Here is a 55,466-nt window from a genome sequence, read left to right as displayed (position 1 = left end):
CGCTCCAGGGCGCCGAGCGCCGTCAGCAGCCGGTCCACGTCCTCCGCGCTGCTGTACGGCGCGAGGCCGACGCGTACGCCGCCCTCGTCGCCGAGGCCCAGCCGGCGCGCGGCCTCCACGGCGTAGAAGGAACCGGCCGGCGCGTCGATCCCCCGCTCGGCGAGCCGGCGGTAGACGTCGGCCGGGCGCAGGCCCGCCACGGTGAACAGCAGCGTCGGAGTGCGCCGCGCGGCCCGCGAGTACACGGTGATCCCGCCGAGGTCCGCGAGCCCTCGTTCGAGCCGCTCGCGCAGCACGTCCTCATGCGCCTCCAGCGTCGCGAAGGAGGCGACCAGCCGCTCCCGGCGAGAGCCCCGGGCCTCCGGGTCGAGCCCCGCCAGGAAGTCCACCGCCGCGCTCGTCCCGGCCAGCAACTCGTAGGGAAGGGTGCCCAGTTCGAACCGCTCGGGCACGGTGTCGGCGGACGGCAGCAGCTTGTCCGGGCGCAGCGACTCCAGCAGCTCGGCCCGGCCGCTCAGCACGCCCAGGTGCGGGCCGAGGAACTTGTACGGCGAGCACACCAGCGTGTCCGCGCCGGTCGCCGCCAGGTCCACCACGGCGTGTGAGGCGTAGTGCACCGCGTCGACGTGGAAGTGCGCCCCATTGGCGTGGACGAGGGACGCCAGCGCCGGCAGGTCCGGCATGGTCCCGATCAGGTTCGACGCGGCGGTCACCGCGACCAGCCTGGTGCGCGGGCCCAGCACCGCCGCGAGGTGCTCGGACCGCAGCTCGCCCGTGGCCGGGTCGAAGTCCGCCCACCGCACGCGTGCCCCCGCCGCCTGTGCCGCCTGCACCCACGGCCGTATGTTCGAGTCGTGGTCGAGCCGGGTGACCACCACCTCGTCGCCCGGTCCCCAGCCCTTGGCCAGGGTCCGGGACAGGTCGTAGACGAGCTGGGTGGCGCTGCGCCCGAAGACGACCGTCCCCGGCGTGGTGCCGAGGAGGTCGGCGAGGGCGGACCGGGCCTCCTCGACGATCCGGTCCGCGTTGCGCTCGCCCTCGGTGTTGCGCCCCCGGTTGGCGAGCGGGGCGGTCAGCGCCGCCGCGATCGCGTCGATCACCGGCTGCGGGGTCTGCGTACCGCCCGGCGCGTCGAACCGCGCGGTACCGGACTTCAGGGCGGGCACGTGCGCGCGGATCGCGGCGACGTCGAGGGCCATGCTTCAACTCCAGGGTCGTGGGGCCGGGCGGACGGGGATGGTCGTCAGGCGATGCGGTCCTTCGGCCGGGGCGGCAGACAGGTGGTACGGCTGGGCCGCACCCCGAGCCGCACCTGCGACTCCAGCCACATGATCGCAGCCCCCGGGGGTCCACGACAGGGACGAAGGGGCCCTCGGCGCCGAGCACGCCCACCTGCTCACCACCCTGCGGGTCTTCCTCGAGCACGGCGGCTCCGCCGCCACCGCCCGCGCCCTCGGCCTCCACAGCAACACCGTGGCCGCCCGGCTGCGTCAGGTCCGCGCACGGCTCGGCGTCTCCCTCTGGACGACCCCAGCGACCGCCTCGCCCTCCAGATGGCCTGCCGTGCCCTGACCTGAGCACCGGCGGGCCCTCAGGACGCGGCGGCCTCCGGTGCGGCCTCCGGCGGCTCCTTCTCCCGTCCGCCGGGATGCCGGTGCCGCCAGACCCAGAAGACCGTGCAGGACAGCAGCGCCCACCCGCCCAGCACCAGGAACGGGAACGCGTGCTGGTGGCCCTGGAAGTACACCGCGGTGTGCTGGGCGTTGACCGAGGCGCCGGGCGGCAGCCACCGGCCGATCACCCCCAGCGGCGACGGCAGCAGCGGCCAGGACACCGCGCCGCCCGAGGAGGGATTGCCGATGATCACCATCAGGCCCCAGGTCGGCAGCATCGCCCAGCGGCCGAACAGGGTGTTGAACATGGTGAAGACCATGCCGGACACGAACATCGTGAGCGCCAGGATCAGCCACGACTCGGCGAACGGCAGGTCCACCGCGCCCAGCAGCCAGTCCACCGCGGCCGCGATGACGAACCCGCCGAGCAGCGCGTAGGCCACCGTGAACAGGATGCGCTCCAGCGGGGTGAGCGCCCGCGCGTGCACGCTCAGCTGGATCGCCCCGACGAAGCCGATGATCACGGCGGCCAGGGAGATGTAGAAGATCGCCAGCCCGCGCGGGTCACCCTGTTGCAAGGGGTTGACGTCCCGGACGGTGACCTGGACGCCGAGCTTCTTCCCGACGGCCGGCGCCGTTTGCGCGAGCAGCTCGGCGACCGACGCCCCGGACGCGCCGGACACGTCGAGGGCGGCGTACCGCCCGTCGTCGCGCAGCTCGAAGACCGCGAAGACCTCCTGCTGCTCGATCGCCGAGCGGGCCGCGGCGCGGGTCTCGTAGGGATGCACCCGCACCGAGGTGTCCAGCGCCTGTTCCAGACCGCGCAGGAAGGCCTGGCCGCCCGCCTTCTCGTAGGAGCCGACCACGGCCGTGGGGATCAGACGGGGGGTCGGGTTCGCCATCGAGTAGGTGTACGAGCCCGCGAAGAGGCCCGCCGCTGCGGCGAGGATCAGCACCAGCACGGTGGCGGGCCAGAACGGCGATTGCCGGAACGCGGGCCACCGCCCGCGCACCGGCGGGCCGCCGCCGGCGTCCTGTGACGTGTGCGCCATGTCCGGCGGGGTCAGGCGTGGACCAGCGGCGTGTCCACGAGGTGTTCCGCCACGAACCACGCCTGGAGTTCGTTGGTGCGCACGACCTCGGAGACCAGCAGGTCGTTGGTGCCGTCGTCGCCGTACTCCTGGGTGCGGGCCGCCGCGTCGTGGCACTCCGTCAGGATCAGCTCGTGCGCCTCCAGCAGCCGCGAGAGCATCGACGGCACCTCCTCCACCCCGTCCGGCGGGCGCGGCACGGTGGTGATCTCGGCGACGTGCCGGGGATCGCCCACCGCGACGCCGCCGAGCGTCTGGACGCGTTCGGCGACGGTGTCGATCAGTTCCAGCTGCTCGCCCGCGTGCTTGTCCAGCAGCAGGTGCAGTTGGTAGAACGTCGCTCCGCGCATCAGCCAGTGGTACTTCTTGTACAGGTCGTGCAGGATCCGGGTGTCCGCCAGGACCTTGTTGAGCCGCTGGCAGGAGTAGAGCCGGGTCTCCATGGTCAGGGCCACGGGGAACTGCTTGACGGTGCCGAACTCCTGAATGGTCCGGCCCTTCTGGTGCAGCCAGGGCTGGCTGCCGTCCGACCGCTGCTCCGCGGTCGACGAGGGCTTCGGCTTCGGGGAACTCACGCCGGGACTCCTTCCGGAGAGGTCTGAAGGGTGGGCCGCCGCGATACCGCCGGCCCCGGTCCCCCCGCGACAGTCGACCAGCCGCGGGCCCGCCCCGCAAACGGTGGGGGTTGTCCGGGCCATCGCTGCGCGCTTATGGTCGGCCTCGCGTGAAAGCGCTTGCTACCCGACGTGCGCGTGCCGCGGCGTCGCTGTCCGAGGAGGACCGCATGTCCCCACGTCCCGCCCGCCGCCGGGTCGCCGTGGTCGGCACCGGTGCCATCGTCACCGGCAGTCACCTGCCCGCCCTCGCCGCCCACGCCGACCGCACCGAACTGGTCGCCGCCGTCGACGTGGACCCCGCGCGGCTCGCCGCCTTCTGCGCGCGGGTGCCCGGCGACGTCGCGGGATACGCGTCCACGGGCGCCATGCTGGACGCCGTACGCCCCGACCTGGTCCTGGTCGGCACACCGCCGTCGCTGCACCGGGAGCAGACGGTGGCCGCGCTCGAGGCGGGCGCGTGGGTGCTGTGCGAGAAGCCGCTGTGGCTCTCCCTCGCCGAGTACGACGACATCGCGGCGGCCGAGGAGGCGTCCGGGGCGTACGCGTCCGTGATCTTCCAGCACCGGTACGGCTCCGGCGCCTCGCACGCCCGCGAACTGATCACGAGCGGCGAACTGGGCGCCCCGCTGGTCGCCCACTGCCAGACGACCTGGCACCGCGACGCCGCCTACTACGCGGTGCCGTGGCGTGGACGCTGGTCCACCGAGGGCGGCGGCCCGACCATGGGCCACGGCATCCACCAGTACGACCTGCTGCTGCACCTGCTCGGCCCCTGGGCGGAGATCCGGGCCATGGCCTCGCGCCTGGTGCACGCCACCGAGAGCGAGGACGTCTCCACCGCCCTGGTGCGCTTCGAGAGCGGCGCCCTCGCCACCGTCATCAAAGCGTGCTCTCCCCGGACGAGATGAGCCGCCTGCGCGTCGACTGCGCCGACGCGACGGTCGAGTTGACACACCTTTACGGGCACCGCAACGACGACTGGGCCTACACCCCGGCCCGGCACGTCTCGCCCGAGCGTGCCGCCGCCTGGCGTACCCCGGGCGCCGACGTGCCCAGCTCCCACACGGCGCAGCTCGGCGCCGTACTGGATGCCTGGGAAGCCGGGGCCCGCCCGCCCGGCAGTGGCCCGGAGGCCCGCGCCACGCTGGAGTTCGCCGCGGCCCTGTACAAGGCGGCGTTCACCGGACGGCCGGTGCGCGCCGGCGAGATCGCCGCCGGTGACCCCTTCTACTCCGCGATGCACGGCGACCACCCCGGATGGGCCCCCGGGGAGTGCGCGTAAGGCGTCACGAATCCTGGGTGTTCACTGCGAGTTGGGCCGCCGGAGGTGTGAACGGGTGGCGGAGATGTGCATCCTCTTGACATGAACCTGCGGTCCGAGGGGCGGACCGCGTCCTCATGGAGGTGTGGGAATGCGCCGCAGACTCGCCACCGGACTCACCACCGCGGCCCTGGCCGTGACCACCGTCGTCGCCACCACCACGGCCGCCGACGCCGCTCCCGCCGACAAGACCCAGGTACTCGCGAGCTGGACCCAGACCAGCGCCTCCAGCTACCACGCCTGGACCGCCGCACGGGCGAACAGGTCCGCCTGGTCCGCCTACGGTTTCGACTGGACCACCGACTACTGCTCCTCCTCGCCGGACAACCCGTTCGGCTTCCCCTTCAGCACCTCCTGCGCGCGGCACGACTTCGGCTACCGCAACTACAAGGACGCGGGCACCTTCAGCGCCAACAAGTCCCGTCTCGACAGCGCCTTCTACGAGGACCTCAAGCGCGTCTGCGCCGGTTACGGCGGTGCCACCAGGACCGCCTGCAACAGCACCGCCTGGACGTACTACCAGGCCGTGAAGGCGTTCGGCTGACGAACCCGGGCCGGTGCCGCCACCGCCAGCGCGGCGGCGGCACTGGCGATGCCCAGGACGGCGCCGGCGGCGACGTCACCGGGATAGTGCACGCCGGTGTGGACCCGGGAGTAGCCGACGGCGCCCGCCAGCGCGCCGAGCGGCACGGCGGCCTCGGGAAGGACGACGCCGACGGCCGTGGCGAACGCGACCGCCGCGGCCGTGTGGCCCGACGGGAACGACGCCGACGCGGGCATGGGCACATACCGGTCCACCGTCACCCGCGCGGCCTCCCGGTCCGGACGCGCGCGGTGCACCAGACGTTTGCCCAGCAGGTTCGTCGCGGCCGACGCGACGGCGACCGCCCCCACGCCGACCAGGGCCGCCCGCCGTGCCCGCGCACCGCTCAGCGCGAGCGCGGCGGCGATCCCGAGCGAGATCTTCGAATGGTCGGCGGCGTGGGACAGGCGCCGCAGTGCCCGGTCGAGCGTGGGCGTGGACGTGGCGGCCACCGCCGCGTACAGCGCGCCGTCCACGGCACGCAGTTCCCGGAGCACGGCCGCGAGGGCGCGCTGGGGCGCGGACCCCGGGCCGGGAGGCGGCCCGAGCGGGCCACCGGTGCCGTCGTCGGCGTGGGTCGGCTCGGTCATGGGCTCCAGCTCCGTGGCGAGACGGGACCCGCACCATGCTGGTCGGCCGCGGACCCGGCGGCGCGTGGGCGGGGCCCGTCCGGGGGACGCCGGGACGGAGCGGGGCCCCGCGGCGGTGGTGGCGGATCGGCCCGGCCGGGGCCGCGCACCGGCGGGCCGCCGGCCGACCCTCGCGGAGTCGGCCGGCGGCCCGGTGCGGCGGCGGTGGTGGGTCAGGTCGCGGCCTTGAAGCCGCGCAGACGCAGGCTGTTGCCGACGACGAAGACGGAGGAGAAGGCCATGGCGGCTCCGGCGATCATCGGGTTGAGGAGTCCGGCGGCGGCGAGTGGCAGGGCGGCGATGTTGTAGGCGAAGGCCCAGAAGAGGTTGGACTTGATGGTGCCGAGCGTCTTGCGGGCGAGGCGGATGGCGTCGGCGGCGGCACGCAGGTCGCCGCGGACGAGGGTGAGGTCGCCGGCTTCGATGGCGGCGTCGGTGCCGGTGCCCATGGCCAGGCCCAGGTCGGCCTGGGCGAGTGCGGCGGCGTCGTTGACACCGTCGCCGACCATCGCCACCGAACGCCCCTCGCCCTGGAGGCGCTTGACGACGGCGACCTTGTCCTCGGGCATGACCTCGGCGATGACGTGCTCGGCAGCGATGCCGACCTCCGCCGCCACCGCCTCGGCGACGGCCCGGTTGTCCCCGGTGAGGAGGACCGGGGTCAGGCCCAGCGCGCGCAGCCGGGTGATGGCCTCGGCGCTGGTGTCCTTGACCGCGTCGGCGACCTCCAGGACGGCCCGGGCCTCGCCGTCCCAGGCGACGGCGATCGCGGTGCGGCCCGCGGCCTCCGCCTCGGCCTTCGCACGGGCCAGGCCGGCGGGCAGTTCCATGGCCCACTCGGCGAGCAGCTTCTCCCGGCCCACCAGGACGGCGTGGCCCTCGACGACACCCTGGACGCCGAGACCGGGCACGTTGGCGAAGTCCTCCGGGGCGGGCAGGGCGCCCACCTGTCCGGCGGCGCCCGCGGCCACCGCTTGCGCGATCGGATGCTCCGAGGCATGCTCCAACGCGCCTGCCAGCCGCAGGACTTCGGCCTGATCTGTGCCGTCGGCGGTGTGCACGGCGAGCAGGGTCATGCGGCCGGTGGTGACGGTGCCGGTCTTGTCCAGGACGATGGTGTCGACCTTGCGGGTGGACTCCAGCACCTCGGGCCCCTTGATGAGGATGCCGAGCTGGGCGCCGCGCCCGGTGCCGACCATCAGCGCGGTCGGGGTGGCCAGCCCCAGCGCGCAGGGGCAGGCGATGATCAGGACCGCCACGGCGGCGGTGAACGCGGCCGTCGGTCCCGAGCCGTTGCCGATCCAGAAGCCGAGGGTGGCCAGCGCGAGGGCGATCACGACGGGGACGAAGGCGCCGGAGACGCGGTCGGCGAGCCGCTGGGCCGCGGCCTTGCCGTTCTGCGCGTCCTCCACCAGCCGCGCCATCCGCGCCAGCTGCGTGTCCGCGCCGACCCGGGTCGCCTCGACCACGAGCCGGCCCCCCGCGTTCACCGTCGCCCCGGTGACCGCGTCGCCCGCCTGGACCTCGACCGGCACGGACTCGCCGGTGAGCATCGACGCGTCGACGGCGGAGGTGCCCTCGACGACCGTGCCGTCGGTGGCGATCTTCTCGCCGGGGCGGACCAGGAACCGGTCCCCGGCCCTCAGCTCGGCGACCGGGATCTGCTCCTCACGGCCGCCCCGCAGGACCGTGACGTTCTTGGCGCCCAGTTCCAGCAGGGCCTTCAGCGCGGCACCGGCCTTGCGCTTGGAACGTGCCTCGAAGTAGCGCCCGGCGAGGATGAACGCGGTCACCCCGGCCGCGGCCTCCAGGTAGATGTTGCCCGAGCCGTCGCCACGGGCGATCGTCAGCTCGAAGGGGTGGGTCATGCCGGGCGTGCCCGCGCTGCCGAGGAACAGCGCCCACAGCGACCACAGGAACGCCGCCGACGTGCCCACCGAGATCAGGGTGTCCATGGTGGCCGCGCCGTGCCGGGCATTGGTGAACGCGGCCTTGTGGAAGGGCCAGGCCGCGTACGTCACCACGGGCGCCGCCAGCGTCAGCGACAGCCACTGCCAGTACGTGAACTGCAGCGCCGGGACCATCGCCATCGCGATCACCGGGACCGCCAGCACCACTGCCGTCACCAGCCGCTCCCGCAGCGGCCGCAGCTCGTCCACGGCCCCGGAGCCCCCGGGCCCGGAACCGGCCTCGGCACGCACCGGCTCGGGCTCGCGGGCCGTGTACCCGGTCGCCTCGACCGTGGCGATCAGCTCCGGGACGGACACGTCGGCGGCATAGCTGACCTTCGCCTTCTCCGTGGCGTAGTTGACGGTGGCGGTGACCCCCTCCATCCGGTTCAGCTTCTTCTCGATCCGGGCGGCACACGAGGCACAGGTCATGCCGCCGATGGCGAGTTCCACCTCGGCTGGTGCGCTGGTCGTACTGGTGGTCATGGCTGCTCCTGATGCGGGGTCGTCGGCCGGGACCCGGCGTCGCGGGTCCCGGCGGTGCGGTGGGGGAGTGCGGTCGGTCAGACCCGGCCGGTCAGCTCGTAGCCGGCCTCGTCGACCACCTCGGCGACCGCGGCGTCGTCCGGCTCGGCCGCGGCGGTGACGGTGACCCGGCCGGTGTCGAGCTGGACGTCGACACCGGTGACACCGTCCAGCTCGCCGATCACCCGGGTGAGCGTCGCGCTGCAGTGACCACAGGTCATGCCGGCGACGGCGTAGGTGGTGATGACGGGGGAGACGGCGGGGGTGGTGACGTTCGAGGACATGACTTCCTCCGGAGGTCGTGAGACGAATACGGGGCGGGGGTATCCGCCCGGTGCGGTTCCATGTATACCCCTGGGGGGTACACGAAGCAAGTGCCTCCACGGCTTGACTGAGTACCCCCTAGGGGTATGGTGAAGTGCATGGAGGGGCCTCCGCGTGACCCGGAGCCCCGTAATCCGAGGAGACGACCGTCATGCACACCGGACTGAGGATCACCGCCTTCGCCGCCGCCCTCGCGGCGACCTTCGGCACCGCCTACGGCGTCGGGGCGGGAGTCGACCCGATCGTCGCGGACAGCGCGCCCGCGCCCCACGACGAGCACGGCGAGCGCGACGACCGGGGCGGCCCGGGTGAGCCGACGCCACGACCGGAGGACGGCGGCCACGGGGGACACGAGAGCACCCCGGCGGGTGGCCTGCAGATCTCCGAGGGCGGCTACACCCTCGACCTCGCCACCCCGCGCGTCACCGCCGGTCAGCGCACCGAACTGCGCTTCACGGTCCGGGACGGGAGCGGTGAGGCGGTCACCGCGTACCGGCGGGAGCACGACAAGGAGCTCCACCTCATCCTGGCCTCACGCGACCTGGTCACCTACCGCCACCTGCACCCCACCCGCGCCGCCGACGGCACCTGGAGCACTCCCGTCGACCTGCCCGCGGCGGGTGGCTACCGCGTCTTCGCCGACTTCACCCCGGCCGTCAAGGGCGCGGAGAACCTCACCCTCGGCGCCGACCTGGCCGCCTCCGGCCGCTACGAACCGGCGCGGCTGCCGGCTCCGAACAGCACCGCCCTCGCCGACGGCTACCAGGTCGAACTCGCCGGTTCCCTGCGCCCCGGCAAGGCGAGCGAGCTGAAGCTGAAGGTGTCCCGCGACGGCGAACCCGTCAACGACCTCCAGCCCTACCTCGGCGCCTACGGCCACCTCGTCGCCCTGCGCTCCGGCGACCTCGCCTACCTGCACGTCCACCCGAACGGCGAACCCGGCGACGGCAGCACCGAACCCGGCCCGGAGATCTCCTTCACGGCCACCGCGCCCAGCGCCGGCACCTACCGCCTCTTCCTGGACTTCCGGCACCAGGGCGGGGTCCACACCGCGGCGTTCACCGTGCGCGCCGGATCGGCACCGGGCGCCACGGAGTCCGCCCCGACCGCCACGCCCGGCCACACCGACGGCCACGGGCACTGACCGGCGCCCCCCTCAAGGACCCTCAGGCCGTGACGACCCGGACCCCGGCCTCCTCGAACCCGCGCACCAGCTCCGGGTCCGCCGCGCCGTCCGTCACCAGCGTGTCCACCGACTCGGTCGCACAGATCCGGGCGAACGCCCGCCGGCCCAGCTTGCTGGAGTCGGCGGCCACGACCACCCGCTCGGCCCGCTCGCACAGCAGCCGGTTGATCGCGGCCTCCGCCTCGTCGTGGGCCGCGGCGCCGTGCGCGACGTCGAAGGCGACGACACCCAGGACCGCCACGTCGAGGGTCACCTGGCCCAGCACGCCGTCCGCGAGCGGCCCGATCAGCTCGTACGACTGCGCCCGGGCCACCCCGCCGGTCACCACGATCTTGAACTGCGGCCGGACGGCCAGCTCGTTGGCGATGTTGAGCGCGTTGGTGACCACGGTCAGCGCGGGCGTGCCCGAGGCCAGGTCGGTGCGCACGGCCAGGGCGCGCGCCACCTCCGTCGTGGTCGTGCCCCCGGTCAGCCCCACCGCCTCGCCGGGCGCCACCAGGGCGGCGACCGCCTGCGCGACGCGCTGCTTCTCCGAAGCCCGGCGGGCGGTCTTGTAGCGCAACGGCAGCTCGTACGACACCCCGTGCACGACCGCGCCACCGCGCGTGCGCACCAGCATCTGCTGCTCGGCGAGCCGGTCGAAGTCGCGGCGGATCGTCGCGGCCGAGACCTCCAGCTCGGTCGCCGCCTCCTCGACGTCCAGCCGGCCTCGCTCGACGAGCAGCTCCAGCAGCGCCTTCCAGCGGGCGTCGCGCGACATCCGCGCCTCCGTTCCTCGATCCCCGCCGACCCTAGCGCACCGCACTCTTCCCTCGGATTGCTTGATTGTGCTCGAAAGATCGCTATATCTTGCAGGAACAATCAACCTGTCTTCGGGGAGTGTGCGACATGACGTATGTCGAGGACGAGCTCAACAGCCAGCCCGAGTGCTGGACGCGCGCGGCGGCCCAGGCCGCGCACCACACGGCGGCGCTCCCGGCGGCGGGGGAGCGGGTGGCGATCGTCGGCTGCGGCACCTCGTACTTCATGGCGCAGTCGGCGGCGGCGCTGCGCGAGGACGCGGGCCTGGGCGAGACGGACGCGTTCGCCGCCTCCGAGTTCCCGCGGGGACGGGCGTACGACCGTGTCGTGGCCCTGACCCGCTCCGGTACCACCACCGAAGTGCTGGAACTGCTCGCGGACCTGAAGGGCCGCACCCGCACCGTCGCGCTCACCGCCGACCCCGAGACACCGGTCATGGCCGCCGCCGACGACGTGGTCGTCCTCGACTTCGCCGACGAACGGTCCGTCGTCCAGACGCGGTTCGCGACCACCGCGCTCACCCTCCTCCGCGCCCACCTCGGCCTGCACACCGAGGCCGCCGTCGCCGACGCCCGCGCCGCGCTCGCCACCGAGCTGCCCGAAGGGCTCGTCGAGTGCACCCAGTTCACCTTCCTCGGCCGGGGCTGGACCGTCGGACTGGCCAACGAGGCGGGCCTGAAGATGCGCGAGGCCTCCCTGTCCTGGACGGAGGCCTACCCGGCGATGGAGTACCGGCACGGGCCCATCAGCATCAGCACGGCGGGCACGGCGACCTGGATGTTCGGCGAGGCGCCCGGGGGACTGGCCGACCAGGTCCGCGACACCGGAGCGCTGTGGGTGCCCGGTGAGCTGGACCCGCTGGCCGAACTGGTGCGCGCCCAGCGGCTGGCCGTCGCCGTCGCCGCCGCGCGAGGCCTCGACCCGGACCGCCCGCGCCACCTGACCCGCTCGGTCATCCTCGCCCCCTGACGCCCGCCCCCCCTGACGCCCGGGAAGGAACAGACCGTGCCCCTCGCCACCACCGGCGACCTGATCGGCCGTGCCGCGGCCGAGCGCTCCGCCGTCGCCGCCTTCAACGTCATCACCCTGGAGCACGTCGAGGCTGTCGTCGCGGGCGCCGAGTCCGTGCGCAGACCCGTCCTCCTCCAGGTCAGCGAGAACGCCGTGAAGTACCGCCACGGCCGCCTGCTGCCCCTGGCCCGCGCGGCCGTCGCCGCCGCCGAGGGCGCCGCCGTCCCCGTCGCCCTGCACCTCGACCACGTGCAGAGCGACGGCCTGCTGCGCCAGGCCCCGGACGCCGGGTTCAGCTCCGTGATGTACGACGCCGCCCGGCTGCCGTACGCCGAGAACCTCGCGGCTACCCGGGCCGCCGCCGACTGGGCGCACTCACGGGGTCTCTGGATCGAGGCCGAGTTGGGGGAGGTCGGCGGCAAGGACGGGGCACCGCCGCTCGACGCCCACGCCCCCGGTGCCCGCACCGACCCGGCCCAGGCGCGCGCCTTCGTCGCCGACTCCGGCGTGGACGCCCTGGCCGTCGCCGTCGGCAGCTCCCACGCCATGACCACCCGCACCGCGGCCCTCGACCACGACCTGCTCAAGGAACTGTCCGGCACCCTGGACGTGCCCCTCGTCCTGCACGGCTCCTCCGGCGTCCCGGACGCCGAACTCGCCGCCGCCGTCGCGGGCGGCATCGCCAAGGTCAACGTCGGAACCGCGCTCAACATCGCCATGACCGACGCGATCAGGGAGCACCTCGCCGCCCGTCCCGAGGCGGTCGACTCGCGCGGCTACCTCGGCGCGGGGAGGGAGGCCATGGTCCGGACGGTGGCGGCGCTCCTCCGGGTGGTCGCCCGGACCGCGCCCGCCCCTCCTCCGGCTACTCCTTGACCGCCTTCAGCACCACGAACTTCCGGTCGCCCGCCACCAGCCGGCTGTTGCCGAACAGGCGCCGCAGCTTGACGTGGTAGCCGAGGTGCCGGTTGCCGACCACCCACAGTTCGCCGCCGGGGCGCAGCACCCGCCGCGCCCCGGTGAACATCCGCCACGCCGTGGCGTCGGTCGTCGCCTGGTGGGAGTGGAACGGCGGGTTGTTGAGCACCAGGTCGGCACTGCCGTCCGGCACCCCGGCCAGCCCGTCGCCGACCCGGAACTCCGCCTGGCCCGCGACCTCGTTCGCCCGGTACGTCGCGCGGGCCGAGGCGACCGCCTGGAACGACTCGTCGGTGAACAGCAGCTCCGCGTCGGCGTCGGCCAGCGCCACGGCCGTACCGACCACACCGTTGCCGCAGCCCAGGTCCACCACCCGCCGGAAGACCCCGGGCTCCGGCAGGTGCCGGAGGAAGAAGCGGGTGCCGATGTCGAGCCGGTCGGCGCAGAAGACCCCGGCGTGGTTCACGACGGGGCGGCCGGACAGGAGCGGTCCGACGTCGTCGGGGAGCCGGTAGCCGAGCGGCCAGGGGTTGGCGGGCCGCTTCAGCGCGGGATCGGGCTCGGCGAAGATCAGCCGGGCCTTCCTCACGGCCAGTGAGGTCCGGGTCGGGCCGACGATCCGCTCGAACAGCCGGAGCGTCGAGGTGTGGATCTCCTTCACCATCCCGGTGCCGACCACGACCGTGCCCGCGTGCAGCGACGGCGCCAGCCGCAGCAACTGGTCCTCCAGCAGGGCGAGGCTCTTCGGCACCCGCACCAGCAGCACGTCGACGCGGTCCGGCGGCGGGTCCTGCGTGGTGAGCAGGCGCACCGAGCCCGGCTCGGCACCGCTCCGCTCCAGATTGGCCCGCGTCGCCTCCCGCGTGAGGTGGGAGTCGGTGATCTGCACCGGCCGGTGCGCCGCCAGCGCCGTCACCAGCGCTCCCCAGCGGTCGCCGACGACCACGACCGTGCCGTCCAGGGGGACGTCCCGCTCCGCGAGGTGCGCCAGCAGGTACTCGTCGGAGGCGTCCCAGGCCCGGAGCCGGTCGCGGGGGTCCTCGGGGAAGCGGGACAGCACATGCTCCCCCCAGGGCGTCCTCATGCGGTCGTCGCGGTCGCTGCGGTCGTTCGTGCTGCGGTCGTTCATCGTGTGTCCAGGCTAGCCGAGCCGCAGCTCAGCGCCGGTCGCGCCCGGCACGCGGAGCGCGGAGGCAGGATGGGGGACATGGACGCCGAGCTGTTCCCCAGGACCCGTGCCGAGACCGCGCCCGGCGCCGTCCACGTGCCGGACTGGCTGGCCCCGGGACGGCAGCGCGAGCTGCTGGACGCCTGCCGCGCGTGGGCCCGCCCGCCGGCCGGACTGCGCACGGTGCGCACCCCCGGCGGCGGCACCATGACCGCCCGGCAGGTCTGCCTGGGCCGCCACTGGTACCCGTACGGCTACGCCCCCACCGCCGTCGACGGCGGCGGCGCCCCGGTCAAGCCCTTCCCGGCCTGGCTCGACGACCTCGCCCGCCGCGCGGTGACCGACGCGCTCGGCGCCGCGGCGGTGGCACGGGAGCCGTACGACATCGCGCTGGTCAACTTCTACGACGGCGACGCCCGCATGGGCATGCACCGCGACGCGGACGAGCGCTCCGACGCCCCCGTGGTCTCCCTGAGCCTCGGCGACAGCTGCGTCTTCCGCTTCGGCAACCCCGGCACCCGCGCCCGCCCCTACTCCGACACCGAGTTGCGCAGCGGCGACCTGTTCGTCTTCGGCGGCCCCTCCCGGCTCGCGTACCACGGGGTGCCGAAGGTGCACCCGGGCACCGCGCCGCCCGAGTTGGGACTCACCGGGCGGCTGAACATCACGCTCCGGGTCAGCGGTCTCTAGGCACCCCGCGCGGACGGATCATGGGAGACTCCCCCTCATGAGCGGCAAGGCGGACCCCCGGGCGGCGGGGGAAGGTACCACCTCGAGGACGCGGCTGGACCGGGGGCGCGCAGCGCTCGGACCCGCGTTGGAGCTCGTGCACACCGGACGCGCCCCCACGAGGGCCGTCCTCACCGCGGAACTGGGCGTGACCCGGGCAACCGCCGGGGCGGTCGCCGCCGAACTGGAGGCGCTGGGCCTGATCCGGGTGGACGCCAGGCCCGGCGCGGCGGCCGGTTCCCAGGGCCGCCCCTCGCACCGGCTCTCGGTCGCCGAGGACGGGCCCGTCGCCCTCGCCGCCCAGATCCACGCCGACGGCTTCCGCGCGGCCCTGGTCGGTCTCGGCGGGCGGATCGTCGCCACCGCGCCCGGCTGCGAGGTCGTCGACGCCGACCCGGCGAAGGTGCTGGGCTCGGTCGTCGAGGCGGGCGCGGAACTCCTGCGGGAGACCGGGCGGCGCTGCGTCGGCGCCGGACTCGCCGTGCCGTCCGCCGTCGCGGAACCGGAGGGCCTGGCCCTGAACCCGCTGCACCTGGCCTGGCCCGCGGGCGCGCCGGTGCGGCAGATCTTCGCGCAGCAGGTGCGCGCCGCGGGGATCGGGGGACCGGCCTTCGCCGCCAACGACGTCAACCTCGCGGCGCTCGCGGAGCACCGCCACGGTGCCGGTCGCGGCGCCCGCGACCTGCTGTGCGTGGCGACGGGCCACCGCGGCGTCGGCGGCGCGCTGGTCCTCGACGGCCGTCTGCACACCGGCAGTTCGGGCCTCGCGCTGGAGGTCGGCCACCTCGCCGTCAACCCGGAGGGCCGCCCCTGCCACTGCGGCAGCCGGGGCTGTCTGGACGTGGAGACCGACCCGCTGGCCTTCCTCACGGCGGCCGGACGCCGGCCGGGACCCGAGGTGTCCCTGCTCCAGCAGTCCTACGACCTGATCCGCGAGCACTACGCCGACCCGGCCGTCCGCACCGCCACCGAGACCCTCATCGACCGCCTGGGCCTGGGCCTCGCGGGTCTGGTGAACATCCTCAACCCGGACCGCATCATCCTCGGCGGACTGCACCGGGCGCTCCTGGACGCCGACCCCGAACGGCTGCGCGCGGTCGTCGCCGGGCGCAGCCTGTGGGGCCAGAGCGGCGGGGTGCCGATCCTGCCCTGCGGCCTCGACCACAACAGCCTGGTCGGCGCGGCCGAGTTGGCCTGGCAGCCGGTCCTGGACGACCCGCTGGGCGTGCCGGCGTAGACGGCACGCCCAGCGGACCGGACGCCTCAGGGTGCGGGCCGGTCGCCGCCGCTCGGGGCGTGGCTGAGGTCGACGACGCAGAAGATGTTGTCGTCCGGGTCGGCCAGGACGACGAAGTCGGGGTCGGGCGGGTACAGGTCCCAGTCGACGGCCTTCGCGCCGAGCCCGATCAGCCGCCGCACCTGTGCCTGCTGCTCCTCGGCCGAGTCCGTGAACAGGTCGAGGTGGAGCCGGGGCCGCGGCTCGGGCGGCGAGTCACTGCGCAGCAGACCGAGGGCCCGCCCGGAGCCGTCCGCGTACTCCAGCGTGCGCCAGGTCTCGCTCTTCCACTCCTCCACGGCGACCAGGGGCAGCGCCTCCGTCCAGAACGCCACCGCGCGGGGGAGGTCCGTGACACCGATGACGGGGATTCCGAGTCTCAGCATGATCCCGACCCTACGTACTGCGCCAGTCCGTTGCCCAGCGACCAGTCGGCGGAGGAGTTCTCGGTCAGGGTGACGAAGACGTTGCGGGGGTCGGTCCCCGCGCACTCCTCGGCGAGCTGGGCGATCCGGCGGTACAGCGCCTGCTTCTGCCCGGTCGTCCGCCCCGCCCGCAGGGTGATCGCCACGAAGACGACGCCCTCGTCCCGGCGCACGCCGAGGTAGTCGTCGTAGCGCAGGGTGCCGCGTGTGGCGTCGTGGGCGGTCAGGACCTGGAAGCGGTCGTCGGCCGGAATGCCGAGCGTCTCGACCAGGGCGTCGTGGACGGCCCGCCCGAGCGCGTCGAGCCGCTCGTCGTCGGTGTCGCCGCCGTGGGCGTCGATGCGCACGAAGGGCATGAGTATCTCTTCTCCCGTCGGGTGGTGGCCGGTGCGCGGGCGGACGTCAGCGCCATGCGACGGCGAACGCCCGCGCCGGGTTCTCGGTGAGGACGCGCCGCACCAGCTCCTCGCCCACGGCGAGCGCCAGCCGTGGTGCCACGCGGCGCAGCAGGTACGGCATCCCCGGGCCGCCGTCGACCGACCGGGCGGACGCGGTCGTCGTGTCACCGCCGAGCAGCAGCCGGTCGCCGAACCCCGCCTCTGCGAGGTCCCGCACGGCGTCCGGCATCCGCCAGTCCGTGGCGTGATGGGCCCGCGACGGTCCGTCGAAGGCCAGCCAGCACCCCGATCGGGCGGCCTGCCGGTGCGTCACGGGGTCGGGCGAGCGGTTGAGGTGACCGAGGATCACCCCGTGCGGCGGGACACCCAACTCGCCGCACAGCAAATCCAGAACGTCCAGGGCGCCGGTGCCCAGCTCCAGGTGCACGGCGATGGGCGCCCCCGTCGCGTGGTGCGCCTCGGCCGCCGCCGACATGGTCCACCGGGCGTGCGCGTCGAGCGCGTGGAAGCCGCCCGCGACCTTGATCAGTCCGGCGCGGACCCCCGACGTCCCGATGCCCCGCGTCAGTTCGGTGACGAAGACGTCGGCGGCCCGGCCCCGCAGCGCGGTGAGCGTGTCCTCGTCGTAGTGGACGTCCTGGTGCAGTCCCGTCGCGGCCACCACGTGGACGCCGGTCTCCCGGGACAGGACCGGCAGATCGGCGGCCCGCCGGCCCAGTCCGTACGGCGTCCACTGCACCACCGCGCCCCCGCCCCGTTCCCGGAACGCGGCCAGCTCCGCCCGTGCCGCCGCCGGGTCGCTCAGCTCCTCGCCGGGCAGCCGGGGACTGGCGAAGAACAGGTGGTCATGGGCGTCGCACACACCCAACTCCCCTCCCGGCACGTCCCCGAGGACCGTGCGGACGGCGCCGCTCACCACTGCCGCCCCCTCGGCAGCAGGCCCCGCCCCGGCGCGGAGAGGTGCAGCACCTGGAAGACCTCGCCCCGCACCCCGTCGGGCGCGTCGCCCGCGTGGAGCGAGAAGTGCGCCAGCTCCCAGCGCCCGGTGTCCACGACCGCCGCCGCGAGCAGCCTCCCGTCCCCGGCCGCCAGCCGCGCGGCCTCCCGCACCGCGTCCGCCGCCACCTCCGACAGCGGCACCCCCTCCGGTACCGGCCGCCGCCGCAGTACCGCCGCCCGCGCGGGGGCGCCGGCGGCGGCGCCCTCCTCGTACGCCAGGCCCGTCCACTGCCGGACCGCGGGCCGGCCGAAGTCGTCGGTGGGCCGCTGGAAGGCGCCCCCCCAGAGGAAGGAGTTCATGCCCTCCACGGTGTGCCACAGGTAGAACGGCGCGTACTGGTTGACCGGCGAGCCGTCCTTCTCCCGCTCGCGGATCAGATACGCCTTGAGTCCGAGCCCGGGCCAGTCGTCCAGCAGGTGACCGGTGCGGGCGACCCGCTCCCTGATGACGTCCACCGGGTAGTCGGCCGGCAGGGTGAAGGTGTACTGCATGGAGTGCACGGGTCGTGAATCCTCCGGTCCTCTCGGGTGGGCGTGAAGTCCGCTAGCGCGTACGGGCGGTCGGCAGCGCGAGCAGCGAGAGCAGCCCCCGGACACCCGCGTCGAAGGCGGCCGGCGAGCCGGACGCGCGGGCCAGCACATAGCCGCCCTGGACGGTCGCGACGACGGCCGCCGCGATCTCCTCGCCGTCCAGCGAGGGAGCGAACTCGCCCTGCTCCTGGCCCTCCTCGACCAGCTGGGCGATCTGCTCGCGCAGCCAGTCGAGGGTCTCGTCCACCGGGGCGCGCAGGGCGTCGTCGGCGATCACGTCCGGGTCCATCGTCAGACGCCCGACCGGGCACCCGCGCAGCACGTCGCGCTCGCGCCGCAGATACGCCGCGATGCGCTCGTACGGCGTCCCCGGGCCGGTGAGCACGGCCTCGGCGGTGGCCCGCATCTCCTGGGCCGTGCGCCGGATCGCGGCGAGCGCGAGATCGGGCTTGCCCTTGAAGTGGTGGTACATGCTGCCCTGCCCGGCCTGGGCCCGCTCGAGGATCGCCTTGGGACTGGTGCCCACGTACCCGCGCTCCCAGAGCAGCTCGCGGGTGGACTCGATCAGTCGTTCCGAGGTGCTCATGCGCTCACTGTACATACCAGTAGTTACAGAAGTCGAGCGGGCCCGCGAGAGTCGGGAGAAGCAGTCGCGGACCGCCGGAGTACTCCCCGCGGCGTACGCACACTGCCGCTGGCCGTACGACGACCGGGACCCCCTCCCGGAGCGAGGCTCGGAAGCGGCACAAGGGACATCGCGACCGAGGAGTTGGACGACATGGAGACCCTGGCACAGTTCGGCGACGGCGGGCCCGGCCCGTGGATCCTGCTCTTCCCGGTGATCTGGGCACTCGTCATCGGCGGCGGCATCACCCTGCTGCGCCGCACGGTGTGGCGCGGACGCCGCGGACCGGGGCGGCCGACGACCGTCGAGGACAACTCGCCCATCACCGTGCTCGGCCACCGCTTCGCCTCCGGCGAGATCGACGAGGACGAGTACTGGCGCCGCCTGTCCGTGCTGGACGAGCAGTTCGGCCGGACCGGCAAGGGCGGTGCGGCATGACCACGACGACCGTCACCGGGGCCGCCGCCCGGGTCGTGGACGCAGTGAAGGTGTACGGCGGTGGCGACACCGCCGTACGCGCCCTGGACGGGGTCGGCGTCGACTTCCCGGCCGGCCGCTTCACCGCCATCATGGGACCCTCGGGCTCCGGCAAGTCCACCCTGATGCACTGCGCCGCCGGCCTGGACACGCTCACCTCGGGCACCGCCCGCATCGGCGACACCGACCTGAGCACCCTCGACGACCGCCGGCTGACCCTGCTGCGCCGCGACCGCGTCGGCTTCGTGTTCCAGGCGTTCAACCTGGTGCCGACGCTGACCGTCGCCGAGAACATCACCCTCCCGCTCGACCTGGCCGGACGCCGGGGCGACACCGAGTGGGTCGACGCGCTGATCGACGTGGTCGGACTGCGCGACCGCCTCCACCACCGGCCCGCCGAACTCTCCGGCGGCCAGCAGCAGCGCGTCGCCGTGGCCCGCGCCTTCGCCGGACAGCCGGACGTGGTCTTCGCCGACGAGCCCACCGGCAACCTCGACTCCCGCTCCGGCGGCGAGGTGCTGGGCCTCCTCGGCCGGACCGTCCGGCAGACCGGCCGCACGGTCGTCATGGTCACCCACGACCCCGTCGCCGCCGCCCACGCGGACGAGGTCGTCTTCCTCGCCGACGGACGCCTCGTCGACCGCATGGACGCGCCGAGCGCCGACAAGGTCCTGGACCGGATGAAAGCCTTCGAGGTGCCCTCATGAACGCCTCCGTCCGCCTGAGCGTCTCCTCGCTCAGGGCCCACAAACGCCGCTTCACCGGAACGTTCCTCGCCGTGGTCCTCGGCGTCGCCTTCCTGGCAGGCACCCTGGTCATGGGCGACACGCTCCGCGCCGGCTTCGACACCATGTTCGGCAACGCCACCGCCGGCACCGACGCCGTGGTGCGCAGCGCCGACGCCATCACCACACCGGGCGAGAGCCAGGGCGTACGGCAGCCGGTCGGCACCGACCTGGTCCGGACCGTCGAACGGGTGCCCGGCGTCGCGGCCGCCGCCCCCAGCATCCAGGGCGCGGGCCAGCTCGTCGGCGCGAACGGCGACCCGATCGGCGGTCAGGGACCACCCACCCTGGCCGGCAACTGGATCACCGACCCGGAGCTGAACCCGTACCGCCTCGCCGAGGGCCGTGCCCCGCAGCGGTCCGGCGAGGTCGTCGTCAACCGCGGCGCCGCCGAGAAGGGCGGCCTGGCGATCGGCGACACCACCACGCTGCGCACGCCCGACCCCGTCGAGGTGACCGTCGTGGGTCTCGCGACCTTCGGCGGCGAGGACGGCATGGCCCAGGTGACCTTCACCGGTATGACCAGGGCCGACGCCGAGAAGTACCTCACCGCGCGGCCGGGCGAGGCGGCGAGCGTCCAGGTGCGGGCCGAGCCGGGTGTCGGCCGTCAGGAGCTCGTCGACCGGCTGACGCCCGTACTGCCCGAGGGCGTCGAAGCCATCACCGGCGAGGAGTCGGCCGCGGAGAACACCGACATGATCTCCAGTCAGTTCCTGACCCTGTTCACGACCTTCCTGCTCGTCTTCTCCGGCATCGCCCTGCTGGTCGCGACCTTCTCGATCCACAACACCTTCGCCATCGTGGTCGCCCAGCGCACCCGCGAGAACGCCCTGCTGCGCGCGCTCGGCGCCTCCCGCCGTCAGGTCACCGCCGCCACGCTCGTCGAGGCGGCCGTCGTGGCCATGACCGCGTCCGCCGCGGGGCTCGTGGGCGGCATCGGCATCGCGGCCGGACTCCAGGCCCTGTTCCCGGCGATCGGCTTCCCGTTCCCCGAGGGTGCCCTGGTGATCAGCGCGTTGTCACTGCTGCTCCCGCTCGCCGTCGGCGTCGTGGTCTGCCTCGGCTCCGCCCTGCTGCCCGCCGTCCGGGCCGGCCGCACCGCACCGCTGGCCGCGCTGCGCGAGTCGGCCGTCGACACCTCCGGCGCCTCCCGCCCGCGGACGCTCATCGGCACGGGGACGCTCGGCCTCGCCCTCGCGGTGACGCTCGTCGGGGTCCTGCTCTCTCCGTCGGTGTGGCTGGCGGGACTGGGCGCCGTACTGACCCTGGCCTCCTTCGTGGTGCTCGGCCCGGTCGCCTCGGCCACCGCCGTACGCGTCCTCGGAGCCCCGCTGGATCGGCTGCGCGGCGTCACCGGAGTCCTCGCCCGGCGCAACGCCCTGCGCAGCCCCAGGCGGACCGCGGCCACCGCCGGGGCGCTGATGATCGGCGTGGCGGTCGTGTCCCTGTTCACCGTGTTCGGCGCCTCCCTCAAGGCGACCATGGACCAGACCGTCTCCCGGTCCTTCGCGGGCGATGTCGCCGTCAGCGCGCCCTCCTTCGGCGCGGGCGGCAGCGGCCTCAGCCCGCGGCTGGCCGGCGCGGTCCAGGAGCTGCCCGAGGTGGACACCGCCGTCGGACTCGGCCGGGGAGTGGCGGAAGTGGACGGCCAGGGGCGGGCGTTGACCGTCACCGACCCGGTCGCCCTGCACCGCACCTTCGACCTGGGCACCGTCCACGGCTCACTGGACGGCCTCGGCACCGACGGCATCGCGGTCACCGAGAGCGAGGCGGAGAAGCGGGGACTGGCCACCGGCGACACCACGCGCCTCACCTTCACCGACGGGCGCAGCGGGACGTTCACCGTCCGCGCGGTCTACGGACGGTCCGAACTCGCCGGCGACTACGTCATCACCCGCGCCGCCTGGGCCCCGCACCGCACCCAGGACTCCGACACCCTGGTCGCCGTCGCCTTCGAGGACGGCGTGGGCGCGGACGCGGGCAAGGCGGCGGTCGAGAAGGTCGCCGCCCGGTACGGCGACCCCGAGGTGCAGACCCGCGACGAGTACGCGCGGTCCTCGGCGGGCGGCATCGACATGATGCTGACCCTCGTCTACGCGCTGCTCGCCCTCGCGGTGCTCATCGCGCTGCTCGGCATCGCCAACACCCTGACCCTGGCGGTCCACGAGCGCACCCGCGAACTCGGCCTGCTGCGGGCCGTCGGGCAGACCCGGGCCCAGTTGCGGGCCATGGTCTGCTGGGAGTCCGTCCTGGTCGCCGCCTTCGGCACGGTCGGCGGGCTCGGGCTCGGCGCCTTCCTCGGCTGGGTCCTGGTGGCGGCCTCCGACGGCGCCTCGGACAGTGCCTTCGCCTTCGCCGTGCCGCCCGCGCAGCTCGCGGTGGTGGCCCTGGTCGGCCTCGCGGCCGGCGCCCTGGCGGGCCTGCGCCCGGCCCGTCGCGCAGCCCGCCTGGACGTACTGCGCGCCGTGGCCACGCAGTAGCCCACGCCGCGCCCGGCCGGTACGGCACCCGCCCTTCACCGCAACCGGGGATGCCGTACCGGCTGCCGGGCTGCCGGGCTGCCGGAGCGGCGGAGGCGGGCGACGGAGGCTCCGGGCGGCGACGGCCCGTGTCCCGCATCGACCGCTCCCCGGCCGGGCAGAAGCAGGTCCGGCAGGTGGGTGCCCACCCCGACCGGGCCCGTCACCGCACGCCCCGCCCGGCGTCCTTCCGGCTGGCCGACATACGGTCAGAGACCCGCCACGCAGCGGCGGTTGCCGACAGCGGAAGGCGCCGGCCCGCTTTCCCGACGTCGGCCGGCACCGTGCCGCACGGTCCGCGGCAGCGGACGGTCACCGCCCGGTCAGCCGACAACGGCCGACCGGGCGGGAGCGGGTTGGGGTCTGCCGACCTCGACCGCGTGCTCGACCTCGGCGAACGCGGCGGCCGGCACCTCCTCGACCAGACGGCGCGACGGGCGCGTGGCCCCGGGCGGCGCGGTGAGCGGCGCGGCGGTGACCGCCGTGGGAAGCGTGAACCAGACGACCTTGCCCGACTCGCCGTCCGGCCGGACGCCCCAGCTCTCGCTCATCGCGGCCACCATGGCGAGTCCGCGCCCGCAGGTCGCGAGGGGCTCGGCGTCGTCCACGACGGGCAGCCGCGGATCGTGGTCGCGCACCGAGACCGTGAGCCGGTCCAGGAGCAGTTCCATCTCCACGGTGCACGTGTTGTCGGGCCTGGCATGCAGGTGGACATTGGTCAGCAACTCCGTCACGCCGAGCACCGCCCGGTCGATCAGGAGATCCATATGCCAGTAGCGCAATTGCGCAGATACGATTCTGCGGACCTGGCCGATCCGCGACGGCAGGGCTTGGAGCTCCACCGTGCAGTGTCTGCTTGGGTGAGTGATCACGGCTGCGACTCCCCGACATAGAGGTCCGGAAGAACACGGAGTTCGGATCCAGCGAGGCGCACATGGCGCACGCCGCCCGCTGTCATGGCCGGCGGGCTGGTTCGCAGCGTTATCGCCGGTAAACCCAGAGTGACGTGAGACCAGCGTGACGCAAGGGGTGAGGCACCGCAACTTACGGACATCTCTCAGGCGCGGTGTCCGGCCGCCCTGCGCACCGCCTCGATGAAGCGGTGGGCCGCGGGCGGGCCCGGCTCGCCGGGAGCCGGGTCGCGCTCGCCGAGGGTCAGCAGGTACCGCTTGCCGTCGAGGTCGGCCAGTGCCCGGTCCTGCGGGGCGAACCACGGGCGTGAAGCGCGCACCGACTGCACCGGCGCGCTGTCTATCTCGCTGCCGTAGCTGGTGAGCAACTCCACCCGGCCACCGCTGATCCGGACCGTCCCGGCCCGGGTGAGTGAACGCAGCCGCTTGCCGATCCGCACCCCCGTGGCCCTGAACTCCGGCTCCGCCATGCCCGTCGCCCCCTCGTGCGCGTCGGTCCCCTGCCGCTGGCAGTCTGCCCGCACCGTGCTCCGAGCACCAGTACGCGCCGCCCGTTTCCGGGGTCGGCCGGAGCACTCGCGCGAATGCGCCCCCGCCGCGCGCCCGCCGCGTCGGCGCCGGTGCCCCAGGGGTGCCTTTGAGGTGCCCAAAGGGGTGTTTATGCAGGTGAGAAGCGTGTGGAAGGTGTTTATGATCCAGGTGTCGGCCGCGCTGTTCCGCCGTCGGCGCCGCAGCGTAAGGAGCCCTTGAAGTGAGCACAGACCGGCAGACCGCCACCGGCGCCACCCTCGACGTCGACCACAGCGACGCCGCCTACCGCGCCTGGCTGAAAGAGGCCGTCCGCAAGGTCCAGGCCGACGCCAACCGCTCGGCCGACACCCACCTGCTCCTGTTCCCGCTCCCGGAGCACTGGGGCATCGACCTGTACCTGAAGGACGAGTCGACCCACCCGACCGGCAGTCTCAAACACCGGCTCGCCCGCTCCCTGTTCCTCTACGGCCTCTGCAACGGCTGGATCCGGCCGGACCGCCCGGTGATCGAGGCGTCCAGCGGCTCGACGGCCGTCTCCGAGGCATACTTCGCGAAGCTGATCGGCGTGCCCTTCATCGCCGTCATGCCCCGCACGACGAGCACCGAGAAGATCCGCCTGATCGAGTTCCACGGCGGACGGTGCCACTTCGTGGACGACTCCCGGCGCATGTACGAGGAGTCGGTCCGCCTCGCGGCGGAGACCGGCGGCCACTACATGGACCAGTTCACCTACGCGGAACGCGCCACCGACTGGCGCGGCAACAACAACATCGCCGAGTCGATCTTCCGGCAGCTGCGGCTGGAGCGGTACCCCGAGCCCTCCTGGATCGTCGCCACGGCCGGCACCGGCGGCACCTCGGCGACCCTCGCCCGCTATGTCCACTACATGCAGTACGACACCCGCGTCTGCGTCGCCGATCCGGAGAACTCCTGCTTCTTCGAGGGCTGGACCACCGGCGATCCAGACGTCGCCTGCGACCGGGGCTCCCGGATCGAGGGCATCGGCCGGCCCCGGATGGAGCCGAGCTTCGTGCCCGGCGCGATCGACCGCATGATGAAGGTGCCGGACGCGGCGAGCGTCGCCGCCGTGCGGTCCCTGGAGCGGGCCATCGGCCGCAAGGCGGGCGGCTCCACCGGCACCGGGCTGTGGAGCGCGCTGAAGATCGTCGCCGAGATGGTGGCCGCGGGGGAGCGGGGCAGCGTCGTGACGCTGCTGTGCGATCCCGGGGACCGGTACCTCGACAAGTACTACTCGGACGCCTGGCTCGCCGGACAGGGCCTCGACATCGAGCCGTACACGGCGGCGATCGAGTCCCTGCTGCGCACGGGCACCTGGCCCCGCTGACGACCGGCGCGCCGGGCTACGGACGCCGCAGCCGCCGGTCCAGCGACGTGACCGCGCCCCGGAAGGCCCTACCCAGCCGCGGACGCGCCCGGTCGAGGACGAAGCGGAACGGCGCCGTACCGTCCGCCGCGAACGTCCACCGCACCCGCGTACCGGTACCGGCCGGCGTCAGCCGCCACTCCTCCAGCAGGGCCCGGGCGCCCGGCGCGTTGGTGACGTCGACGCGGTAGGCATACACCTCCGGCCGCTCGGCCGCCAGCACCGTCTCCACGAAACGCGCGCCGCCCCTGAGCCGGATCTCGCGCCCCGCGCCCTCACCGATGGGCCGGGCGAACGTCACCGCCGAGAACCAGGCGGTCCAGCCGGGCACGTCCTCGGCCAGGGCGCGGAAGACGGCGTCCGGGGCCGCGGAGATCTCCCACGCGAAGACCAGGCGCACCGGCGCCGTCTCGACGAAGTCGAGACCCACCGGACGCAGACGGCGAACCATGGACACAACCCCCCTGTGCGAAGCCGCGGGTGGCGGACGATCGGTCGGGTGGCGCCACGATAGACCCGGGCGCGCCGGGTGTCAGCGGGGCGAGCGCCGTACGGCGGGCCCTCGGACCGGCGCCTCGCCCGACAGGAGGCTCGGGCTCCCGCGGATGCCGACGTCAGTCCGCAGCGGGCTCCGGCTCGCCCGCCACGACCAGCCCGAGGTGCTCGGCGACTTCAGCGCGAGCCTCGGCGGACAGTCCCGAGTCGGTCACGAGCGTGTCCACCTGCTCCAGCGCGGCGAACGAACTCAGGCCCACGACACCCCACTTGGTGTGGTCCGCGACCACCACGACACGCCGTGCCGACTGCACGAGACGCCGGTTCGTCTCGGCCTCCGCCAGGTTCGGCGTGGACAGACCGGCCTCGGCCGATATCCCGTGCACGCCCAGGAAGAGCAGGTCGAAGTGGAGCGTCGCGATCGCCTGGTCGGCGACCGGGCCCACCAACGAGTCGGAGGGCGTGCGCACACCGCCGGTGAGCACCACCGTCGCCCCGCCCTGCCGCGCCCCCGAGGTGCGCTGCGCCACGTGGAACACGTCGGCCACCCGCACCGAGTTGGTGACCACCGTCAGATCCGGCACGTCCACCAGCCGGTGCGCCAGCGCGTACGTCGTCGTACCGCCCGACAGGGCGATCGCGGCGCCCGGCGCGACCAGCTCCGCGGCGGCCCGCGCGATGTCCTCCTTGGCGGTCGGCTCCAGACCCGACTTGGCCTCGAACCCCGGCTCGTGGGTGCTCGCCTCCGCCACCGGGACAGCGCCGCCGTGCACCTTCTCCAGCACACCCTGCCGGGACAGCGCGTCGAGGTCGCGGCGGACCGTCATGTCCGACACGCCGAGCTTGCGGGTCAGCTCGTTGACCCGGACACCGCCCCGGCGGCGCACCTCGTCGAGGATCAGGGCGCGCCGCTGCTCCGCGAGGAGGTTCGGATTCTCACTCACGTACGCTTCGGTCCTTTCGCCGCACAACCGCCCGACACGCCGACGCACTCGCTCTGATGAGGGCTTCTCCCCGCACCCGTGCGCGGACGTCCCATCCTCGCACGCCCCGCCACGGCCCGCGCCACCGCCCGCCCGGCGCCACCTGTCACACGGATCGGGGAGATTCCGTGCCGAGGGGTGTACGACGCCCGCGGACGGGAGATCCTGTGCCCGCACGGACACAGCCGACGGCGCGTCACGGGGGAGTGCGGACAGTGAAGAAGGCGCAGGAGCGGGCCGGGACGGGCGGGACCGACGCGAGGAGCGGCACCGCCCTGGAACTCCTGGTCCACGGAGTGGGCGGTACGACACCCGCCGAGATGCTGGACGACCCGCGGACCGTGCGGGTCACCGGCGACCACGTCGCGGCCGTCTTCCGGCGCACCGAGGACGCCGACGCCGAGTCCCGGCCCGAGGACTACCGGGGCCGGCCGGTGCCCGAGGCCTACGTCTGGTGCAACCTCACCTCCGGCAACGGCTCCCGCGCCCTGTGGCTGCTGCTCCTGCCCTTCATGGTGGTCAACATCGCCCACTGGATGCGGCCCGCCGCCCGCGGCCGGATCCGCACGGTCCGCCTCTACGGGCTGCTGCTGCGGCTCGCGGGCCTCACCCTGACGGTGCTCCTGGTCGCCGCCGCCTGCGAGGTCGCGCTGGACCTCGTGGCCTGGCAGTGCGCGGGCACGCGCGCGTGCGCCGAGCGGCACACCTGGCTGGGCTTCCTGTCGCCGGTGATGTCGGACGGCGGCTGGTGGAGCACGCCCGGCCGCAGGCTCGCCCTCGCCGCCGCGGTGCCCGCCGCGCTCACCGGGCTGCTGTGGTACCTGTCGCTGCGCACCTGGCGGGCCTACGAGTCCCAGCAGCCCATGGACCGCGAGGCAGGCCCCGGGGAGGACCCCCGCCACGCCGCGCTCAGCCGCCCCGGGTTCTGGTACGGGCGCCGTCTGGTGGCCCGGCTGCGCGCCGCGCACACCGCCGCCGGACTGCTGACCGTCGCCGTCGGTGTGGCCGCGCCGGCGGCCCGCTTCGACCGCCGGCCGGGCGGGCCCGCGCTGCTCGACACGCTGGGATGGCTGCTGCCGGCGGCGCTGGCCGCGGGGGCGGTCGCCGTCGTCGCGGTGGTGTGCCGCCGGGGCCGCAGCGAGCGGCGGCTCGACCGGCGACTCGACGGGCACCTCGTCCGCCGGCTGCCGCTCGCCGCCCTCCTGCTGTTCGTCCTCGCCCTGGTGTACGGCGGCTGGGCCCGCCCGGAATGGACGTCGGAGGGCCGGCTGGCCGGTGACACGGCCTTTGGCGGCATCGCCCTGGTGCAGGGGCTCCTGGTCATCGCGCTCGCCGTGGTCGCCCACCTGCTCCACCGCAGCCGCCCCGACGCCCGCGCCGCGATCCGGGGACTGGGCGGTCCCGCCGTCGCCATGCTGGCCTGCGCGCTGGGCGGCGTGATGTCCGGCGGCATCGCCCAGCGCGTCGCCGACTGGCTGGACGGCACCGGCACCTTCCTCGACGGCCCGCCCGTCCTGCTGACCTGGCAGGCGTCCGTCATCCCGCCGCTGCTCGTCGTCGTGCTGCTGATGTGCGCCGCGCTCGCCCGGCACACCCTGCGCCTGGCCCGCGCGGAACGGGACGCGGTGGAAGGCGACCACCCGGGGGAGGCCGGCGATCCGGGCCGGACCCGGCGCATCGCGCTCACCCGCGCCATGGCCGGCCTCACCGACCGGGCACCCCTCCTCGTCGCCATCACCTCCGCCGCCACCCTGCTCCTGGGCGCCGGAGCCCTGGTGGGCGCCCTCACGACCGACCAGGTGCCCGGCGAGGCCGCGCGGGGGTCGTACACCGTTGTCCAGGGAGCCGCGCAGACCGCGCAGGAGCTGGGCTCCTGGCTGATCGGCCTCGGCTTCATACTGTTCGTCACCTGGGGCAGGCGCGCCTACAAGGACGCCTCCGCGCGGCGCACCATCGGCATCCTGTGGGACGTCGGCACCTTCTGGCCGCGCGCCGCCCACCCCTTCGCACCGCCGTGCTACGCCGAGCGCGCGGTGCCCGACCTGACCTGGCGGATGGCGACCTGGACCCGCGCCACCGGCGGCCGGCTCGTCATCTCCGGGCACTCGCAGGGCAGCGTCCTCGCCGCCGCGGCGTCCTGGCAGCTCGAACCGTCCGCCCGCAGGCGCGTCGCCCTGCTCACCTACGGCTCCCCGCTGGAGCGGCTGTACGGCCGCTGGTTCCCGGCCCACTTCGGTCCCGAAGCGCTCGCCTCGCTGCACGAGGAGGTCGACTGCTGGCGCAACCTCTACCGGCGCACCGACCCCATCGGCGGCCCGATGCGCCTGCCGGGCGACGCGGGCCCCGCGGTGGACCGCGCGCCCCTCAAGGACCCGCTGACGTACGGCAGGACCGAACTCCATCCGCTGCCGGCGCCGGTCCTCGGCCACTCCGACTACCAGGCGGACCCGGCCTTCGCCGAGGAACGCGGACGGCTGCTGGCCCGGCTCCGGCCAGAGGTGCCGGCGCCGCGCCACACCGGCGCTGCCGCGGCGTCATCCGTCCCGGCGGCGGACGACGCGACCGAGGGCTGCTGACGCCCGGGCCGTCACGGCAGCTCGGGGAGGTCGTCGGGGTACAGCAGGGTCAGGTCGTCCGTGCTGGGGTCGGCCAGCTGGGCGACCCGGCTCGCGTGCCGCTCCACCATCGCCTCGAAGGTCTGGCGGGCGGTGCGGCCGTTGCCGAAGGCCGGGCCCTTGGGAATCTCCGTGAAGTACTTCGTCAGCGCCTCGGCCGCGCCCGGCGCCAGCCGGTACTCGTGCTCGTCGGCCTGCTGCTCCACGATCCGCAGCAGCTCCCCCGGGCCGTAGTCGCCGAAGGTGATGGTGCGTGAGAAGCGGGACGCCACACCGGGGTTGGCGGACAGAAAGCGCTCCATCTCCGCCGTGTATCCCGCGACGATCACGACGACGGCCTCCCGCTGGTCCTCCATCAGCTTGACCAGCGTGTCGATGGCCTCCTTGCCGAAGTCCCGGCCCGCGTCCTCGGGGGAGAGCGCGTACGCCTCGTCGATGAACAGCACGCCGCCGTGCGCCCGCTGGAACGCCTCCTGGGTGCGGATCGCCGTCGAGCCGATGTGCTCGCCGACCAGGTCCACCCGGGACACCTCGACCAGGTGGCCCTTGTCCAGCACGCCGAGCGAGGCGAGGATCTCGCCGTACAGCCGGGCGACGGTCGTCTTGCCGGTGCCCGGGGAGCCGGTGAAGACCAGGTGACGCTTGACCGACGCGGCCTTCAGGCCCGCCCGCTGCCGGCGCCGGCCCACCTCGATCATGTCGGTGAGCGCACGCACCTCGCGCTTGACGCTGTCCAGGCCCACCAGGGCGTCCAGTTCGCCCAGGACGGCCTTCGAGGTCCGCGCCGGCTCCTGGGCGGCGGTGCCCGCGATCAGCGGCTCCTGCTCCGTGGTGCGCTGCCCGGGGATCGAACCCAGCAGCCCGGGGGACTGTGCCGTCGTCTGCACCACCGGCTCGGCCGCGGCGGGCGCCGTCAGGCCGGTGCTCTCGTCACTCGTGCAGTCCTCGACGAGCGGCCCGGAGTCGTACGCCGTGTCGGGGCCGCCGTCCGCGAACTCGTACCCGCCGCGCGCGCACCGCTCCGTGCGGCACTTCTTCAGCGTCGTACGGCACCCGTCGATCACGTGGAAGCCGTAGCCGGCGCTGCCGGTGACCCGGCAGTTCAGGAAGCTGCCGCGGCCTCCGGCCGACACGTAGACACCCGCCTCGGAGGGCGAGTCCACCGTGCAGCGCTCGATCGTGGGGTCGGCCCCCTTGGTGACGATCACACCGGTGCGATTGCCGTCCAGGGCGCAGTTGTTCAGGGTGCCGCCGCTGCCGTGGTCGCGGAACCAGGCGCCGGTGGCGGCGTCCCGGATACGGCAGTCGTCGAGCTGCGCGGTGGCGCCGTCGCTCACCGACACGGCCGTGTTGCGCACCTGGGAGAGGTCGCTGTCGACCACGTCCACGCGCGAGCCCCGGTCCAGGACGAACAGCGCGTCCGGCACGTCGTGCACCCGGCAGGAGTCGAGCACCGCGGTGGCGCCGTCGCTGATCCAGACCGCCGGGTAGTCGCCGGTGCTGTCGAAGATCTCGCACTGGTTGGCGTCCACCCGGGTGCCCGGGTCCCACACCGACAGACCGTTGCGGCCGAACTGCCGCACGCTGGTGCGGGTCAGGGTGAGGACCGAGCGGGACCTGAGGTCGACCGCGTTCTCCGGGATGTCGTGGATGCGGCAGTCGGCGAGGGTGAGCACCGCGTCCGTGTCCAGCGTGACGCCGTCGCCGGTGGTGCGGTGCACGTCGCAGTCGGTCAGGTGGGCCGTGGCCCGGCCGGTCACCTGCACGCCGCTGCCGCGGACCTCGTAGACCTCGCAGCCCACGGCCTCCAGGGCGGAGCCCTCGCCGGTCGCCGTCAGCCCGGAACCCGCGGCGTGGTGCACCCGGCAGCGCTCCAGCCGCGGGTGGGCCCCGGAGCGCACCGCGACGCCCGCCTGGCCGGCCGCGACGACCTCGCACTCCTCGAACACGCCGCCCCCGCCGTCCAGGACGGCGATGCCGACACCGGCCGGATTGTCGACGGTGCAGCGCCGCACCGTGGGACGCGCGCTGCCGCGTACCTCTATCCCGGAGGCGGAACGCGCGACGACCCTCAGGCCCAGCAGCTCCGGCGTGCCGTCCTCGACCAGCACCGCGGGCGCCGCCGCGTCCTGGCCCTCGACGTGCAGGTCCTGGATCACCGCCGAGGCGCGCACGGTCAGCGGGACACCGTCCAAGGGCGCGATCCGGACCGAGCCCTGGGCGCCCTCGGGTCCGCGCAGGGTCACCGCTCGCTGGACGACGAGGTTCTCCCGGTAGGTCCCGGGGGCGACGGTGAGGACGTCACCGTCGGCCGCGGCCTCCAGGGCGGCGGCGAGCGATGCGTACTCACCCGTGCGGCGCCGCCACCGCGAGGTGCCGGTGTGCGTCACCTGGACCGTGCCCTGTGCCATGGCGTTGCTGTGCCCCCACCTCGTCGTACGCGGGTCGTCGCCGATTCGGTTCGGCCGGTCCACCGTAGCGTGCGCGCAGGTGGTGAGTTGACCGGAGGCCGAAGCCCGTCAACTGCCCGCGCCGGTCCTGCCCCAGTCCGGTCCCGCCCGCTGCCACTCCTGCTCCAGGCGCGCGTACCGGCGGCGGACCAGGCGCCAGACCACGATCCGCCGGGCGGTCTCCACCAGGGCAGCGGCCGCCACCGCGGTGCCGATCCCGGCGAGCACGGCGTGTGTGGTCGCGGTCGCGGAGTCCAGCGGGCGGGCCGCCTCGCGGCCCCGAGCGTCCGTCCACATCGCGAACCGGTCGCCGCTGTCCGGACGATCGATGCCCACCAGGACGGGCCCCTCGTGCCGCGAGCCGTCCGGCCCCCTCCAGGCGGCGAGGACACGGCTGCGCAGCTCTTCGCCGGAGGCACCTTCGGGGTCGACGGTCAGGGGCGAACGCTCCAGGGCCCGCACCACGGTGGCCGTCACCCGGTGCCGCGACTCGTGCTGTTCGCGCACGGACCGCTGCAGGGCGCTCTGTGCCGTGCCGCCCACGAGCACGCCTGTCAGCGGCGCCACGAACACGGTCAGCAGCAGCGCCGTCAGGGCCACCCAGGCCTCGGCCAGGTCGCTCGCGCGGCACAGCGGATTGCCCCGCCACCGCCACAGACCACTGATCGCCCGCACACACGGACCCCCTTCCCGCTCCGCTCCACCCCTCTCGAGCCGTTCACGCGGATCCCGGGCGGACCGGACCGCGGGGGCGCGTGGTCCCCGCTCGGTGGCCCGTCACGGCCCGGGTTCTCATGAACCTCTCACGAATCCCAACGCGCGGACCCCGCACCGGGTTCCCGTCACCGGGCCGTTTGTCCGGAACCGGAGCACGGCCCGGGCGAGCGGCCGGCCCTCACTCGATGATCCGCACCGGGTCGCCGACCTGGACCGTGCCGCGGCCGAGGGGGACCAGGTTCTGGCCGAAGACCAGTCTGCCGTCGACGCGCCGGTGCCGGCCGAGGCTGTGCAGGGGCTCGGCGCCGCGGTCCGCGGTGCCCTGGTCGGTGGTTGTCACGACGCACCGCCCGCACGGCTTGGCGACCCGCAGGACGACCTCGCCGACGGCGACGCGCGACCAGTGGTCCTCGGCCCAGGGCTCGGTGCCGGAGACGACCAGGTTCGGCCGGAAGCGGTTCATGGGCAGCGGGCCCTCGTCCGCGTGCTCACCGCGCGCGATCAGGGAGTTGAGGGCGTCGAGCGAGGCGGTGGTGGTCAGCAGCAGCGGAAAGCCGTCCGCGAAGGAGACGGTCTCGCCCCCCAGCGCGTACTCGGGGTCCACGGGCCGGCGGGTGGCCGGATCGTCCAGGTGCACCAGCCGGACGTCGGTCCCCAGCAGCGCGCTGCACCAGGCGTGCGCGGCCTCGTCCTCGGCGGGGAGCGCCTCCACCTTGTCCCGGAAGATCCGCACAGTCACGGTGGCGCCCGCGCGCGGGACCGGCACCGTGAGCGGCGGCGTGCCGGGCGCGGACAGCCGTACGCCGCCGCCGGGCAGAAGCTCGGCGGCGGCCAGGGCGAGGCGCGGCTGCCCGCGTTGCGTGACGACCTTTCCCCCGTCGTCGATCAGCATCCAGCGTCGGTCTCCGGCCGGCCCCCAGGGCTCCACCACGGCCTCCTGGAGCGACAGGCTCCGGAACGCCTTGACCGGATGGACGTGGATCGACTGCAGTCGCGCGTACCCCATGGGGTCATCGTGCCAGGTGGCACCGACGGCCCGGAGGACGGCTCAGTAGCCGCGGTACTGCTGCTGGTTGTACGGATCCTGGTACGGCGCGGGGGCCGGCCGGGGAGCCGCGGGGCGCATCGCCTCGTACCCCGCGGGAGCGGGCGCGGCCGGGCGGGGCTGCTGTGGCTGCTGGGGGCCCGGGTAGCCGCGTGGCGCGGTCGCCTGGTGCGGGATGTACGCGGCGGGGGCCTGCTGGAGCGGGGCGGGCTGCGGGGCCTGCTGCGGGTATCCGTAGGAGGGCTGCGAGGGGCCCGCCGGCAGGGCGGGCAGGGCGGACGGCAGCGCGGGCAGATGGCTGTTGCTCGGCATGTCGTACGCGGCGGGGACCCGGATCGGGGCGATCTGCGGTGTGCCCCGTTCGGCCACGAGCGAGTCGTAGATCGGGGTGTCCGGGAAGGAGGCGGAGTAGTAGCCGCCGCCATAAGTGGAGCGGGGGGAGGTCATGGCCATAAGTTAAGCCCACGATGTGCTGGTTGGGGAGACCGATAAGAGGGTTGTTTTCCGTGTCCGCAGTGACCGGGCATCCCCAATGCGAGCGAACTTGGCAAAATGGGGCGTCGGGCCACGCGATTGTGCGGTAAAGGCCGAGTTCCGGGCGGGTTACCGGCGGTTGGCCGAAGCTTCTGCCGGACTCTTCTTCTGGGGCGGGTGGCCCGGAGAATAGGTTGTGCGTCAGGAACTCGACGATTCGCCGGGACACCACCCGGTTCGGTGACACGTGATGGGGGCGGACATGTCAATGTCGAAAGGGTCCAACACCCCGGTGCCGACGACGGCGCTGCGGGTGGAACTGGGCTGGCGGTCCGGACCCGGCGTGCCCGACGCGGACGCCTCCGCCCTCCTGCTGGTGGGCGGCAAGGTCCGTTCGGACGCGGACTTCGTCTTCTACAACCAGCCGGCCCACGCCTCCGGATCGGTCCGTCACGAGGGCAAGCGGGACGCCGGCGGCCGGGTGACCGACAGCCTGCTCGTCGACCTCGCGCGTGTGGAGCCCGCGATCGAGACCGTGATCCTCGCCGCCTCCTCGGACGGCGGCCGCTTCGGGCAGGTGCCCGATCTGTACATCGAGGTGCGCGACGCCACGCAGAACACCGTCGTGGCCCGCTTCGACAACCCGGGCGCGACCGTCGAGACGGCCTTCGTGCTCGGCGAGTTCTACCGCCGCCAGGCCGTCTGGAAGTTCCGCGCCGTCGGACAGGGATACGACAGCGGACTGGAGGGCCTGGCCACGGACTACGGCATCTCGGTGGACGAACCCCAGCACGCGCCTCCGGCCGCCGCGCCCACACCCGCGCCCGCCCAGCCGGCGCCGATGGCCCCGCCGGCCTTCCCTGCCACGCCGCCCCCGCCGGCACCCCCCGCGCCTCCCGCGACGCGGCCGGCCGCCGCTCCGCCCCCGGCGGCCGCGCCCTCCGCCGAGCCGGTCCGGCTGACCAAGGTCACGCTCACCAAGGCGGCGCCCTCCGTCTCGCTGGCCAAGCAGGGCGGCACCTCCGGTGCCATGCGCGTCAACCTCAACTGGCAGGTGCGCAAGCAGTTCTCGGGCTGGGCCCGCAAGCTCGGCCGCCCGGTCGCCATGCACGACGACCTCGACCTCGACCTGTGCTGCCTGTACGAACTGAGCGACGGCAGCAAGGGCGTCGTCCAGGCACTCGGCAACGCCTTCGGGGCGCTGCACCAGCCGCCGTTCATCCACCTCGACGGCGACGACCGCACCGGCGCCGTGTCGACCGGCGAGAACCTCACCATCAGCCTCGACCACCAGCGGTACTTCCGGCGCATCCTCGTCTTCGTGACCATCTACGAGGGCGCCCGCTCCTTCGCCGACCTGCACGCCACGGTCACCCTGCAGCCGCAGTACGGCGCCGCGATCGACTTCTCGCTCGACGAGTGCAGCGTGCCCTCGACGGTGTGCGCCCTCGCGCTGATCACCAACACCGGAAACGACCTCGTCGTCCAGCGAGAGGCCCGCTACCTGGTGCCCGAGCGCGGCGTGAGCCCCCAGCGGACGGTCGACTACGCCTACGGCTGGGGCATGAACTGGACCCCCGGCCGGAAATGAGCCCGGGGGGCTGGGTAGGGCTCAGCCCGCCCGGCCCTCCTCGGGCACGGCCTCCGGACGGGCGTAGGTGCGGCCCTTCCAGGCCGCGCCCCGCCCCCGGTAGTGCTGCACCGCCGAGTCGACCGTCATCAGGAGATAGAGGAACGCGGTGAACGGCAGCAGCGGCGCGAGCCACGGGGGCTGCCGGTAGTAACGCAGCATCGGCAGATACGTCCCGGCCATCACCAGCCAGGCGGCGGCACCGAGCGCGGCCGTCGGGCCCCGCCCCGCCGCCAGACCGACCAGCACCGCCGCCGGCGGCACGAGGTACACCAGCGCCAGGCCGAGCACCGTTCCGGCGAGCACCAGGGGGTTGTGCCGCAACTGCGCGTACGCGCTGCGGGAGACCATCCGCCACAGGTCGTGCAGCCGCGGATACGGACGCACGCTGTCCACCCGGTCGGCCAGGCCCAGCCAGACCCTGCCCCCGGCGCCCTTGACCGCGCGGGCGAGGGCCACGTCGTCGATGACGGCGTGCCGGATGACGTCGGGAATCCGGGCCCGCTCGGCGGTGTCGGCACGCAGCAGCACGCAACCGCCCGCCGCGGCCGCCGTCCGCGTCCCCTTCTTCTGTTGACTCTGTTTCCTCTGCCCGCTCCCGGCGCGGCCACCGCCGATCCACCGGAACGGGTACAGCTGGGCGAAGAAGTAGACGAAGGCCGGCACCACGAGCCGCTCCCAGGTGCTCTCCACCCGCAGCCGGGCCATCTGGGAGACGACGTCGAAACCTCCGGTGCCCGCCGCCGACACCAACCCGCGCAGGCTGTCCGGGGCGTGGGCGATGTCGGCGTCCGTCAGCAGCAGGTACTCGGGCTCACGCGCGCGTGCCAGGGCGATGCCGTGCCGCACCGCCCACAGCTTGCCCGTCCACCCGGCGGGCGGCTCCCCGGGCGAGGCAACGGTCAGCGGCAGCCCCTCGTGCCGCCGGGCCAGCTCGCACGCCAGCTCACCCGTGCCGTCCGTGCTGCCGTCGTCGATCAGGAAGACCTCGGCCCGCCCCGGATAGTCCTGGGCGAGCAGGGACGGCAGGCTCGAGGACAGCACCGCCGCCTCGTCGCGCGCGGGGACGACGACGCACACCGGGGGCCAGACGGCGGGCTCCTTCCGGGCCGGGAGTCTGACGTCGGTACGCCAGAAGAAGCCCCGGGCGAGCAGCAGCCACAGCCAGGCGGCGAGGGAGAGGCCCGCCACGGCGGTCTCGACGGAAGTCCACACATCGGCGCTCACGTGCGCAGTCTGCCCCACGGCACCGGCCGGTGGCAGCGCATCGTCTATGGTGGCCGGGTGAAGATCGCGCTCATGGACTCCGGAATCGGTCTGCTGGCGGCGACCGCCGCGGTACGGCGGCTGCGACCGGACGCGGATCTCATCCTCTCCCTCGACCCCGACGGGATGCCCTGGGGCCCGCGCACGCCGGAGGACCTGACCGGGCGTGCCCTCGCCGTGGCCGAGGCCGCCGCCGCGCACCGTCCGGACGCCCTGATCGTCGGCTGCAACACCGCCACGGTGCATGCCCTGCCCGCGCTGCGGGCCCGGCTCGAGCCCTCAGTGCCCGTCATCGGCACCGTGCCGGCGATCAAGCCCGCGGCGGCCGGCGGCGGTCCCGTGGCGATCTGGGCGACGCCGGCCACCACCGGCAGCCCCTACCAGCGGGGTCTGATCGAGGACTTCGCCGGCGGGGCGAGGGTCACCGAGGTGCCGTGTCCGGGACTCGCCGACGCCGTCGAGCACGCGGACGAGACGGCGATCACCGAGGCCGTCGGCGCCGCGGCCGCCCTCACCCCCGGCGACGTGACGACCATCGTCCTGGGCTGCACCCATTACGAACTGGTCGCCGAACGCATCCGCGCCGCCGTGCAGCGTCCCGACGCCCCGCGCCTCGTCCTGCACGGCTCCGCCGGGGCGGTGGCCGCCCAGGCACTGCGCCGGATCGGAGCCCGCCCCGACCCCGGTGCCCCGGCGGAGGGCACCCTGACCGTGCTGCTGAGCGGACGCGAGGGCACCCTGCCCGCCCCGGCGCTGGCCTACGACGAGGGCAGGCTCCTGCGCGCGGTCACTCCGGCCCGCTGACGCACCGTTCCGCCCGGTCGGCTCAGTCACCCTGCGCGACGAGGTACCCGCGCAGCGAAACATGAGTAACCTCATATCCATGAGGCATCGCCACGGCGAGACCGTCCCACCGTCGAACGTCTGGACCGGCCGGGCCACCAACCGGGTCCAGTGGTTCCTGGCGCTCATCGGCGCCGCCTGCATGGCGCTCGGCATCGCCCTGGCCGTCGAATCGGCCTGGGAGTCGGGCGTCGCCCCGCTCGCCATGGCCGTCGTCGGCTGCATCGCGGCGGGACTGCTGGTCCTGTTCGGCACGCTCGCGTTCGTGCACGTCGCGCTGAGAGTCGACGAGGACTGTCTCGAGGTGCGCTGCGGCCACATCGGCGTTCCCCGCCGCCGCATCCCCCTCTCCCATGTCGCCGGCGCCGAGTTCGCGCCGCATGTCACCCCGCGCCACTGGGGCGGCTGGGGCTACCGGTGGCGGCCGGAGATGGGTACCGCCGTCGTCGTACGGCGCGGTGAGGGGCTGATCCTGCGGCTGTGGGACGGCCACACCTTCACCGTCACCGTGGACGACGCGGAGGCGGCCGTCCAGGTCATCAAGGACCGGCTGCGCCCGAAGACACCGGGCCCGGCCCACTGAACCGAGCGACCCGTCCCCGGGGCGGCGTGGGGCGAGCCGACCGGTCCGGGTCCGGTGGCGTCGGGCGTACGGTCCTCACCGGGGCAGCCGGTCGTCCCGCGGGCGGGCCGTGGCCAGTCCCGCCAGGACTCCCGCGCCCAGCGGCACCGCCGTGAAGCTCAGCGTGTTGCCGAGGGCGGCGATCGCCGCGAGCCCGGTGAGGGCCACACCGGCGGTGAGGACGACCGGCGTGGGACGCGGCGAACGCCACAGCGCGTACAGCACCCACAAGTAGGCCGCGGCCAGCAGCGCCACACCCACGACCCCCTGTTCCGCCGCCTGCTGCCACACCGCCGAGTGCGGCCGGCCGTCCGGCGACGGCGCCTGGGCGGCCGTGGGGCTCAGTGCCCCGAAGCGTCCCGGCCCCACACCGAGCGCAGGCTCCCCGCGCAGCAGTTCCAGGGCGTCGGCCCACAGCCGGACGCGATGGGAGGTCAGCCGCCCCTCGACGGAGAGGGCGAGCCCGTCCGGTACCAAGCCACCCGGAACCGCCCAGCTCGGGCCGGTCACCACAACCGCGCCCAGCCCCAGCCCGGCGATCGCCGCACCGCGCCGGCGTACGCGGCCCGCGGCGAGCGAGCACAGCAGTACCAGCGCACAGGCGGCACACCCGGCGACCGAGCCCATGGCGGCCGCGGTCACGGCGATCCCGACGGCCAGCACCCGTAACGCGGCCCGCACGGCCGGCCCCCCGCCGACCCACGCCCCGCAGCACGCGGCGCCCGCCGACAGCGCCAGCAGGGCGGCGGTCGCACCGGCGTGCCCGAGCGGTGCGGTGATCCGCGGCCCCGGCGCGAGATGCGGGACCGCGACCGTGAGGACCAGCCCGGCCAGCGCCGCCGCACAGGGCGCGGCGACCGGCAGCAGCGCCCCGCCGATCCGCCCCGCCGCGTAACCGGCGGCCACGGCCAGCAGCGCGAGCAGCACACCCTCCGGACGCCCGTCGCGCGCGGCCGCGGTGATCAACGACCAGGAGGCGCAGGCGGCGAGGATCACCACCCCCGCCGAGTCCGTGCCACCGCGTCTCCCGCCGTCCGCGAGCGCACCGTCCGCGGACGCAGTCCCCCTCGACCCCACCGTGTCCCCCGCCCCCGTCGCCCCCGACCTGACGGGCCCCCGCCGCCCGGCGGAATCGGGCCGGCGACCGGGGCTCGGGCACACGGTAACGGCTGGTCGGCGGATTGGGGACCGGTCGGCTCCCGGTTGTGGCGAAACGATGCGGCACAGGCTCTGCCCGGCCCTTCGACGTCCCCGGACCGTCCTGTCCGCGGCCAGGTCACCCGCCGTACACTCCGGGGGGTGACAGCCACCGCAACCTCCGTCGGCGAGTCGGACCGGACGCAGCCGCAGACCACGCCCGCCTCCCGGGCCGTCGCGCGGCTCGTGCGCCTCGCCCCGGCCGCCGCCGCGGCGCTCTCCGGAGTGCTCCTCTACGTCAGCTTCCCGCCGCGCACCCTGTGGTGGCTCGCACTGCCCGCCTTCGCCGCCTTCGGCTGGGTGCTGCGCGGCCGCGGCTGGAAGGCGGGTCTCGGCCTCGGCTACCTCTTCGGCCTCGGCTTCCTGCTCCCGCTGCTGGTGTGGACCGGAGTGGAGGTCGGCCCCGGCCCCTGGCTCGCCCTGGCCGCGATCGAGGCGCTCTTCGTGGCGGCGGTCGGCGCCGGCGTCGCGGCGGTGTCGAAGCTGCCGGGATGGCCGGTGTGGGCGGCGGCGCTGTGGACCGCGGGAGAGGCCGCACGCGCGCGCGTACCCTTCGAGGGCTTCCCCTGGGGCAAGATCGCGTTCGGGCAGGCGGACGGCGTGTTCCTGCCGCTCGCCGCCCTCGGCGGCACACCGGTACTCGGCTTCGCGGTCGTCCTGTGCGGTTTCGGTCTCTGCGAGGCCGTGCGCCTGGCCGTCCGGGCGCGCCGCGGCGACGAGGTACGGCGCGGCGCCGCGGCCGTGGCACTGCTCGGCGTGGCCGTGCCCGTCGTGGGTGCCGTGGCCGCCCGGCCGCTGGTGACCGACGCGGCGGAGGACGGCACCGCGACCGTCGCCGTGATCCAGGGCAACGTGCCGCGCGCGGGTCTCGGCTTCAACGCCCAGCGCCGCGCCGTACTCGACTACCACGCGCGCGAGACGCAGCGCCTGGCCGCCGAGGTGAAGGCGGGCAAGGTGGCACGCCCGGACTTCGTGCTCTGGCCGGAGAACTCCTCGGACATCGACCCGTTCGCCAACGCCGACGCCCGCCGGATCATCGACCGGGCCGCGCGGGCGATCGGCGCGCCCATCTCGGTCGGCGGCGTCGTGGAACGCGACGGCAAGCTGCTCAACGAGCAGATCCTGTGGGATCCGGACAAGGGCCCCGTCGACACCTACGACAAGCGGCAGATCCAGCCCTTCGGCGAGTACCTGCCGCTGCGCTCGCTCATCGGGGCGATCAACGACACCTGGACCACCATGGTCAGCAGGGACTTCAGCCGGGGCACCGAGCCCGGCGTGTTCACCATGGCCGGGACCGAGGTGGGCCTGGTGACCTGCTACGAGGCGGCCTTCGACTGGGCCGTGCGCTCCGAGGTCACCGACGGCGCCCAGATGATCTCCGTGCCCAGCAACAACGCGACCTTCGACCGCAGCGAGATGACCTACCAGCAGCTCGCCATGTCCCGGATCCGCGCGGTCGAGCACAGCCGGACCGTCACCGTCCCGGTCACCAGCGGCGTCAGCGCGATCATCATGCCGGACGGCAGGATCACCCAGAAGACCGGCATGTTCGTGGCGGACTCCCTGGTCCAGGAGGTGCCCCTGCGCTCCTCCGAGACGCCCGCCACCCGGCTCGGCATCGCACCCGAGATCGCCCTGGTACTGGTCGCCGCCGGAGGACTCGGCTGGGCCGTCGGTGCCGGTGTGCGCGGTCGGCGCGCCCACGGCGTGTAGCCGTACGCCCGGCGCACGCCCCACGACATCGGCGGGAGCGTGTGGGCTGCCCCCGTTAGGGTCGGGTCCATGGCTACTCCCGACTTCATCCGCGACCTGCGCGCCTCTGCCGGACACCAGCTCCTGTGGCTCCCCGGAGTCACCGCCGTCGTCTTCGACGACGAGGGCAGAGTGCTGCTCGGCCGACGGTCCGACAACGGGCGATGGTCGTTGATCGGCGGTATCCCGGAACCGGGGGAGCAGCCCGCCGCCTGCGCCGTGCGCGAGGTCGAGGAGGAGACCGCCGTCCAGTGCGTCGTCGAGCGGCTGGTCCTCGTGCAGGCGCTGAAGCCGGTCACCTACGACAACGGTGACGTCTGCCAGTTCATGGACATCACCTTCCGCTGCCGGGCCGTCGGCGGCGAGGCCCGGGTGAACGACGACGAGTCGCTGGAGGTGGGCTGGTTCGCGGTGGACGCCCTGCCCGACATCAAGGAGTTCGGGCAGACCAGGGTGAAGCAGGCCCTGTCCGACGCCCCCACATGGTTCGAACCCACTGGTTCCTTCTGAAGTATGGGGCGTGCCCACATGGGGGACGGAGTGGACGCTGCCTAGGGTCGGGACATGACCTCGCCCAGCGTCCTCCAGGCCCCTCACACCTCCTCGCTCGACCTCCAGGGCCGCACCGCCCTCGTCACCGGCGCCGCCGGCGGCATCGGCCGTGCCTGCGCGCTGCGGCTCGCCGCTGCCGGGGCCGAGGTCAGAGCGGTCGACCGGGACGCCGAGGGCCTCGAGGCGCTCGCCGGAAGCTGCGGGGACCTCGCGGGCAGTGTCGAGCCGCAGGTCCTGGACCTGACCGACCTGGACGCCGCCGAACGCGCCGCGGCCGGCACCGATGTCCTCGTCAACAACGCCGGGCTGCAACTGGTGCGACCCCTGGAGGAGTTCCCGCCGGACGTCTTCCACACCGTGCTCACCGTGATGCTGGAGGCACCCTTCCGGCTGATCCGCGGCGCCCTGCCCCACATGTACGGGCAGGGCTGGGGCCGCATCGTCAACATCTCCTCCGTCCACGGCCTGCGGGCCTCGGCCTACAAGGCGGCCTACGTGTCCGCCAAGCACGGACTGGAGGGCCTGTCCAAGACGGCCGCACTCGAAGGCGCCGCCCACGGCGTCACCTCCAACTGCGTGAACCCCGCCTACGTCCGCACCCCGCTGGTGGAGCGGCAGATCGCCGACCAGGCCCGCGCCCACGGGGTCCCCGAGGAGCAGGTGCTCTCCGACGTACTGCTGCGGGACAGCGCCGTACGGCGGCTGATCGAACCCGACGAGGTCGCCGAGGCGGTGGCGTACCTGTCCGGCCCGCACGCGGCCGGCATCACGGGCACCTCACTCGTGCTGGACGGCGGCTGGACCGCGCACTGAACCGGGGTTTTCCACAGGGCTGCCGAGACGGGCGGGTGATGGGGAATCCTGTGGGCATGTCCCGTGATCATGTGCAGTCCGCCGAGACGCCGTTCCTGGAGCTGTTGGCCCGCGGCGCCTCCGCCGACGCCTATGAGCAGCCGGTGCTGCTCGCCCGTGCCGAGGGCGGACCGGCCGAGCGGATCGACGCGCTCGACCGGGCCAAGCACCTCGCGCTGCGGGTGCGCTCGGAGCTGGAGGGCCGGCGCAGGCGCGAGGCCGAGCTGTCCGCGCTCTTCGAGACCGCCCACGACCTCGCCGGACTGCGCGACCTGGACGCGGTACTGCGGGCGATCGTGCAGCGGGCCCGCTCCCTGCTCGGCACCGACGTCACCTACCTCAGCCTCAACGACCCGGAGCGCGGTGACACCTACATGCGGGTCACCGAGGGCTCGGTCGCCGCCCGCTTCCAGCAACTGCGGCTCGGCATGGGGGAGGGGCTCGGCGGCCTCGTCGCCCAGACCGCCCGCCCCTACGTCACCGACGACTACTTCGAGGACGCCCGCTTCCAGCACACCGGCCCCATCGACGCGGGAGTGCGCGACGAGGGCCTGGTCGCCATCCTCGGCGTACCCCTCATGCTCGGCCACCACGTCATCGGCGTGCTCTTCGCCGCCGACCGGCGGGCCCGGGTCTTCGAACGCGAGCAGATCGCCCTGCTCGGCTCCTTCGCCGCCCTCGCGGCCGCCGCCATCGACACCGCGAACCTGCTCGCCGAGACCCGCTCGGCCCTCGCCGGCCTGGAGCGGGCCAACGAGATCATCCGGGACCGCAGCGGCGTCATCGAGCGGGCCTCCGACGTCCACGACCGGCTCGCCGAGCTCGTCCTGCGCGGCGGCGGGGTGCACGACGTGGCCGCCGCCGTCTCGCAGGTGCTGGACGGCACCGTGGAGTTCACCGAGGCGCTCGCGGTGCCGGAGTACGCGCTGGAGGCGTCCCGCGCGGAAGGACACGTGGTGCGGCACAAGGACGACTGGATCGCCGCCGTCGCCGCCGGTGACGAGCTGTTCGGCGCCCTCGTCCTGCGCGGCCACCCCGGTCTCGACCCCGTCGACCAGCTCACCCTCGAACGCGCCGCGATGGTCACCTCCCTGCTGCTGCTCGCCCGCCGCTCCGCAGCCGAGGCCGAACAGCGCGTCCGGGGCGAGCTGCTCGACGACCTGCTCGACGCCCGCGACCGCGATCCGCGCCTGCTGAACGACCGGGCCCGACGCCTGCACGCCGACCTCCTTGCCGCGCACGTCGTCCTCGTCGCCCGCCTCGACGCCACCGCGGCCGACGCCGACCAGGAGGCGGACGCGCGCCGACGCCTGTGGGCCGCGGCCTCCCACCTCGCGGCGACCCGGCACGGCCTGGCCGCCGCGCGGGACGGCGGCACCGTACTGCTGCTGCCCCTGGCGGACGGGGACGGGGCCACCGGTCTGGCCCGGCGCACCGCCCGGCACCTGGGCCGCGCGGTCCACGAGGCCGTCACCGTCGGCGCCTCCGCCCCCGTACGGGACCTCGCCGCCCGCCCCGACGCCGTGGCCGCCGCCTACACCGAAGCCGGACGCTGCCTCGACGCCCTGCGCCTGCTGGGCCGCTCCGGGGACGGCGCGGCGGCCGAGGACTTCGGTTTCCTGGGCCTGCTGCTCGCCGGGGACCGGAACGTACCCGGGTTCGTCGACCGCACCATCGGCCAGGTCGTCGCCTACGACGAGCGGCGCGGCACGGAACTCGTGCGCACCCTCGACGCGTACTTCGCCTGCGGGATGAGCCCGGCCCGCACGAAGGAGGCCCTGCACGTCCACGTGAACACCGTTGCCCAGCGCCTGGAGCGCGTCGGCCGGCTCCTGGGCGAGGACTGGCAGCGCCCCGACCGCGCCCTGGAGATACAACTGGCCCTCAGACTCCACCGGTTGTCGGCCCCGGCACGGCACTGACCCCCGCACGCACGGGCGTACGGGGGCCGGTGGTGGGCGGCTCAGACGGTGCGCGCCTGCTGCGCACGGGAGTCGGACACCGGCCCGGTCCCGCCTTCGTCGCCGGGGACGGTGCCGGCCTCCGCGAGGTCCCGGTGCCGGGTCTCCCGGGCCACCCCCACGGCGAACAGCGTCAGCACGGCCGAGGCGATGACATAGAGGGAGATCGGCGTCGAGCTGTCGTACTCGGACAGCAGCGCGGTGGCGATCAGCGGCGCCGGAGCACCCGCCGCCACGGAGGCGAACTGGGCGCCGATCGACGCCCCCGAATAGCGCATCCGGGTCGCGAACATCTCGGAGAAGAAGGCCGCCTGGGGCGCGTACATGGCGCCGTGCAGCACCAGCCCCACGGTCACCGCGAGCAGCAGACTGCCGAAGCGACCGGAGTCGATCAGCATGAAGAAGGGGAACATCCACAGCCCGACGCCGGCCGCGCCCAGCAGGTAGACGGGGCGCCGGCCGATCCGGTCCGACAGCGCGCCCCAGGCCGGGATGACCGCGAAGTGCACGGCCGAGGCGATCAGCACCGCGTTGAGCGCCGTCTGCTTGGAGACGTCGGCCGCGGACGTGGCGTAGACGAGGATGAAGGCGGTGATGACGTAGTAACTGATGTTCTCCGCCATCCGCGCGCCCATGGCGATCAGCACGTCGCGCCAGTGGTACCGCATCACGGCGACCAGCGGAAGCGGCTCGGCCTTCGCCTTCCGCGACTCGGCCTGCGCCAACGCCTGCTTGAAGACCGGCGATTCGTCGACAGACAGACGAATCCACAAACCGACCATGACGAGGACACCGGAGAGCAGGAACGGGATCCGCCAGCCCCAGCTGTTGAACGCGGCGTCCGACAGCACGGCCGTCAGCAGCGACAGCACGCCGGTAGCGAGCAGTTGCCCGGCCGGCGCCCCGGTCTGCGGCCACGACGCCCAGAACCCGCGCCGACGCGCGTCCCCGTGCTCGGACACCAGCAGCACGGCCCCGCCCCATTCACCGCCCAGGGCGAAGCCCTGGACGAGCCGCAACACGGTCAGCAGCACGGGAGCGGCAGTGCCGACGGTCGCGTGGGTGGGCAGCAGCCCGATCGCGAAGGTCGCCCCGCCCATCATCAACAGACTCAGCACCAGCAGCTTCTTGCGGCCGAGCCGGTCGCCGTAGTGCCCGAACACCAGGGCCCCGACCGGCCGCGCGGCGAACCCGACGGCATAGGTCAGGAACGACAGCAGCGTGCCCACCAGCGGGTCGGAGTCCGGGAAGAACAGCTCGTTGAACACGAGCGCGGCGGCAGAGCCGTAGAGGAAGAAGTCGTACCACTCGATGGTGGTGCCGATCAGGGACGCGGCGACGATGCGCTTGAGGTTGTTCGGGGCTGGTGGAGCGGCTGCGGGCGACGACATCGGCACCACTTCCTGGCGTTCGGTGGGGACGGTTGTGTGTCGCCATACCGTAGGAACACGCAGGTCAGCGGCGTATGTGGTGGGGCACCATAGTTTGGTGCGCGGGAGTGCGTTCCCACACCACTCATGGCCCCTCCCGGCTGCGGCGCCGCCCTGCCGGCGCATCGCCCGGCCGGTCACCTCCGCCGCGGTCACCGTCACGTCATGTCATTGGCGAGCCGCCCTGGCCCGGTTCTTGATCGCGGGGATGACGTCGCTCTTGGCGTCGGAGTAGTCGTTCATGTCGCTCCACCGCCGGTCGGGCAGGGCCCGTTTGACGCTCGCCGACGTGCCGTCAGCCGGCCAGGACTGCGGCGCGCCGGCGCAGGGCGTGCACCAGGGAAGCGGTCGGTGCCGAGGCCCGGTCCGGCAGCGACACCAGGTCGATGCGCCGTACCTCCTCGGCGACGCCCGTGACGCCGACGAAGCGGACACCGTGCGGGACGACGGGCAGCAGCGCCGGTGACGCCGTGGTGATGCCCGCCCCGGCCGCCACCAGGTGGAGCTTGGTCAGCCAGTCGCGGGCGGTGTGGGCGATCCGGGGCCGGCCGGGCAGCCCCGGCCAGACGCCGAGCAGCGGATCTCCCGTGCCGCCGGGTCCGGCGATCCAGGCCTCGGAGGCGATGTCCTCGACGTCGGCGGTGCCGCGTTCGGCGAAGCGGCTGTCCGCTGGAACCGCCAGGGCCAGACGGGTTTCCAGCAGGGGTTCGACGTGCAGGGGCGGGTCGTCCGTGTCGGGCGAGCGGTGCGGGGGCCGGGAGGTCAGCAGCGCCAGGTCGAGGGTGCCACTGCGCAGCGCGCGCACCAGCGCGGGAGTGCTCCCCTCCCGTGTCGACACCCGCACACGGGAGCGTTCCCGGCGCAGCGCCGTCAGCGCGTCGGCCACGATCACCGCGCCCGCCGCGGGGAAGTACCCCAGCCGGATACGGCTTGTGGCGTCCCGGACCCCGCGCAGTTCCCGGTCGGCCGCCTCCAGCGCGTCCAGGGCGGCGACGGCGTGGCGCAGGAGGGCGCGGCCCTCGCCGGTCGGCCGTACGCCGCCGGGGAAACGGTCGAAGAGCCGGGCGCCCGCAGCCTGTTCCAGCGCGGCCACCTGCCGGGAGACCGCCGACTGCGTGTACCCGAGGCTGCGCGCCGCCGCCGTGAAAGTGCCCCGCTCCGCCACCTCGCGCAGCACCCGCAGCCCGGTCAGCGTCACATCGGCCATACCCATGAGCCCACAGCATATCCGGCATGCGAAACATTCGCTGTCGGAATGGCGTGCGGGCTCCTAGCGTCGACGTCATGCCTCTGATCAGCATCTCCCTGCGAAAGGGAACCACGCCCGAGTACCGTCGCCTCGTCTCCGAGGCGCTGCACGAGTCCATGGTCGACGTCCTGAAGATCCCGCGGGACGACCAGTTCCACGTCTTCCACGAAGTCACGGACGACAACTTCGTCATGCAGCCGGTGGTGTTCGGCATACCGCGCAGCCGCCGCACCCTGTTCATCCAGCTGTCCTTCAACCAGCGCGGCTCGGAGCAGAAGGCGGAGCTGTTCCGGGCGATCGTCGACAACCTCCGGCTGCGCGCGGGCGTCCCCGAGGAGGACGTCATGCTGGTGGCCTTCGAGACGGCGCGGGAGAACTGGTGGGCCGCCGGCCGTGTCGTCGATCCCGCCACCGGCTACGACGAGCGCATGACCGGCGCGCCCGGCGTGCCCGCCGACCCGGGCCGGTAGGGTCCGCGCCCGGTCCGCGCCCGGTCCGCGCCCGGTAGCGTCAGGTACGTGCGCGGCCGGGCGCCCGCGCCGCCCCGCCCGGTGGCGCCGTGCTCTGCCGTACGACGAGGTGGGTCGCCAGCTCGATGCGCCGCCCGGCCCGGCCGGGGTCGTCCGGGCGGAACAGCATGCGGGTGGCCTCCTCGGCCATGTGCCGCAGCGGCTGGTGGACGGTGGTCAGCGGCGGGCTCGACCACTGGGCCAGCGGCACGTCGTCGTAGCCGACGACCGAGAGGTCCTGAGGGACCCTCAGGCCGCTGACGCGGGCCGCCTCCAGCACGCCGAGTGCCTGGAGGTCGCTGCCCGCGAAGACCGCCGTCGGCCGCCCGGGCCCGGCGAGCAGGTCCATGCCGTGCTCGAATCCGCTCTCCACGCTGTAGTCGCCGTACCGGACGAGGGCCGGGTCGATCGGCAGGCCCGCCATGGTCATCGCCGAGCGGTAGCCGTCGAGCCGGGCCAGTGAGCACAGCATGTCCTCGAACCCGGTGATGATCGCGACGCGTTCGTGTCCGTGATCGGTGAGGTGACGGGTCGCCGCCAGCCCTCCGGCCCAGTTGGCGGAGCCGACGGACGGGACGTCGGGATCGGGATCGCCGGCCGGATCGACGATGACGAAGGGGATGTCCCAGGAGCGGAGCCGGTGCTTGACCTCCGCGGGGAGCGAGGAGAAGACCAGCACGACACCCAGCGGCCTGCGCCGGAGCACACCTTCGATCCAGTCCGGCGCGGGCGCGTGCCGAGTGCCGCTGCGGGTGAGCACGACCTCGGTCCGGTTGGCCTTGGCGACGTCCTCCACACCCCGGACGAGTTCCATCGCCCAGACGCTGTCCAGCTCGTGGAAGACGAGCTCGACCAGCGGGGAGCGCGGCGGGCTCATGGTGCGGCGACGGTAGCCGTGCACCTCCAGGAGTCGCTCCACCCTGGCCCGGGTGGAGCTGGAGACATCCGAACGACCGTTGAGGACCTTCGAAACTGTCGGAGGGGAGACACCCGCCTCTTTCGCCACCTCGGCGAGGGTGACCCTGGCGCTCACCTCAACTTCATCGTGCATGCGGGAAGGATAGGCCATGCCGTCGATAACGTTTTGAGTCGGCAGCCGCACGGCCATTGACCAGAAATCCGGTCTCACTTTACTGTCCGACCAGCATGGACTTTCGGTGATGGCGCCGAAACTTTCGAAAGGCGAACGATGAAGACACGTGCGCGCTTGCCCAGACTGGTCGCCACCGGTGCGACGCTCGCCCTGGCGCTGAGCCTGTCGGCCTGCGGTGACGGTGACGGCGGGGCGTCGTCGGGCGACGGCAAGATCCATGTCCTGGTCTACGGGGACGCCAGCAACAAGGTCGAACAGAGAATCGTCGACACCTTCAACAAGACGTCCGACGTCAAGGCGGTGCTCGACACCATCCCCGGTGCCGACTACCAGACGAAGCTCCAGACGATCATCAACACCCCGCAGGCCCCGGACGTCTTCTTCAACTGGGGCGGCGGCAGCATCAAGCCGTTCGTCAAGGCGGACCTGCTGCTGCCGCTCGACGACTTCATCAAGAAGAACCCGGACCTGGAGAAGAAGTTCCTGCCGTCCGTCTTCGAGAGCGCGGTCGTCGACGGCAAGCCGTACGGCGTCCCGATGCGCGGCACCCAGCCGGTCCTGCTCTTCCACAACAAGAAGGTCCTCGACGACGCGGGTGTCCAGCCGCCGAAGACCTGGGACGAGCTGCTCGCCGCGGTGGGCAAGCTCAAGGACGCGGGCGTCACCCCGATCGCGCTCGGCGGCGGCGACGTCTGGCCCACCCAGATGTGGTTCCAGTACCTCTACGACCGCATAGCCGGCCCGGAGCTGTTCGCCGAGGCCGTCGGCGGCGACAAGAGCGCCTGGGAGAGCCCGGACAGCAAGAAGGCCCTGGACATGATCAAGGAGCTGGTCGACGCCGGCGCCTTCGGCAAGAACTACGACTCCGTCAAGTACACCAACGGCGGCTCGGTCCAGCTGGTGGCCTCCGGCAAGGCCGGCTTCGAGCTGATGGGCTCCTGGTACTACTCCCAGCAGCTCACGGACCACAAGGACTTCGCCGAGAAGGACCTCGGCTACAGCGCCTTCCCGAGCGTCGAGGGCGGCAAGGGCGACTCGGCCGACGTGGCCGGCAACACCAACAACTACTACTCGGTGATGAAGAAGACCAAGCACCCCGAGGCGGTCGCCGAGTTCCTGAAGCTCATGTACTCGGACGAGTTCGTCAAGGCGCAGCTGGACATCGGCAACCTGCCGACCACGACGAACACCGACAAGTTCATCGACAGCTCGGGCACCCCCGAGTACTCGCGCTTCCAGTACGACCTCGTCTCCAAGGCCCCGTCCTTCCAGCTGTCCTGGGACCAGGCGTACCCGCAGAAGGCCAGCTCGGACCTGCACAAGGCCATCCAGCAGTTCTTCAACGGACAGCTCGACACGGACGGCTTCATCAAGGCCATGCAGGCCCTCCCCACCGAGTGACGAACGGCTCATGACCACACACCTCACGAGCGCTCGGCCCGCCGCCGGACCCCGCAAGGAGTCCCGGCGGCGGCCGCCCGCCCCGTCCGCGACGACGGTGGGCCGCCCCGGCTTCGGCTGGGCGGTGCCCGCCGCACTGTTCTTCTTCCTCTTCGCGATCGTCCCGCTGATCATGGTGGCGGTGCTGTCCTTCATGAGCTGGGACGGCATCAGCTCGCCCGAGTTCGTCGGCACGGACAACTGGTCGCGCCTCATCGACGACCCGGTCATGCTCAAGAGCATCTGGCTGACCCTGCTGCTGACCGCGCTCGGCGTGGTCCTCCAGACTCCGCTGAGCATCCTGCTCGGTGTCTGGGCAGCGGGTCACCAGCGCAACCGCGCCGTCCTGTCGGTCATCTACTTCATCCCGCTGCTGCTGTCCGCGACGGCCGTGTCCGTGCTGTGGCGGGCGCTGCTCGACCCGAACTTCGGCATCCCGGCCGAGGCCGGCTGGCTCTTCGGCGACGGCAACCTCTTCGGCGAACAGACCACCGCGATCGGGGTGCTGGCCTTCGTCAGCACCTGGCAGTTCACCCCCTTCCACACGCTGATCTACCAGGGTGCCGCCCGCGCGATCCCGCCGGTGCTCTACCAGGCGGCGGAGATCGACGGGGCGGGCCGCTACCGGCAGTTCTTCCACATCACCCTGCCGCAGCTGCGCACCTCCATGATCACCTCGATGATCCTGATGATCGTCGGCGGCCTGACCACGTTCGAGACCGTCCTCATCCTGACCCAGGGCGGTCCCGGCACCGACACCACCATCAGCGCCTACTACATGTACGACAAGGCCTTCAAGAGCTTCGACTACGGCATCGGCTCCGCGATCGCCCTGGCCCTGGTCGTGGCGGCCACGATCATCTCGCTGATCGTCGTCCGGGTGTCCGGCTACGACAAGATGCGCAGCTCCATGGAGGGTGTGTCATGAGACGCCGACCCAACTACGTGGCCGGCATCGGCTCGCTCGTCTGGCTCGTCCTGGTCGGACTGCCGCTGTACGTGATGCTCGCCGCGACCCTGCGCACCCGCCAGGACTACGCCGAGAACGGCCCGGTCTCGCTCCCGGACAGCTTCACGCTGGACAACTTCACCGGCGCCTTCGACTCGGGCTTCGGCCAGTACTTCTTCAACACGCTGGTCGTGACCGCCTGTGTGATCGGCATCGTGCTGCTGCTGGTCCCGCCGCTCGCCTACGCGATCGTCCGCAGCCGCGGCAGGACGACGTCGGCGATCTTCCGGCTGTTCCTGCTCGGCCTCGCCATCCCGGCGCAGGCCGTGATCGTGCCGATGTTCTACCTGATCAGCGAAGCCGGACTGTACGACAACCTGCTCGGCGTCATCCTGCCCACGGCCGCGTTCTGCCTGCCGATGTCCGCGCTCATCCTCAGCGGAGCCATGCGCGACATCTCTCCGGAGCTGTACGAGGCCATGGCCATGGACGGCGCCAGCCCGCGGCGCATGTTCTTCCAGCTCGTCGTGCCGCTGTCCCGCGGGGGACTGTCCACGATCGTGGTGTTCTCCGCGCTCCAGGCGTGGAACGGCTTCCTGTTCCCGCTCGTGCTGACCCAGTCCGAGTCCACCAAGGTGGTCACCCTGGGCCTGTACAACTTCCAGACCGCGCACGGCATCGACATCCCCGGTCTGCTGGGAGCCGTGGTGCTGTCCATGGTGCCCATCCTGCTCGTCTACCTGTTCGCCCGTCGTGCCCTGGTCCAGGGGCTGATGGGTGCCGGAGGAAAGTGACTGCCGACGTGGCCGTAGAGACCACCCCCGAAATCCCCCTCTGGAACGACCCCACCCACCCCGTCGCCGCCAGAGTCGACGCGCTCGTCGCCGCGATGACCCTCGAGGAGAAGATCGCCCAGCTGTACGGGGTGTGGGTCGGCGCCTCCGACAAGGGCGGCGAAGTCGCCCCCCACCAGCACGACATGGAGGAGCCCGTCGACCTCGACGCGCTCGTGCCCGTCGGCCTCGGCCAGCTGACCCGCCCCTTCGGCACCGTCCCCGTCGACCCCGCGCTCGGAGCGCTCTCCCTGATGCGCACCCAGGCCCGCATCACCTCGGCGGGCCGCTTCGGCATCCCCGCGGTGGCGCACGACGAGTGCCTGGCCGGCTTCGCCGCCTGGGGGGCCACCGCCTACCCCGTCCCGCTGTCCTGGGGCGCCACCTTCGACCCGGACGCGGTGTGCCGGATGGCCGCCGCCATCGGCCGCGACATGCGGTCCGTCGGCATCCACCAGGGCCTCGCCCCCGTCCTCGACGTGGTCCGCGACGCCCGCTGGGGCCGGGTGGAGGAGACCATCGGCGAGGACCCCTACCTCGTCGGCACCATCGGCACCGCGTACGTGCGCGGCCTGGAGTCCGCCGGGATCGTCGCCACCCTCAAGCACTTCGTCGGCTACTCCGCCTCCCGCGCCGGCCGCAACCTCGCCCCCTCCTCCGTGGGCGCCCGCGAGCGGGCCGACGTCCTGCTCCCGCCGTTCGAGATGGCCGTCCGCGAGGGCGCCCCCCGCTCCGTCATGCACGCCTACACCGACATCGACGGGGTGCCCGCCGCGGCCGACGAGACGCTGCTGACCGGGCTGCTACGCGACACCTGGGGCTTCGAAGGAACCGTCGTCGCCGACTACTTCGGCATCGCCTTCCTCAAGACCCTGCACGGCATCGCCGGTGACTGGGCCGACGCCGCGGGCGCCGCGCTCGGCGCGGGCGTCGACGTCGAGCTGCCCACCGTCAAGACCTTCGGCGCCCCGCTCGTCGAGGCGGTCACCGAGGGCCGGGTCCCCGAGTCGCTCATCGACCGGGCGCTGCGCCGCGTCCTCGGACAGAAGGCGGAGCTGGGACTGCTCGACCCGGACTGGAGCCCCATCCCGCCCGCGCTCGACGGGGTGGACCTCGCGGACCCGGAGGCACTGCGCGCGAGCATCGATCTGGACCGGCCCGAGAACCGGGAACTGGCCCGCGAGATCGCCGAGAAGGCGGTCGTCCTGCTCAGCAACGACGGCACCCTGCCGCTCGCCCGGCCCCGCCGCATCGCCCTGGTCGGCCCCAACGCCACCGAGGCGACCGCCGTGCTCGGTTGCTATTCCTTCCCGCGGCACGTCGGGGTCCAGCATCCGCAGGTCCCGGTCGGCATCGACCTGCCCACCCTGCGCGACACCCTGACCGCCGAGTTCCCCGACGCGGACATCACCGTCGTCCGCGGCACCGGCGTCGACGACGGCGAGCTGTCCGGCATCGGCGCGGCGGTGGACGCGGCCCGCGAGGCCGACGTCGTCGTCGCCGTCCTCGGCGACCGCGCGGGCCTGTTCGGCCGCGGCACCAGCGGTGAGGGCTGCGACGCAGAGTCCCTCACACTGCCCGGCGCCCAGCAGCAGCTCCTCGACGCGCTGCTCGACTCCGGCACACCGGTGGTCACGGTCCTGCTCGCCGGACGGCCCTACGCACTGGGCCGCGCCGTGGCCGAGTCCGCCGCGATCGTGCAGTCGTTCTTCCCCGGCGAGGAGGGCACCGCCGCGATCGCCGGTGTGCTCAGCGGGCGCACCAGCCCCTCGGGGAGACTGCCCGTCAGCGTGCCCGGCAGTGCGGGCGCCCAGCCGACCACCTACCTGGGGGCACGGCTCGCCCACGCCAGCGAGGTGTCCAGCATCGACCCGACACCGGCCTTCGGCTTCGGGCACGGGCTCACGTACACCACGTTCGCCTGGAGCGACCTCGTGACGCACACCGGGCAGGCGCCGACCGACGGGGAGTTCTCGCTGGAGCTCACCGTCCGCAACACCGGCGAACGGCACGGCACCGAGGTGGTGCAGCTCTACCTCCACGACCCGGTCGCCTCCGTCGTCCAGCCGGTGCAGCGCCTGATCGGCTACACGCGGGTGCCGCTGGCCCCCGGTGAGGCCCGCAGGGTGCGCGTCCAGGTCCCGGCCGACCTCGCCTCCTTCACCGGCCGCGACGGCCGCCGCGTCGTCGAACCGGGCGGCCTGGAGCTGCGGTTCGCCGCGTCCAGCACCGAGCCGCGGCTGACGGCGACGGTCGCGCTCACCGGACCGGAACGGCGGGTCGACCACACCCGGCGGCTGCACGCCTCGTTCGCGCAGGAGGCCGTCGAAGGCGCCTGAGCTGCCACCGGCGGCGAGCGGTGGTCGCACACCACCGCTCGCCGGCGGCTCAGCGCACGACGTCGAAGACGTTCTTCTGGATGCCGTTGGCGTACACCTCGTGCTCGACGAGCCGCAGCCGCTGGGCGTCCTTGTCCGTGTCGCTGAACAGCCGCTTGCCCGCGCCGAGGAGCAGCGGGAAGACCAGCAGGTGGTAGCGGTCGATCAGGCCGGCGTCCGACAGGCTCCGGTTCAGGGCGGCGCTGCCGTGGACGATGACCGGGCCGCCCTCGGTCTCCTTGAGCGCGGCGACCTCGTCGAGCGAGCGCAGAATCGTCGTCTCGCCCCAGTTCGTCACCAGGTCGTCCTCGGTGAGGGTGGTGGAGACGACGTACTTCGGCATCGTCCGGTACTCGGGGAACTCCGCCATGTCGGGCCAGACCGGGCTGAACGCCTCGTAGCTGACCCGGCCCAGCAGCAGTGCCGCGGCCTCGCCCTGCTCGCGGCCCTTGATCTCGTACGCCTCGGGGAGGAAGTCCACGAGCCGGAAGGTCCACCCGGAGTTCCGGTAGCCGGGCTCGCCGCCCGGTGCCTCCACGACACCGTCGAGCGAGACGAAGGCGGTGCTGATCAGAGTGCGCATGCGAAGTTCCTCAACGTTTCGTGTCCGGTCCGTGTACGCCTATGACCCGGGGCGGGGGAAGAACTCATCGGTCCCCACCGCGGCGCGAGTGACCGGCCCTGCCCGCAGCGCGTCCACGGCGTGCAGGGCCACGTGGAGCTCCGTGCGCTGCTCACCGGACTCGAGGTCACGTCCGAGCAGCCGCTCGATGGTGCGCAGCCGTTGGTAGACCGTCTCCCG

Annotated in this window: 52 protein-coding genes and 2 pseudogenes (2 of these 54 cut by a window edge); 25 read left to right on the top strand and 29 right to left on the bottom strand. The window is 73.5% G+C overall.

All coding sequences use genetic code 11. The features are described 5' to 3' along the window. Positions 1–1,199 carry the 5' portion of a cysteine desulfurase-like protein gene (locus ACZ6IM_RS06250; protein ID WP_052837147.1) on the bottom strand. Its footprint begins 4 nt before the window's first position, so 1,199 of the gene's 1,203 nt are visible here — the first part of the coding sequence; it begins with the start codon at positions 1,197–1,199; its stop codon lies off the left edge, out of view. A gap of 193 nt (positions 1,200–1,392) precedes the next feature. On the opposite strand from ACZ6IM_RS06250, the gene ACZ6IM_RS06245 reads away from it, so the two are divergent. Continuing rightward, positions 1,393–1,572, top strand: coding sequence for a helix-turn-helix domain-containing protein (locus tag ACZ6IM_RS06245; RefSeq protein WP_469555245.1), 180 nt, complete (start codon positions 1,393–1,395; stop codon positions 1,570–1,572). 19 nt (positions 1,573–1,591) lie between these two features. On the opposite strand, the gene ACZ6IM_RS06240 is transcribed toward ACZ6IM_RS06245, so the two are convergent. Beyond that, a complete protein-coding gene (locus ACZ6IM_RS06240; protein ID WP_469554537.1) occupies positions 1,592–2,665 on the bottom strand; it encodes an ABC-2 transporter permease in 1,074 nt (357 codons plus the stop codon). 11 nt (positions 2,666–2,676) lie between these two features. Continuing rightward, positions 2,677–3,279, bottom strand: a complete 603-nt coding sequence (locus tag ACZ6IM_RS06235) for a Dps family protein (protein ID WP_052837149.1) — start codon at positions 3,277–3,279, stop codon at positions 2,677–2,679. Between the two features lie 209 nt (positions 3,280–3,488). Between ACZ6IM_RS06235 and ACZ6IM_RS06230 the strand changes: the two are divergent. After that, a pseudogene (locus ACZ6IM_RS06230) lies at positions 3,489–4,603 on the top strand (Gfo/Idh/MocA family protein). A gap of 130 nt (positions 4,604–4,733) precedes the next feature. Further along, positions 4,734–5,186 carry a phospholipase gene (locus ACZ6IM_RS06225; protein ID WP_469554535.1) on the top strand — a complete coding sequence of 151 codons (453 nt, stop codon included), beginning with the start codon at positions 4,734–4,736 and terminating at the stop codon, positions 5,184–5,186. On the opposite strand, the gene ACZ6IM_RS06220 is transcribed toward ACZ6IM_RS06225, so the two are convergent. The 3 genes from ACZ6IM_RS06220 to ACZ6IM_RS06210 all read right to left on the bottom strand — a co-directional run bounded on the left by ACZ6IM_RS06220 (position 5,159) and on the right by ACZ6IM_RS06210 (position 8,612). Then, positions 5,159–5,815, bottom strand: coding sequence for a phosphatase PAP2 family protein (locus ACZ6IM_RS06220; RefSeq protein ID WP_469554534.1), 657 nt, complete (start codon positions 5,813–5,815; stop codon positions 5,159–5,161). The genes ACZ6IM_RS06225 and ACZ6IM_RS06220 overlap by 28 nt on opposite strands. 212 nt (positions 5,816–6,027) lie before the next feature. After that, complete coding sequence (locus ACZ6IM_RS06215) at positions 6,028–8,289, bottom strand: heavy metal translocating P-type ATPase (RefSeq protein ID WP_469554532.1); 2,262 nt, start codon at positions 8,287–8,289, stop codon at positions 6,028–6,030. A 77-nt stretch (positions 8,290–8,366) separates the two neighbouring features. Continuing rightward, entirely contained in the window at positions 8,367–8,612 is a 246-nt protein-coding gene (locus ACZ6IM_RS06210) for a heavy-metal-associated domain-containing protein (RefSeq protein WP_052837154.1), read from the bottom strand. A 191-nt stretch (positions 8,613–8,803) separates the two neighbouring features. On the opposite strand from ACZ6IM_RS06210, the gene ACZ6IM_RS06205 reads away from it, so the two are divergent. Continuing rightward, a complete protein-coding gene (locus ACZ6IM_RS06205) occupies positions 8,804–9,796 on the top strand; it encodes a hypothetical protein (RefSeq protein ID WP_469554530.1) in 993 nt (330 codons plus the stop codon). Between the two features lie 22 nt (positions 9,797–9,818). On the opposite strand, the gene ACZ6IM_RS06200 is transcribed toward ACZ6IM_RS06205, so the two are convergent. Next, complete coding sequence (locus tag ACZ6IM_RS06200; RefSeq protein ID WP_052837156.1) at positions 9,819–10,598, bottom strand: DeoR/GlpR family DNA-binding transcription regulator; 780 nt, start codon at positions 10,596–10,598, stop codon at positions 9,819–9,821. A 128-nt stretch (positions 10,599–10,726) separates the two neighbouring features. On the opposite strand from ACZ6IM_RS06200, the gene ACZ6IM_RS06195 reads away from it, so the two are divergent. Then, positions 10,727–11,608 (top strand): SIS domain-containing protein, encoded by an 882-nt coding sequence (locus ACZ6IM_RS06195; RefSeq protein WP_052837157.1) that lies wholly within the window; start codon positions 10,727–10,729, stop codon positions 11,606–11,608. 36 nt (positions 11,609–11,644) lie between these two features. Beyond that, a complete protein-coding gene (locus ACZ6IM_RS06190) occupies positions 11,645–12,526 on the top strand; it encodes a class II fructose-bisphosphate aldolase (protein ID WP_469554527.1) in 882 nt (293 codons plus the stop codon). Here the strand turns inward: ACZ6IM_RS06190 and ACZ6IM_RS06185 are convergent. After that, positions 12,516–13,652: a methyltransferase gene (locus ACZ6IM_RS06185; RefSeq protein WP_469555242.1), complete on the bottom strand. Its 1,137-nt coding sequence runs from the start codon at positions 13,650–13,652 to the stop codon at positions 12,516–12,518. The genes ACZ6IM_RS06190 and ACZ6IM_RS06185 overlap by 11 nt on opposite strands. A gap of 123 nt (positions 13,653–13,775) precedes the next feature. Between ACZ6IM_RS06185 and ACZ6IM_RS06180 the strand changes: the two genes are divergently transcribed. Both ACZ6IM_RS06180 and ACZ6IM_RS06175 read left to right on the top strand, forming a co-directional pair. Next, positions 13,776–14,426 (top strand): alpha-ketoglutarate-dependent dioxygenase AlkB family protein, encoded by a 651-nt coding sequence (locus ACZ6IM_RS06180; protein ID WP_469555240.1) that lies wholly within the window; start codon positions 13,776–13,778, stop codon positions 14,424–14,426. Between the two features lie 37 nt (positions 14,427–14,463). After that, positions 14,464–15,702: an ROK family protein gene (locus ACZ6IM_RS06175; RefSeq protein WP_052837160.1), complete on the top strand. Its 1,239-nt coding sequence runs from the start codon at positions 14,464–14,466 to the stop codon at positions 15,700–15,702. A gap of 26 nt (positions 15,703–15,728) precedes the next feature. On the opposite strand, the gene ACZ6IM_RS06170 is transcribed toward ACZ6IM_RS06175, so the two are convergent. From ACZ6IM_RS06170 to ACZ6IM_RS06150, 5 genes are read right to left on the bottom strand one after another with little or no spacing between them, the layout of a single operon-like run. Beyond that, complete coding sequence (locus tag ACZ6IM_RS06170) at positions 15,729–16,127, bottom strand: VOC family protein (protein WP_052837161.1); 399 nt, start codon at positions 16,125–16,127, stop codon at positions 15,729–15,731. Beyond that, on the bottom strand, positions 16,121–16,522 hold the full coding sequence (locus ACZ6IM_RS06165) for a tautomerase family protein (RefSeq protein ID WP_469554525.1): 402 nt from the start codon (positions 16,520–16,522) through the stop codon (positions 16,121–16,123). The genes ACZ6IM_RS06170 and ACZ6IM_RS06165 overlap by 7 nt, the downstream gene beginning before the upstream one ends. Before the next feature lie 46 nt (positions 16,523–16,568). After that, positions 16,569–17,480: a phosphotriesterase family protein gene (locus ACZ6IM_RS06160; protein WP_052837363.1), complete on the bottom strand. Its 912-nt coding sequence runs from the start codon at positions 17,478–17,480 to the stop codon at positions 16,569–16,571. Continuing rightward, complete coding sequence (locus ACZ6IM_RS06155) at positions 17,477–18,064, bottom strand: DUF4865 family protein (RefSeq protein ID WP_469554524.1); 588 nt, start codon at positions 18,062–18,064, stop codon at positions 17,477–17,479. The genes ACZ6IM_RS06160 and ACZ6IM_RS06155 overlap by 4 nt, the downstream gene beginning before the upstream one ends. Before the next feature lie 43 nt (positions 18,065–18,107). After that, positions 18,108–18,680: a TetR/AcrR family transcriptional regulator gene (locus ACZ6IM_RS06150; RefSeq protein WP_469554522.1), complete on the bottom strand. Its 573-nt coding sequence runs from the start codon at positions 18,678–18,680 to the stop codon at positions 18,108–18,110. Positions 18,681–18,872: 192 nt separating this feature from the next. Between ACZ6IM_RS06150 and ACZ6IM_RS06145 the strand changes: the two genes are divergently transcribed. From ACZ6IM_RS06145 to ACZ6IM_RS06135, 3 genes are read left to right on the top strand one after another with little or no spacing between them, the layout of a single operon-like run. Continuing rightward, on the top strand, positions 18,873–19,157 hold the full coding sequence (locus tag ACZ6IM_RS06145) for an SHOCT domain-containing protein (RefSeq protein ID WP_052837165.1): 285 nt from the start codon (positions 18,873–18,875) through the stop codon (positions 19,155–19,157). Continuing rightward, positions 19,154–19,903, top strand: coding sequence for an ABC transporter ATP-binding protein (locus tag ACZ6IM_RS06140; RefSeq protein ID WP_052837166.1), 750 nt, complete (start codon positions 19,154–19,156; stop codon positions 19,901–19,903). Before ACZ6IM_RS06145 ends, ACZ6IM_RS06140 begins: the two co-directional genes overlap by 4 nt. After that, a complete protein-coding gene (locus tag ACZ6IM_RS06135; RefSeq protein ID WP_469554520.1) occupies positions 19,900–22,461 on the top strand; it encodes an ABC transporter permease in 2,562 nt (853 codons plus the stop codon). Before ACZ6IM_RS06140 ends, ACZ6IM_RS06135 begins: the two co-directional genes overlap by 4 nt. Before the next feature lie 362 nt (positions 22,462–22,823). Here ACZ6IM_RS06135 and ACZ6IM_RS06130 read toward each other — a convergent pair whose 3' ends face one another. Then, complete coding sequence (locus ACZ6IM_RS06130; protein WP_469554518.1) at positions 22,824–23,372, bottom strand: ATP-binding protein; 549 nt, start codon at positions 23,370–23,372, stop codon at positions 22,824–22,826. Between the two features lie 185 nt (positions 23,373–23,557). Next, a complete protein-coding gene (locus tag ACZ6IM_RS06125; RefSeq protein WP_052837169.1) occupies positions 23,558–23,881 on the bottom strand; it encodes a hypothetical protein in 324 nt (107 codons plus the stop codon). A 281-nt stretch (positions 23,882–24,162) separates the two neighbouring features. Between ACZ6IM_RS06125 and cds1 the strand changes: the two genes are divergently transcribed. Further along, the gene (gene cds1, locus ACZ6IM_RS06120; protein WP_469554517.1) at positions 24,163–25,287 is read left to right on the top strand and encodes an L-cysteine desulfhydrase Cds1; all 1,125 of its coding nucleotides are present in this window, start codon (positions 24,163–24,165) and stop codon (positions 25,285–25,287) included. A 16-nt stretch (positions 25,288–25,303) separates the two neighbouring features. On the opposite strand, the gene ACZ6IM_RS06115 is transcribed toward cds1, so the two are convergent. Both ACZ6IM_RS06115 and ACZ6IM_RS06110 read right to left on the bottom strand, forming a co-directional pair. Further along, a complete protein-coding gene (locus tag ACZ6IM_RS06115; protein WP_052837171.1) occupies positions 25,304–25,777 on the bottom strand; it encodes an SRPBCC family protein in 474 nt (157 codons plus the stop codon). Between the two features lie 163 nt (positions 25,778–25,940). Continuing rightward, positions 25,941–26,765, bottom strand: a complete 825-nt coding sequence (locus tag ACZ6IM_RS06110; protein WP_052837172.1) for a DeoR/GlpR family DNA-binding transcription regulator — start codon at positions 26,763–26,765, stop codon at positions 25,941–25,943. Between the two features lie 254 nt (positions 26,766–27,019). Between ACZ6IM_RS06110 and ACZ6IM_RS06105 the strand changes: the two genes are divergently transcribed. After that, entirely contained in the window at positions 27,020–29,380 is a 2,361-nt protein-coding gene (locus ACZ6IM_RS06105; RefSeq protein WP_052837173.1) for a hypothetical protein, read from the top strand. Between the two features lie 11 nt (positions 29,381–29,391). Here ACZ6IM_RS06105 and ACZ6IM_RS06100 read toward each other — a convergent pair whose 3' ends face one another. The 4 genes from ACZ6IM_RS06100 to ACZ6IM_RS06085 all read right to left on the bottom strand — a co-directional run bounded on the left by ACZ6IM_RS06100 (position 29,392) and on the right by ACZ6IM_RS06085 (position 34,078). After that, positions 29,392–31,830 (bottom strand): right-handed parallel beta-helix repeat-containing protein, encoded by a 2,439-nt coding sequence (locus ACZ6IM_RS06100; RefSeq protein ID WP_052837174.1) that lies wholly within the window; start codon positions 31,828–31,830, stop codon positions 29,392–29,394. Positions 31,831–31,938: 108 nt separating this feature from the next. Next, positions 31,939–32,544 carry an Rv1733c family protein gene (locus tag ACZ6IM_RS06095; protein ID WP_469554516.1) on the bottom strand — a complete coding sequence of 202 codons (606 nt, stop codon included), beginning with the start codon at positions 32,542–32,544 and terminating at the stop codon, positions 31,939–31,941. Positions 32,545–32,764: 220 nt separating this feature from the next. Continuing rightward, positions 32,765–33,592 (bottom strand): MOSC domain-containing protein, encoded by an 828-nt coding sequence (locus tag ACZ6IM_RS06090; protein ID WP_052837176.1) that lies wholly within the window; start codon positions 33,590–33,592, stop codon positions 32,765–32,767. Positions 33,593–33,634: 42 nt separating this feature from the next. After that, positions 33,635–34,078, bottom strand: a complete 444-nt coding sequence (locus tag ACZ6IM_RS06085) for a DUF6643 family protein (RefSeq protein ID WP_052837364.1) — start codon at positions 34,076–34,078, stop codon at positions 33,635–33,637. A gap of 295 nt (positions 34,079–34,373) precedes the next feature. On the opposite strand from ACZ6IM_RS06085, the gene ACZ6IM_RS06080 reads away from it, so the two are divergent. Next, a complete protein-coding gene (locus ACZ6IM_RS06080; RefSeq protein ID WP_469555237.1) occupies positions 34,374–35,696 on the top strand; it encodes a TerD family protein in 1,323 nt (440 codons plus the stop codon). 21 nt (positions 35,697–35,717) lie between these two features. Here ACZ6IM_RS06080 and ACZ6IM_RS06075 read toward each other — a convergent pair whose 3' ends face one another. Then, complete coding sequence (locus tag ACZ6IM_RS06075; RefSeq protein WP_469554514.1) at positions 35,718–36,962, bottom strand: glycosyltransferase; 1,245 nt, start codon at positions 36,960–36,962, stop codon at positions 35,718–35,720. A 57-nt stretch (positions 36,963–37,019) separates the two neighbouring features. Here ACZ6IM_RS06075 and ACZ6IM_RS06070 point away from each other — a divergent pair, with 57 nt between their 5' ends. Together ACZ6IM_RS06070 and ACZ6IM_RS06065 are read left to right on the top strand one after the other, a co-directional pair. Further along, positions 37,020–37,805: an aspartate/glutamate racemase family protein gene (locus ACZ6IM_RS06070; protein ID WP_052837365.1), complete on the top strand. Its 786-nt coding sequence runs from the start codon at positions 37,020–37,022 to the stop codon at positions 37,803–37,805. A 79-nt stretch (positions 37,806–37,884) separates the two neighbouring features. Beyond that, complete coding sequence (locus ACZ6IM_RS06065; RefSeq protein WP_052837179.1) at positions 37,885–38,427, top strand: hypothetical protein; 543 nt, start codon at positions 37,885–37,887, stop codon at positions 38,425–38,427. A 75-nt stretch (positions 38,428–38,502) separates the two neighbouring features. Here the strand turns inward: ACZ6IM_RS06065 and ACZ6IM_RS06060 are convergent, their stop codons facing one another. Then, positions 38,503–39,465 carry an O-antigen ligase family protein gene (locus tag ACZ6IM_RS06060; RefSeq protein ID WP_469554511.1) on the bottom strand — a complete coding sequence of 321 codons (963 nt, stop codon included), beginning with the start codon at positions 39,463–39,465 and terminating at the stop codon, positions 38,503–38,505. 300 nt (positions 39,466–39,765) lie between these two features. Here ACZ6IM_RS06060 and lnt point away from each other — a divergent pair, with 300 nt between their 5' ends. From lnt to ACZ6IM_RS06040, 4 genes are all read left to right on the top strand, one after another. Further along, complete coding sequence (gene lnt / locus ACZ6IM_RS06055) at positions 39,766–41,379, top strand: apolipoprotein N-acyltransferase (RefSeq protein WP_469554509.1); 1,614 nt, start codon at positions 39,766–39,768, stop codon at positions 41,377–41,379. A gap of 69 nt (positions 41,380–41,448) precedes the next feature. Continuing rightward, positions 41,449–41,928: an NUDIX hydrolase gene (locus ACZ6IM_RS06050; protein WP_052837182.1), complete on the top strand. Its 480-nt coding sequence runs from the start codon at positions 41,449–41,451 to the stop codon at positions 41,926–41,928. Positions 41,929–41,982: 54 nt separating this feature from the next. Beyond that, positions 41,983–42,783 (top strand): 3-hydroxybutyrate dehydrogenase, encoded by an 801-nt coding sequence (locus ACZ6IM_RS06045; protein WP_052837183.1) that lies wholly within the window; start codon positions 41,983–41,985, stop codon positions 42,781–42,783. Between the two features lie 56 nt (positions 42,784–42,839). Beyond that, a complete protein-coding gene (locus tag ACZ6IM_RS06040) occupies positions 42,840–44,744 on the top strand; it encodes a GAF domain-containing protein (protein WP_052837184.1) in 1,905 nt (634 codons plus the stop codon). A gap of 41 nt (positions 44,745–44,785) precedes the next feature. Here the strand turns inward: ACZ6IM_RS06040 and ACZ6IM_RS06035 are convergent, their stop codons facing one another. The 3 genes and pseudogenes from ACZ6IM_RS06035 to ACZ6IM_RS06025 all read right to left on the bottom strand — a co-directional run bounded on the left by ACZ6IM_RS06035 (position 44,786) and on the right by ACZ6IM_RS06025 (position 47,426). Beyond that, on the bottom strand, positions 44,786–46,174 hold the full coding sequence (locus ACZ6IM_RS06035) for an MFS transporter (RefSeq protein ID WP_052837185.1): 1,389 nt from the start codon (positions 46,172–46,174) through the stop codon (positions 44,786–44,788). Positions 46,175–46,381: 207 nt separating this feature from the next. After that, positions 46,382–46,495 (bottom strand): annotated as a pseudogene (locus ACZ6IM_RS06030) (GrpB family protein); the annotation flags it as partial. A 13-nt stretch (positions 46,496–46,508) separates the two neighbouring features. Then, a complete protein-coding gene (locus ACZ6IM_RS06025; RefSeq protein WP_469554507.1) occupies positions 46,509–47,426 on the bottom strand; it encodes a LysR family transcriptional regulator in 918 nt (305 codons plus the stop codon). A gap of 71 nt (positions 47,427–47,497) precedes the next feature. On the opposite strand from ACZ6IM_RS06025, the gene ACZ6IM_RS06020 reads away from it, so the two are divergent. Next, positions 47,498–47,932 carry a tautomerase family protein gene (locus ACZ6IM_RS06020; RefSeq protein ID WP_052837187.1) on the top strand — a complete coding sequence of 145 codons (435 nt, stop codon included), beginning with the start codon at positions 47,498–47,500 and terminating at the stop codon, positions 47,930–47,932. A gap of 40 nt (positions 47,933–47,972) precedes the next feature. Here the strand turns inward: ACZ6IM_RS06020 and ACZ6IM_RS06015 are convergent, their stop codons facing one another. Beyond that, positions 47,973–49,022, bottom strand: coding sequence for a LacI family DNA-binding transcriptional regulator (locus ACZ6IM_RS06015; RefSeq protein ID WP_052837188.1), 1,050 nt, complete (start codon positions 49,020–49,022; stop codon positions 47,973–47,975). A gap of 138 nt (positions 49,023–49,160) precedes the next feature. On the opposite strand from ACZ6IM_RS06015, the gene ACZ6IM_RS06010 reads away from it, so the two are divergent. The 4 genes from ACZ6IM_RS06010 to ACZ6IM_RS05995 are packed head-to-tail and all read left to right on the top strand — an operon-like array spanning position 49,161 to position 54,625. Continuing rightward, positions 49,161–50,465 carry an ABC transporter substrate-binding protein gene (locus tag ACZ6IM_RS06010; protein WP_469554504.1) on the top strand — a complete coding sequence of 435 codons (1,305 nt, stop codon included), beginning with the start codon at positions 49,161–49,163 and terminating at the stop codon, positions 50,463–50,465. A gap of 10 nt (positions 50,466–50,475) precedes the next feature. Further along, positions 50,476–51,432 (top strand): carbohydrate ABC transporter permease, encoded by a 957-nt coding sequence (locus ACZ6IM_RS06005; protein ID WP_052837190.1) that lies wholly within the window; start codon positions 50,476–50,478, stop codon positions 51,430–51,432. Beyond that, the gene (locus ACZ6IM_RS06000) at positions 51,429–52,247 is read left to right on the top strand and encodes a carbohydrate ABC transporter permease (RefSeq protein WP_052837191.1); all 819 of its coding nucleotides are present in this window, start codon (positions 51,429–51,431) and stop codon (positions 52,245–52,247) included. The genes ACZ6IM_RS06005 and ACZ6IM_RS06000 overlap by 4 nt, the downstream gene beginning before the upstream one ends. After that, complete coding sequence (locus ACZ6IM_RS05995; RefSeq protein WP_469554503.1) at positions 52,244–54,625, top strand: beta-xylosidase/alpha-l-arabinosidase; 2,382 nt, start codon at positions 52,244–52,246, stop codon at positions 54,623–54,625. The genes ACZ6IM_RS06000 and ACZ6IM_RS05995 overlap by 4 nt, the downstream gene beginning before the upstream one ends. Positions 54,626–54,674: 49 nt before the next feature. Here ACZ6IM_RS05995 and ACZ6IM_RS05990 read toward each other — a convergent pair whose 3' ends face one another. Then, positions 54,675–55,247: a dihydrofolate reductase family protein gene (locus ACZ6IM_RS05990; protein WP_052837193.1), complete on the bottom strand. Its 573-nt coding sequence runs from the start codon at positions 55,245–55,247 to the stop codon at positions 54,675–54,677. Between the two features lie 39 nt (positions 55,248–55,286). Continuing rightward, on the bottom strand, positions 55,287–55,466 hold the end of the coding sequence (locus tag ACZ6IM_RS05985; RefSeq protein WP_469554500.1) for a PucR family transcriptional regulator. Its footprint extends 1,497 nt past the window's final position; the window shows 180 of its 1,677 coding nt (coding positions 1,498–1,677); the start codon falls outside the window, past its right edge; its stop codon occupies positions 55,287–55,289.

This window comes from Streptomyces sp. NPDC042336 (genome assembly GCF_055581985.1).
Note: the sequence above shows the minus strand (reverse complement) of the source record. Positions and strands in the feature narration are given on the sequence as shown.

Excerpts from the sequence above, each read along its gene's own strand:
- ACZ6IM_RS06045 (WP_052837183.1), top strand. The coding sequence starts at position 41,983 with ATGACCTCGCCCAGCGTCCTCCAGGCCCCTCACACCTCCTCGCTCGAC.
- ACZ6IM_RS06210 (WP_052837154.1), bottom strand. The coding sequence starts at position 8,612 with ATGTCCTCGAACGTCACCACCCCCGCCGTCTCCCCCGTCATCACCACC.
- ACZ6IM_RS06140 (WP_052837166.1), top strand. The coding sequence starts at position 19,154 with ATGACCACGACGACCGTCACCGGGGCCGCCGCCCGGGTCGTGGACGCA.
- ACZ6IM_RS06010 (WP_469554504.1), top strand. The coding sequence starts at position 49,161 with ATGAAGACACGTGCGCGCTTGCCCAGACTGGTCGCCACCGGTGCGACG.
- ACZ6IM_RS06150 (WP_469554522.1), bottom strand. The coding sequence starts at position 18,680 with ATGAGCACCTCGGAACGACTGATCGAGTCCACCCGCGAGCTGCTCTGG.
- ACZ6IM_RS06100 (WP_052837174.1), bottom strand. The coding sequence starts at position 31,830 with ATGGCACAGGGCACGGTCCAGGTGACGCACACCGGCACCTCGCGGTGG.
- ACZ6IM_RS06025 (WP_469554507.1), bottom strand. The coding sequence starts at position 47,426 with ATGGGTATGGCCGATGTGACGCTGACCGGGCTGCGGGTGCTGCGCGAG.
- ACZ6IM_RS06035 (WP_052837185.1), bottom strand. The coding sequence starts at position 46,174 with ATGTCGTCGCCCGCAGCCGCTCCACCAGCCCCGAACAACCTCAAGCGC.
- ACZ6IM_RS06195 (WP_052837157.1), top strand. The coding sequence starts at position 10,727 with ATGACGTATGTCGAGGACGAGCTCAACAGCCAGCCCGAGTGCTGGACG.
- ACZ6IM_RS06215 (WP_469554532.1), bottom strand. The coding sequence starts at position 8,289 with ATGACCACCAGTACGACCAGCGCACCAGCCGAGGTGGAACTCGCCATC.
- ACZ6IM_RS06205 (WP_469554530.1), top strand. The coding sequence starts at position 8,804 with ATGCACACCGGACTGAGGATCACCGCCTTCGCCGCCGCCCTCGCGGCG.
- ACZ6IM_RS06020 (WP_052837187.1), top strand. The coding sequence starts at position 47,498 with ATGCCTCTGATCAGCATCTCCCTGCGAAAGGGAACCACGCCCGAGTAC.
- ACZ6IM_RS06180 (WP_469555240.1), top strand. The coding sequence starts at position 13,776 with ATGGACGCCGAGCTGTTCCCCAGGACCCGTGCCGAGACCGCGCCCGGC.
- ACZ6IM_RS06125 (WP_052837169.1), bottom strand. The coding sequence starts at position 23,881 with ATGGCGGAGCCGGAGTTCAGGGCCACGGGGGTGCGGATCGGCAAGCGG.
- ACZ6IM_RS06145 (WP_052837165.1), top strand. The coding sequence starts at position 18,873 with ATGGAGACCCTGGCACAGTTCGGCGACGGCGGGCCCGGCCCGTGGATC.
- ACZ6IM_RS06050 (WP_052837182.1), top strand. The coding sequence starts at position 41,449 with ATGGCTACTCCCGACTTCATCCGCGACCTGCGCGCCTCTGCCGGACAC.
- ACZ6IM_RS06175 (WP_052837160.1), top strand. The coding sequence starts at position 14,464 with ATGAGCGGCAAGGCGGACCCCCGGGCGGCGGGGGAAGGTACCACCTCG.
- ACZ6IM_RS06135 (WP_469554520.1), top strand. The coding sequence starts at position 19,900 with ATGAACGCCTCCGTCCGCCTGAGCGTCTCCTCGCTCAGGGCCCACAAA.
- ACZ6IM_RS06185 (WP_469555242.1), bottom strand. The coding sequence starts at position 13,652 with ATGAGGACGCCCTGGGGGGAGCATGTGCTGTCCCGCTTCCCCGAGGAC.
- ACZ6IM_RS06015 (WP_052837188.1), bottom strand. The coding sequence starts at position 49,022 with ATGCACGATGAAGTTGAGGTGAGCGCCAGGGTCACCCTCGCCGAGGTG.
- ACZ6IM_RS06240 (WP_469554537.1), bottom strand. The coding sequence starts at position 2,665 with ATGGCGCACACGTCACAGGACGCCGGCGGCGGCCCGCCGGTGCGCGGG.
- ACZ6IM_RS06040 (WP_052837184.1), top strand. The coding sequence starts at position 42,840 with ATGTCCCGTGATCATGTGCAGTCCGCCGAGACGCCGTTCCTGGAGCTG.
- ACZ6IM_RS06090 (WP_052837176.1), bottom strand. The coding sequence starts at position 33,592 with ATGGGGTACGCGCGACTGCAGTCGATCCACGTCCATCCGGTCAAGGCG.
- ACZ6IM_RS06165 (WP_469554525.1), bottom strand. The coding sequence starts at position 16,522 with ATGCCCTTCGTGCGCATCGACGCCCACGGCGGCGACACCGACGACGAG.
- ACZ6IM_RS06085 (WP_052837364.1), bottom strand. The coding sequence starts at position 34,078 with ATGACCTCCCCCCGCTCCACTTATGGCGGCGGCTACTACTCCGCCTCC.
- ACZ6IM_RS06080 (WP_469555237.1), top strand. The coding sequence starts at position 34,374 with ATGTCGAAAGGGTCCAACACCCCGGTGCCGACGACGGCGCTGCGGGTG.
- ACZ6IM_RS05990 (WP_052837193.1), bottom strand. The coding sequence starts at position 55,247 with ATGCGCACTCTGATCAGCACCGCCTTCGTCTCGCTCGACGGTGTCGTG.
- ACZ6IM_RS06220 (WP_469554534.1), bottom strand. The coding sequence starts at position 5,815 with ATGACCGAGCCGACCCACGCCGACGACGGCACCGGTGGCCCGCTCGGG.
- ACZ6IM_RS06000 (WP_052837191.1), top strand. The coding sequence starts at position 51,429 with ATGAGACGCCGACCCAACTACGTGGCCGGCATCGGCTCGCTCGTCTGG.
- ACZ6IM_RS06005 (WP_052837190.1), top strand. The coding sequence starts at position 50,476 with ATGACCACACACCTCACGAGCGCTCGGCCCGCCGCCGGACCCCGCAAG.
- ACZ6IM_RS06170 (WP_052837161.1), bottom strand. The coding sequence starts at position 16,127 with ATGCTGAGACTCGGAATCCCCGTCATCGGTGTCACGGACCTCCCCCGC.
- ACZ6IM_RS06115 (WP_052837171.1), bottom strand. The coding sequence starts at position 25,777 with ATGGTTCGCCGTCTGCGTCCGGTGGGTCTCGACTTCGTCGAGACGGCG.
- ACZ6IM_RS06200 (WP_052837156.1), bottom strand. The coding sequence starts at position 10,598 with ATGTCGCGCGACGCCCGCTGGAAGGCGCTGCTGGAGCTGCTCGTCGAG.
- ACZ6IM_RS06225 (WP_469554535.1), top strand. The coding sequence starts at position 4,734 with ATGCGCCGCAGACTCGCCACCGGACTCACCACCGCGGCCCTGGCCGTG.
- ACZ6IM_RS06065 (WP_052837179.1), top strand. The coding sequence starts at position 37,885 with ATGAGGCATCGCCACGGCGAGACCGTCCCACCGTCGAACGTCTGGACC.